General features: G+C 72.8%; 50 protein-coding genes and 1 pseudogene (1 of these 51 cut by a window edge). 28 read left to right on the top strand and 23 right to left on the bottom strand.

Annotation, left to right across the window (positions count from 1 at the left end):
• Window positions 1-351, bottom strand: the beginning of a protein-coding gene (locus IE145_RS27240) for a M55 family metallopeptidase (RefSeq protein WP_189528099.1). Its footprint begins 483 nt before the window's first position; only the first 351 of its 834 coding nucleotides appear in the window; the start codon lies at window positions 349-351; its stop codon lies beyond the left edge, outside the window.
• A 166-nt stretch (window positions 352-517) separates the two neighbouring features.
• Between IE145_RS27240 and IE145_RS27235 the strand changes: the two genes are divergently transcribed.
• Window positions 518-1,786 (top strand): pyroglutamyl-peptidase I, encoded by a 1,269-nt coding sequence (locus tag IE145_RS27235; RefSeq protein ID WP_189528098.1) that lies wholly within the window; start codon window positions 518-520, stop codon window positions 1,784-1,786.
• Between the two features lie 226 nt (window positions 1,787-2,012).
• Here the strand turns inward: IE145_RS27235 and IE145_RS27230 are convergent, their stop codons facing one another.
• Window positions 2,013-3,017 (bottom strand): aldo/keto reductase, encoded by a 1,005-nt coding sequence (locus tag IE145_RS27230; protein ID WP_189528097.1) that lies wholly within the window; start codon window positions 3,015-3,017, stop codon window positions 2,013-2,015.
• Between the two features lie 119 nt (window positions 3,018-3,136).
• Between IE145_RS27230 and IE145_RS27225 the strand changes: the two genes are divergently transcribed.
• The gene (locus IE145_RS27225) at window positions 3,137-4,096 is read left to right on the top strand and encodes a LysR family transcriptional regulator (RefSeq protein ID WP_189528096.1); all 960 of its coding nucleotides are present in this window, start codon (window positions 3,137-3,139) and stop codon (window positions 4,094-4,096) included.
• Between the two features lie 135 nt (window positions 4,097-4,231).
• On the opposite strand, the gene IE145_RS27220 is transcribed toward IE145_RS27225, so the two are convergent.
• The 3 genes from IE145_RS27220 to IE145_RS27210 all read right to left on the bottom strand — a co-directional run bounded on the left by IE145_RS27220 (window position 4,232) and on the right by IE145_RS27210 (window position 7,860).
• Entirely contained in the window at window positions 4,232-6,718 is a 2,487-nt protein-coding gene (locus IE145_RS27220; protein WP_189528095.1) for an MFS transporter, read from the bottom strand.
• A 218-nt stretch (window positions 6,719-6,936) separates the two neighbouring features.
• Window positions 6,937-7,380: an SRPBCC family protein gene (locus tag IE145_RS27215; protein ID WP_006128721.1), complete on the bottom strand. Its 444-nt coding sequence runs from the start codon at window positions 7,378-7,380 to the stop codon at window positions 6,937-6,939.
• A gap of 87 nt (window positions 7,381-7,467) precedes the next feature.
• A complete protein-coding gene (locus IE145_RS27210) occupies window positions 7,468-7,860 on the bottom strand; it encodes a VOC family protein (protein ID WP_189528094.1) in 393 nt (130 codons plus the stop codon).
• A gap of 123 nt (window positions 7,861-7,983) precedes the next feature.
• Here IE145_RS27210 and IE145_RS27205 point away from each other — a divergent pair, with 123 nt between their 5' ends.
• On the top strand, window positions 7,984-9,024 hold the full coding sequence (locus tag IE145_RS27205; protein ID WP_189528093.1) for an Rv2578c family radical SAM protein: 1,041 nt from the start codon (window positions 7,984-7,986) through the stop codon (window positions 9,022-9,024).
• 183 nt (window positions 9,025-9,207) lie between these two features.
• A complete protein-coding gene (locus IE145_RS27200) occupies window positions 9,208-10,794 on the top strand; it encodes an alpha/beta hydrolase (RefSeq protein WP_189528092.1) in 1,587 nt (528 codons plus the stop codon).
• Between the two features lie 128 nt (window positions 10,795-10,922).
• On the opposite strand, the gene IE145_RS27195 is transcribed toward IE145_RS27200, so the two are convergent.
• On the bottom strand, window positions 10,923-11,507 hold the full coding sequence (locus IE145_RS27195) for an adenylosuccinate lyase (protein ID WP_229825848.1): 585 nt from the start codon (window positions 11,505-11,507) through the stop codon (window positions 10,923-10,925).
• A gap of 361 nt (window positions 11,508-11,868) precedes the next feature.
• Between IE145_RS27195 and IE145_RS27190 the strand changes: the two genes are divergently transcribed.
• Entirely contained in the window at window positions 11,869-13,650 is a 1,782-nt protein-coding gene (locus tag IE145_RS27190) for a 3-hydroxyacyl-CoA dehydrogenase family protein (protein WP_189528127.1), read from the top strand.
• 91 nt (window positions 13,651-13,741) lie between these two features.
• On the top strand, window positions 13,742-14,554 hold the full coding sequence (locus IE145_RS27185) for a TetR family transcriptional regulator (protein ID WP_189528091.1): 813 nt from the start codon (window positions 13,742-13,744) through the stop codon (window positions 14,552-14,554).
• Here IE145_RS27185 and IE145_RS27180 read toward each other — a convergent pair.
• Complete coding sequence (locus IE145_RS27180; RefSeq protein ID WP_189528090.1) at window positions 14,541-15,323, bottom strand: restriction endonuclease; 783 nt, start codon at window positions 15,321-15,323, stop codon at window positions 14,541-14,543. The genes IE145_RS27185 and IE145_RS27180 overlap by 14 nt on opposite strands.
• Window positions 15,324-15,476: 153 nt before the next feature.
• Here IE145_RS27180 and IE145_RS27175 point away from each other — a divergent pair, with 153 nt between their 5' ends.
• The 10 genes from IE145_RS27175 (at window position 15,477) to IE145_RS27130 (ending at window position 27,803) form a co-directional block, all read left to right on the top strand.
• The gene (locus tag IE145_RS27175; protein ID WP_189528089.1) at window positions 15,477-16,274 is read left to right on the top strand and encodes a GNAT family N-acetyltransferase; all 798 of its coding nucleotides are present in this window, start codon (window positions 15,477-15,479) and stop codon (window positions 16,272-16,274) included.
• A gap of 353 nt (window positions 16,275-16,627) precedes the next feature.
• Window positions 16,628-17,965: a crotonyl-CoA carboxylase/reductase gene (ccrA, locus tag IE145_RS27170; RefSeq protein WP_069737222.1), complete on the top strand. Its 1,338-nt coding sequence runs from the start codon at window positions 16,628-16,630 to the stop codon at window positions 17,963-17,965.
• Window positions 17,966-17,974: 9 nt separating this feature from the next.
• A complete protein-coding gene (locus tag IE145_RS27165) occupies window positions 17,975-19,987 on the top strand; it encodes an ethylmalonyl-CoA mutase (RefSeq protein WP_189528088.1) in 2,013 nt (670 codons plus the stop codon).
• Entirely contained in the window at window positions 19,984-20,958 is a 975-nt protein-coding gene (locus IE145_RS27160) for an HpcH/HpaI aldolase/citrate lyase family protein (protein ID WP_065476817.1), read from the top strand. The genes IE145_RS27165 and IE145_RS27160 overlap by 4 nt, the downstream gene beginning before the upstream one ends.
• 2 nt (window positions 20,959-20,960) lie before the next feature.
• Entirely contained in the window at window positions 20,961-21,464 is a 504-nt protein-coding gene (locus IE145_RS27155; protein ID WP_010072684.1) for a MaoC family dehydratase, read from the top strand.
• A 48-nt stretch (window positions 21,465-21,512) separates the two neighbouring features.
• Window positions 21,513-22,718 (top strand): acyl-CoA dehydrogenase family protein, encoded by a 1,206-nt coding sequence (locus IE145_RS27150; RefSeq protein WP_189528087.1) that lies wholly within the window; start codon window positions 21,513-21,515, stop codon window positions 22,716-22,718.
• A 180-nt stretch (window positions 22,719-22,898) separates the two neighbouring features.
• Window positions 22,899-23,546 (top strand): phosphatidylserine decarboxylase, encoded by a 648-nt coding sequence (locus IE145_RS27145; RefSeq protein WP_010058364.1) that lies wholly within the window; start codon window positions 22,899-22,901, stop codon window positions 23,544-23,546.
• A gap of 22 nt (window positions 23,547-23,568) precedes the next feature.
• Window positions 23,569-24,396 (top strand): CDP-diacylglycerol--serine O-phosphatidyltransferase, encoded by an 828-nt coding sequence (gene pssA, locus IE145_RS27140; protein WP_189528126.1) that lies wholly within the window; start codon window positions 23,569-23,571, stop codon window positions 24,394-24,396.
• Between the two features lie 262 nt (window positions 24,397-24,658).
• Window positions 24,659-25,507, top strand: coding sequence for a hypothetical protein (locus IE145_RS27135; protein WP_189528086.1), 849 nt, complete (start codon window positions 24,659-24,661; stop codon window positions 25,505-25,507).
• Between the two features lie 55 nt (window positions 25,508-25,562).
• Window positions 25,563-27,803 carry a bifunctional serine/threonine-protein kinase/ABC transporter substrate-binding protein gene (locus IE145_RS27130; protein ID WP_189528085.1) on the top strand — a complete coding sequence of 747 codons (2,241 nt, stop codon included), beginning with the start codon at window positions 25,563-25,565 and terminating at the stop codon, window positions 27,801-27,803.
• A 58-nt stretch (window positions 27,804-27,861) separates the two neighbouring features.
• Here IE145_RS27130 and IE145_RS27125 read toward each other — a convergent pair whose 3' ends face one another.
• From IE145_RS27125 to IE145_RS27105, 5 genes are read right to left on the bottom strand one after another with little or no spacing between them, the layout of a single operon-like run.
• On the bottom strand, window positions 27,862-29,115 hold the full coding sequence (locus IE145_RS27125; RefSeq protein ID WP_189528084.1) for an ABC transporter substrate-binding protein: 1,254 nt from the start codon (window positions 29,113-29,115) through the stop codon (window positions 27,862-27,864).
• The gene (locus IE145_RS27120) at window positions 29,112-30,365 is read right to left on the bottom strand and encodes a branched-chain amino acid ABC transporter permease (protein WP_189528083.1); all 1,254 of its coding nucleotides are present in this window, start codon (window positions 30,363-30,365) and stop codon (window positions 29,112-29,114) included. The genes IE145_RS27125 and IE145_RS27120 overlap by 4 nt, the downstream gene beginning before the upstream one ends.
• Window positions 30,358-31,248 (bottom strand): branched-chain amino acid ABC transporter permease, encoded by an 891-nt coding sequence (locus IE145_RS27115; RefSeq protein ID WP_189528082.1) that lies wholly within the window; start codon window positions 31,246-31,248, stop codon window positions 30,358-30,360. The genes IE145_RS27120 and IE145_RS27115 overlap by 8 nt, the downstream gene beginning before the upstream one ends.
• On the bottom strand, window positions 31,245-32,045 hold the full coding sequence (locus IE145_RS27110; protein ID WP_189528081.1) for an ABC transporter ATP-binding protein: 801 nt from the start codon (window positions 32,043-32,045) through the stop codon (window positions 31,245-31,247). Before IE145_RS27110 ends, IE145_RS27115 begins: the two co-directional genes overlap by 4 nt.
• On the bottom strand, window positions 32,042-32,839 hold the full coding sequence (locus tag IE145_RS27105; RefSeq protein ID WP_189528080.1) for an ABC transporter ATP-binding protein: 798 nt from the start codon (window positions 32,837-32,839) through the stop codon (window positions 32,042-32,044). Before IE145_RS27105 ends, IE145_RS27110 begins: the two co-directional genes overlap by 4 nt.
• A 251-nt stretch (window positions 32,840-33,090) precedes the next feature.
• Between IE145_RS27105 and IE145_RS27100 the strand changes: the two genes are divergently transcribed.
• Window positions 33,091-33,861, top strand: coding sequence for a PucR family transcriptional regulator (locus IE145_RS27100; RefSeq protein ID WP_189528079.1), 771 nt, complete (start codon window positions 33,091-33,093; stop codon window positions 33,859-33,861).
• 141 nt (window positions 33,862-34,002) lie between these two features.
• Here the strand turns inward: IE145_RS27100 and IE145_RS27095 are convergent, their stop codons facing one another.
• Entirely contained in the window at window positions 34,003-35,121 is a 1,119-nt protein-coding gene (locus IE145_RS27095) for a glycerate kinase (protein ID WP_189528125.1), read from the bottom strand.
• Between the two features lie 139 nt (window positions 35,122-35,260).
• Here IE145_RS27095 and IE145_RS27090 point away from each other — a divergent pair, with 139 nt between their 5' ends.
• Both IE145_RS27090 and IE145_RS27085 read left to right on the top strand, forming a co-directional pair.
• On the top strand, window positions 35,261-35,758 hold the full coding sequence (locus tag IE145_RS27090) for an NUDIX domain-containing protein (RefSeq protein ID WP_189528078.1): 498 nt from the start codon (window positions 35,261-35,263) through the stop codon (window positions 35,756-35,758).
• Window positions 35,759-35,930: 172 nt separating this feature from the next.
• Window positions 35,931-36,710, top strand: a complete 780-nt coding sequence (locus tag IE145_RS27085; protein ID WP_189528077.1) for a hypothetical protein — start codon at window positions 35,931-35,933, stop codon at window positions 36,708-36,710.
• A gap of 59 nt (window positions 36,711-36,769) precedes the next feature.
• On the opposite strand, the gene IE145_RS27080 is transcribed toward IE145_RS27085, so the two are convergent.
• The gene (locus IE145_RS27080) at window positions 36,770-36,970 is read right to left on the bottom strand and encodes a type II toxin-antitoxin system VapB family antitoxin (RefSeq protein ID WP_189528076.1); all 201 of its coding nucleotides are present in this window, start codon (window positions 36,968-36,970) and stop codon (window positions 36,770-36,772) included.
• Window positions 36,971-37,233: 263 nt separating this feature from the next.
• Here IE145_RS27080 and IE145_RS27075 point away from each other — a divergent pair.
• From IE145_RS27075 to IE145_RS27045, 7 genes and pseudogenes are all read left to right on the top strand, one after another.
• Window positions 37,234-37,440: pseudogene (locus IE145_RS27075) on the top strand (succinyl-CoA--3-ketoacid-CoA transferase); the annotation flags it as partial.
• A 193-nt stretch (window positions 37,441-37,633) separates the two neighbouring features.
• A complete protein-coding gene (locus IE145_RS27070) occupies window positions 37,634-39,100 on the top strand; it encodes a 3-hydroxybutyrate oligomer hydrolase family protein (RefSeq protein WP_268246825.1) in 1,467 nt (488 codons plus the stop codon).
• A gap of 105 nt (window positions 39,101-39,205) precedes the next feature.
• Window positions 39,206-40,003: a 3-hydroxybutyrate dehydrogenase gene (locus IE145_RS27065; RefSeq protein ID WP_189528075.1), complete on the top strand. Its 798-nt coding sequence runs from the start codon at window positions 39,206-39,208 to the stop codon at window positions 40,001-40,003.
• Window positions 40,004-40,235: 232 nt separating this feature from the next.
• Entirely contained in the window at window positions 40,236-41,885 is a 1,650-nt protein-coding gene (locus IE145_RS27060; RefSeq protein ID WP_189528074.1) for a SpoIIE family protein phosphatase, read from the top strand.
• A 136-nt stretch (window positions 41,886-42,021) separates the two neighbouring features.
• Window positions 42,022-42,831 (top strand): SAM-dependent methyltransferase, encoded by an 810-nt coding sequence (locus IE145_RS27055; RefSeq protein WP_189528073.1) that lies wholly within the window; start codon window positions 42,022-42,024, stop codon window positions 42,829-42,831.
• Between the two features lie 160 nt (window positions 42,832-42,991).
• Window positions 42,992-44,380 (top strand): MFS transporter, encoded by a 1,389-nt coding sequence (locus IE145_RS27050; RefSeq protein WP_189528072.1) that lies wholly within the window; start codon window positions 42,992-42,994, stop codon window positions 44,378-44,380.
• Window positions 44,381-44,474: 94 nt separating this feature from the next.
• A complete protein-coding gene (locus IE145_RS27045) occupies window positions 44,475-46,376 on the top strand; it encodes a helix-turn-helix domain-containing protein (protein ID WP_189528071.1) in 1,902 nt (633 codons plus the stop codon).
• Between the two features lie 30 nt (window positions 46,377-46,406).
• On the opposite strand, the gene IE145_RS27040 is transcribed toward IE145_RS27045, so the two are convergent.
• Window positions 46,407-46,808, bottom strand: coding sequence for a (2Fe-2S) ferredoxin domain-containing protein (locus IE145_RS27040; protein ID WP_189528070.1), 402 nt, complete (start codon window positions 46,806-46,808; stop codon window positions 46,407-46,409).
• Between the two features lie 374 nt (window positions 46,809-47,182).
• Here IE145_RS27040 and IE145_RS27035 point away from each other — a divergent pair, with 374 nt between their 5' ends.
• Window positions 47,183-47,767: a TMEM165/GDT1 family protein gene (locus tag IE145_RS27035; RefSeq protein ID WP_189528069.1), complete on the top strand. Its 585-nt coding sequence runs from the start codon at window positions 47,183-47,185 to the stop codon at window positions 47,765-47,767.
• 104 nt (window positions 47,768-47,871) lie between these two features.
• Here the strand turns inward: IE145_RS27035 and IE145_RS27030 are convergent, their stop codons facing one another.
• From IE145_RS27030 to IE145_RS27005, 6 genes are all read right to left on the bottom strand, one after another.
• Window positions 47,872-48,390, bottom strand: coding sequence for a methylated-DNA--[protein]-cysteine S-methyltransferase (locus IE145_RS27030; RefSeq protein ID WP_189528068.1), 519 nt, complete (start codon window positions 48,388-48,390; stop codon window positions 47,872-47,874).
• A 12-nt stretch (window positions 48,391-48,402) separates the two neighbouring features.
• The gene (locus tag IE145_RS27025; protein WP_189528067.1) at window positions 48,403-49,875 is read right to left on the bottom strand and encodes an AlkA N-terminal domain-containing protein; all 1,473 of its coding nucleotides are present in this window, start codon (window positions 49,873-49,875) and stop codon (window positions 48,403-48,405) included.
• 113 nt (window positions 49,876-49,988) lie between these two features.
• A complete protein-coding gene (locus tag IE145_RS27020) occupies window positions 49,989-50,525 on the bottom strand; it encodes an O-acetyl-ADP-ribose deacetylase (protein WP_189528066.1) in 537 nt (178 codons plus the stop codon).
• Window positions 50,526-50,604: 79 nt separating this feature from the next.
• Window positions 50,605-52,023 (bottom strand): phytoene desaturase family protein, encoded by a 1,419-nt coding sequence (locus tag IE145_RS27015; protein ID WP_189528065.1) that lies wholly within the window; start codon window positions 52,021-52,023, stop codon window positions 50,605-50,607.
• Between the two features lie 133 nt (window positions 52,024-52,156).
• A complete protein-coding gene (locus IE145_RS27010) occupies window positions 52,157-53,002 on the bottom strand; it encodes an inositol monophosphatase family protein (protein WP_189528064.1) in 846 nt (281 codons plus the stop codon).
• A 261-nt stretch (window positions 53,003-53,263) separates the two neighbouring features.
• Window positions 53,264-54,229, bottom strand: a complete 966-nt coding sequence (locus tag IE145_RS27005; protein ID WP_189528063.1) for a LysR family transcriptional regulator — start codon at window positions 54,227-54,229, stop codon at window positions 53,264-53,266.
• A 127-nt stretch (window positions 54,230-54,356) separates the two neighbouring features.
• Between IE145_RS27005 and IE145_RS27000 the strand changes: the two genes are divergently transcribed.
• A complete protein-coding gene (locus tag IE145_RS27000) occupies window positions 54,357-55,052 on the top strand; it encodes a type 1 glutamine amidotransferase domain-containing protein (protein WP_189528062.1) in 696 nt (231 codons plus the stop codon).
• Window positions 55,053-55,077: 25 nt separating this feature from the next.
• Here IE145_RS27000 and IE145_RS26995 read toward each other — a convergent pair whose 3' ends face one another.
• Both IE145_RS26995 and IE145_RS26990 read right to left on the bottom strand, forming a co-directional pair.
• A complete protein-coding gene (locus tag IE145_RS26995; protein ID WP_189528123.1) occupies window positions 55,078-55,446 on the bottom strand; it encodes a Zn-ribbon domain-containing OB-fold protein in 369 nt (122 codons plus the stop codon).
• 125 nt (window positions 55,447-55,571) lie between these two features.
• Complete coding sequence (locus IE145_RS26990) at window positions 55,572-56,297, bottom strand: TetR family transcriptional regulator (RefSeq protein WP_189528122.1); 726 nt, start codon at window positions 56,295-56,297, stop codon at window positions 55,572-55,574.
• Window positions 56,298-56,515 lie beyond the last annotated feature (218 nt).

Genomic DNA, 56,515 nt, shown 5'->3' with positions numbered 1-56,515 from the left:
GGTGTGGGCGAGGACGCCCTCCGTACCGGCCCCCGTGTGGTAGCCGACGAAGGCCACCGCGTCCACGTCGCCGTGCTGGATGCCCTCCACCATGGAGAGCGACTTGTGCTTGCCGGTCAGCATCTGAACACGTTCGTCCATGTGCTCCAGCAGCAGATTGCGCATCGACCAGTGGGCCTCGTTCACCAGGACCTCGTCGGCGCCGCCGTCGTAGAAGCCGAGCGCGGCGGCGTTCACGTCGGAGGTGAACATCGACCGGCAGCGCTCCCACTGCGGGGTCCCCGGCAGCACGTCGGCCGGCCAGGTGACTCCGGTGGCGCCTTCCATGTCGGCGCTGATGAGGATCTTCATGCCGCCACACCGTACGCCCCGCGAGCGGCGCGGGCCAGGGAGGGGCGGCGCGCCGGGGCCTGTCCGGTGACGTCTCACGCGTCCCCGCGCCGCAGTGCCCTATGGCATCGGCTCGGGCCGTGCCGCGATACTGCGGGGCCCACCCGGTGAAACGAAAGGGACCCGTGTGACCCACCAACTCCCCGCGACGGCCCGGATCGGTCTCGGCGGCATGGCGCTGCTGCTCGTCCTGGCGGGCTCCGCCCTGCCCGCCGCCGCTTCTCCTTCGGACACCTCCCGCACCCCGGCGGAGGCGACCGTCGAGGAGCAGCGCCTCGACCGGGCCGCCCCGCAGGAGATCCTGCGGCGCAGCGGATTCGACGCCTTCGCCCCGCGCTTCGAGCGAGCCCTGAAGCACGCGAAGAGCTATGGGCAGGCCGAGCGCACCGTGACCCGCCACGCCTCGGAGCTGTGGCGGCGCGCCGTGGACCGGGCCCAGGGGCGGGGGCCCGCCACGGGCGACCTGAACCGGGGCGACGACCGCCCGCTGTACTGGGCCCGGCTCGCGCTCAGCCGCGAACTGCGGGCCTGGACGCCCCGGTTCGGCCTCGACGACCGGCGGCGCGAAGCCCTGCGCTCCGCACTGGAGACGGCGTCGCGCGGCCAGGACGACATCCACTACCGGGGCCACCGGACGAAGCGGGTCCTGGTCACCGGATTCGACCCGTTCACGCTGGACCGGGACGTCCGGATCGGCAACCCCTCGGGGGCGACCGCGCTCGCCCTGGACGGCACGCTGGTGCGGACGCCCGACGGGCCGGCCCGGATCGAGACCGTCGTCTTCCCGGTGCGCTGGGCGGACTTCGCCGAGGGCGCCGTCGAGCGGGCTCTCGCCCGGCACCTGCCGCGTCTGGACCTGTTCACCACGGTCAGCCAGGGCCGCCAGGGCCGCTTCGACGTGGAGCGCACCAACGGGGCCTGGCGCGGTGGCTTCGCCGACAACGAGAACGCCTCCAGCACCGGGCTCGTCCCCGTCGCCGACCCGGCCACACAGCCGCAGTGGACGTCCACGACCCTCCCGTACCGGCAGCTCACCGAGGCCGGCACGGGCCGCTTCCCGGTGTACGACAACACCGAGGTCACCGAGATACCGGCGGGCGGCACCCAGCCCGTGACCAGGCCCGACGGCCCCACCCCGGGCTCGACGGCGCGGGCCGGGGGCGGCGGCGACTACCTCTCCAACGAGATCGCCTACCGGGTCACCCTGCTGCGCGACCGGCTCAGTCTTCCGGATCTGCCGGGCGGCCATCTGCACACCCCGGTCCTCCAGTTCGGCGCGGAGAACACCGACCCGCGGACGGGCACGGTCACCGACCCGGACTTCGAGCGCAACCGCGCCGACATCGTGGACCAGGTGAGGGAGCTGGTGCGGACGGCGGTGACGGCCACCGGCTGAGCGGGGGGCGACCAGCGGCGTCCCTGCGCGGCGGCTCGCGGGCGGGCGTCGCGGCCCGCCGGGGCGGACACCGTGCCCGCCGGGCGAACCCCGTGAACGCGATGCGGGCGGGGCTTCTCCCCCGGGTGCGGCGCCTCCCGGCATCCCGGCGCGCCCCGCGCCGGGGCAGCCGCACCGCCCGTCCCGCTCCGCGGCACCTGGCCTTTCCGCCCGTACGTGACCGGCGTCAGCCCGTCTTCGCGTCCCGCAGCAGTTCCTCGATCCGGGACAGCTCGTCCTCGGTGAAGTCCAGGTTCCGGGCGGCCTCGACGCTGTTCTCCAGCTGGGCCACGCTGCTCGCGCCGACGACGGCGGAGGTGAGCCGGCCACCGCGCAGCACCCACGCCAGGGCCAGCTGCGCGAGCGACTGGCCGCGCTCCTTCGCCAGCGCGTCCAGGGCACGCAGCCGCTCCACCAGCTGCGGGGTGACGGCGTCGGCGGACAGGAAAGGGCTGTCCCCGGCCGCCCGGGACCCGGCCGGAATACCGTGCAGGTAGCGGTCCGTGAGGATGCCCTGCTCCAGCGGCGAGTAGGCGATGGACCCGACGCCCAGCTCGTCCAGGACGTCCGGCAGCCCGTCGGCCTCGATGCGGCGGTCGAGCATCGAGTAGCGGGGCTGGTGGATGAGGAGCGGGGTGCCGAGGTCCTTCAGGATCGCGGCGGCCTCACGGGTCTGCGCGGCGGAGTAGTTGGAGAGGCCGGCGTAGAGGGCCTTGCCCTGCCGTACGGCGGAGTCGAGCGCGCCCATCGTCTCTTCGAGCGGGGTGTCCGGGTCGGGGCGGTGGGAGTAGAAGATGTCGACGTACTCGACACCCAGGCGCTTCAGGCTCTGGTCGAGCGAGGAGCGCAGGTACTTCCGCGAGCCCCACTCCCCGTACGGCCCTTCCCACATGTGGTAGCCGGCCTTGGTGGAGATGACGAGTTCGTCGCGCAGCCGGGCGAAGTCGGTGGCCAGGGCGCGGCCCAGGGTCTCCTCGGCGGAGCCGGGCGGCGGGCCGTAGTTGTTGGCCAGGTCGAAGTGGGTGATGCCGAGGTCGAAGGCGCGGCGCAGGATCGCGCCCTGCGTCTCGGGCGTCCGGTCTCCCCCGAAGTTGTGCCAGAGGCCGAGGGAGAGCGCGGGAAGCAGCAGACCGCTGCGGCCGGTGCGCCGGTAGGGCATGGCGGTGTAGCGGTCGGGGGACGGCAGGTACATGGGCGGGCTCCGCTGGAGAGATCCGGGGGTACTGAAGGGGACGGCTCCAGGCTTCCTCAGATCGATCCAGCAGTCCAACAGGAGATTCCGCTCGGATTCATCGTCTACATTGCTCAATCATGGAACTGCGGCAGCTGGAGCACTTCGTCGCCGTGGCGGAGGAGCAGCACTTCACCCGCGCCGCCGAGCGCCTCGCCGTCTCGCAGTCCGGGCTCTCCGCCTCCGTACGGGCGCTGGAGCAGGAGCTGCGGACCCCGTTGTTCAGCCGCACCACGCGCACGGTCCGGCTCACCGAGGCGGGGCGGGCGCTGCTGGTGGAGGCGGAGCGCACGCTGGCCGGGGCGCGGGCGGCGCGCGACGCGGTCGATGCCGTACGGGGGCTGCTGCGCGGGACGCTGACGTTGGGGGTCGAGCAGTGCGTGGCGGGGGTGAGTCCGGCGCGGCTGCTGGCGGCGTTCCACCGGGAGCATCCGCAGATGGAGCTGCGGCTGCGGCAGGAGGGCACGAGCAGTCTGCTGGACGGGGTGGCGGGCGGCCGGCTGGACCTGGCGTTCGCGGCGACGGTCGGCCCGGCGGAGTGGCGCGGGGAGCTGGTGCCGCTGGCCCGGGAGCCGATGGTGCTGCTGTGCGCGGCGGGGCATCCGTACGCGGGGCGGGCCGAGGTGGGGTGGGAGGAGCTGCCGGGGGCGTCGTTCATCGACTTCCATCCGGACTGGGGGCCGCGCCGGGCCGCCGACGAGGCGTTCGCGGCGGCGGGGGTGCGGCGGACGGTGGCCCTGGAGGTCAACGATGTGCACAGCCTGCTGGAGCTGGTGCAGGAGGGGCTGGGGATCGCGGTGGTGCCGCACCACTTCTCGCGTAAGCCGGAGGCGGCGCGGCTGGTCGCGGTGGAGCTGGCCGGTCCGCACCGGCCGGTGTACGAGAGCGTGGTGGTGCTCCCGGGGGCGCGGAGCCTGAGCCCGGGGGCGCGGTCGCTGATGCGGCTGGTGCGGGAGGACCCGGTACGGGAACGAGTACGGGAGCCGGCACGGGAGGCTGGGCGGGACCTGGAGCGGGAGCCGGTACGGGCTCAGCCCTGAAGCCCCACCGGCACCCCAGGCCCCACCGACCCCTCAGGTCTCACCGGACCCTCGTGTCTTACCGGACCCTCAGGTCCCCCCAGCCCCTCAGGTGCCACCGGCTCCCGAGGCCGCACCGTCCCCGGCCCGTACGGCTCAGTCCTCGTGGCCCAGTTGCAGGTCGCGCTCGGTGCGGCCGCCGCCCGCGACCTGGAGGACCGTGGCGACCGGCGGATATCCGGCCGCGATCACGGTGTACTCGCCGGACGGCAGATCGACGAACCGGAACGAGCCGTCAGCCCCGGTCGTGAGGGTGTCCACCACATGGCCCGCCGCGTCGAGCAGGGTGACCCGGGCGTCCTCGACGGGCCGTCCGCCGGTGGCCCGGACCACGCCGCGCAGGACGGCCCCGCCCGCCAGCTCGATGTCCTGCCGGGTCTCGCGGGCTGCCTGCACGCTGACCGGGAGGGCGGCGGGGCGGAAGGCGGGGGCGCTGGCGGCGAGGGTGTACTCGCCCGCGATCAGCTCACCGATGACATAGCCGCCCTCGCGGCCGGTGCGGGTCGAGGCGACGACCTCGCCCCGTACGTCGGTGAGGGTGACGGCCGCGTCGCGTACGGGCGCCCCGTCGGGGGTGAGCACGGATCCCGCGAGGCGACCGGCGCCGCCGAGCACCACGTCCAGCTCGACGGGGCGCTCGCCGACGGTGACGCTGACGGCCTGCGGCTGGTGGCCGCCCGCCGCGGCGATCAGAACGTAGGAGCCGGCGCCGGGGACGCTGAGCGCGTACCGGCCGTCCTCACCGCTGGCCCCGCGCCCGGTCTGCTGCCCCTGGACGTCGATGAGGGTGAGGGCGGCCCGGGGGACGGTCGTGCCGTCGGGGTGCTGGACGCAGCCGTGCACCGGCACCCCGGCGAGGTGACCGGAGTCGGCGCGGGCGGTCGGGATCTGTGCGGTCGGGGTCTCGGCGGCGGCTTCGGGGCTGTGGTGGGACACCAGCGGTTTCTCCTTGAGGAAGCAGGCGAGGATCAGGCCGAGCACGAGCACCGGCACGAGGTAGAGGAAGATGCGGGGCATCGCGTCGACGTACGCCTGGATGTAGGCGTCGCGCAGCGCGGGTTCCATCGCGTGGACGATCTGCGGGGTGATCGACTCGGGGTCGGGCAACTCCGCTCCGGTGGGCAGCCGGACGCCGAGCGCGTCGGAGAGCCGCCCGGCGAACAGCGTGCCGAAGATCGCCGCGCCGACGCTGCCGCCGATCTGCCGGAAGTAGTTGTTGGCGCTGGTGGCGGTGCCGAGATCCGAGGGGCGTACGGAGTTCTGCACGGCGAGCACGAGGACGGACATCACCAGGCCGATACCGAGGCCGAGGACGGCCTGGTAGAAGCTGTACGCGAGTGGGGAGGTGTTCGCCTCCAGCAGGGACAGCAGCCCCATGCCGACCACCGAGACGGCGCTGCCGGCGATCGGGTAGATCCGGTAGCGGCCGGTGCGGGTGATGAGGTGGCCCGAGGCGATGGAGCCGCCGACGATGCCCAGCATCATCGGGAGCATCAGCAGCCCGGATTCGGTGGCGCTGACCCCGTCGACCATCTGGAGATAGGTCGGGAGGTAGCTGGCGGCGCCGAAGAGCGCGATGCCCACGACCGCGCCGACCAGACCGGTGACGTTGAAGACGGAGTCGCGGAAGAGCCGTAGCGGAATGATCGGTTCTGCGGCGCGGTGTTCCACGGCGACGAAGAGCGCCGTCGTGGCGACCGCGCCCGCCGCCAGGCCCAGGATGGTGCGCGAGCCCCAGGCGTACTCGGTGCCGCCCCAACTGGTCACCAGCACCAGGCAGGTGGAGGCGGCGGCGAGGAGCGCCGCGCCCAGGACGTCGAGCCGGGGGCGTACGGCGGGCCGGGGCAGCTTGAGGACGACCGCGATGACGGCGAGGGTGACCAGGCCGAACGGGACGTTGATGTAGAAGCACCAGCGCCAGGAGGCGTGGTCGGTGAAGAACCCGCCGAGCAGGGGGCCGGCGACCGAGGCCAGGCCGAAGACCGCACCGATGAGGCCCATGTAGCGGCCGCGTTCCCGGGCCGGGACGATGTCCGCGATGATCGCCTGGACGCCGATCATGAGACCGCCGCCGCCGATGCCCTGGATCGCCCGGAAGGCGATCAGTTCGTCCATGGTGCGCGACCAGCCCGCGAGGGCGGAGCCGATGATGAAGACGACGATGGCGAACTGGAAGACGCCCTTGCGGCCGAAGAGGTCGCCGAGCTTGCCGTAGAGCGGCAGGACGATGGTGGAGGCGAGGAGATAGGCGGTGACGGCCCAGGACATCTTCTCCAGGCCGTGCAGCTCACCGACGATCTTGGGCAGGGCGGTGGCGACGATCATCTGGTCGAGCGCCGCGAGCAGCAGGGTGAGCATCAGCCCGAGGAAGACCATGCGGACCTTGCGGGGGCTGATCTCCACGGCCGCCTGCCCGGGTCCGGGTCCGGCCGGAGGGGGTGGCGGGGGCGGCGCGGCGGTTTCGACGGTCGCCGCCGCCGTGCCGTCCGGATCGGTGCCGTCGGGTCCGGTGCCGTCCGGATCCGGTCCGTCGGGTCCGGTGCCGTCCGGCCCGTCCTTCACCAGCGTGATTCCGCCCACCACGTAACGCTCCCCTCGTCGCACCTGCGCCGCCCATTTCTCGCATCGTGCGGCCAGGCGGGGCAAACGTGACGAGGGGCGTACGCGGCGCGCGCGGAGGGCTTATGCGCCGGTGGGAGCCGCTACGGCGCACAACCGGCCGCCCGGGAAAACCACCCGTTCCGGTGAGGCCGGTCGTTGCGCGGAGGCCGGGCGGACCGGCCCCCGATCGCCGGTGGCTCCTACTTCTCGACCTCGGTGGCGAGGTTCTGAAGCAGCTCGTCGTAGATGCGGGCGAGTCCCTTGGGGGCGAAGGTCCGCTCGAAGAACCCGCCGATGCCGCCCGCGCCGTCCCAGACCGTGACCACGACGGCCTTGGACTTTCCCTCACCGGCCGGGGTGACCGTCCAGGTGGTGACCATGGAGGAGTTGCGGTCCTTCTCGACGAGCTGCCCGTCGGTCGGCTCGCTGACCTCCAGCAGGCAGTCGCGGACGCGCTTGCTGGTCGCCTGGAGCTTCCAGTGGACGAGGGTGCCCTCGCCGTCGCCGCCCTCCCGGACCTCGTACTCGCTGAAGTGCCCGGTCAGCACCTTGCCCCGGACGTCCTTGTAGTCGGCCAGCGCGTCGAACACCGCCTCTGCGTCCGCCGCGATGATCCGCTCCGTGGTGGCCTCGACCTGCGCCATGGCTGTTCCTCCAGCAATCCGTGGTTCGGGGGGTGGGCTGAGCCAACCACCTCGGGCACGGCCGCTCAAAATCGGGGCCGGACGGGGTCAGGGGCAGCGGGTCGCGAGGACGCAGAACTCGTTCCCCTCCGGGTCGGCGAGGACGACCCAGCCCGCCCCGTCCGGTGCGATGCCGGTGCGCCGGGCGCCTAGCGCGAGCAGCCGCTCGACCTCCTCGCCCTGCTCCCGGTCGGTGGGGTTGACGTCGATGTGCAGCCGGTTCTTGACGGCCTTGCCCTCGGGAACGCGCGCGAAGGTCAGCGTCGGCGGCACCGGCCCGGGGCGCCTCTTCCCCTCGGGCACCGCGGGCGAACCGATGGCGACGACCTCCTCCCCCTCCTCCACGTCCTGCACCTCGTAGTCGAGGACCGCGCACCAGAAGCGGGCCAGGCCCATGGGGTCGGCGCAGTCGATCGCGAGCTCGGTGAACTTGCTGGCCATGGTCGGGGCCTCCCGGTCCGGTAGCGGCTCGTCCAGGGCCCACACGCTAGAGGGTCGGCTCGCCTCGCACGATCAAGGGAACACATGTTCTATTCTGCGGGGAGTGCTACCGAGGAGGCGTCCATGCGCTGGGACAATCTGGTCGAGAAGAACTCGACGACCGGGGACAGCGCGCTCTTCGCCGCGGACGCGGTGACCACGCGCACGTTCGACACCCCGGAGTTCCGAGGGATCACCTTCCACGAGATCCGGGCCCGTTCGATCCTGAACCGGGTGCCCGGGGCCTCGCGGATGCCGTTCGAATGGACGGTGAACCCGTACCGGGGCTGCACGCACGCCTGTGTGTACTGCTTCGCCCGCAAGACCCACAGCTATCTGGACCTGGACACCGGGATCGGCTTCGACTCGCAGATCGTCGTCAAGACCAACGCCGCTGAGCTGCTCCAGCGCGAACTGGCCTCCCGGCACTGGCGGGGCGAGCACATCGCGATGGGCACGAACGTCGACTGCTACCAGCGGGCGGAGGGACGGTACCGGCTCATGCCGGGCATCATCGCCGCCCTGCGCGACCGGGCCAACCCGTTCTCCATCCTGACCAAGGGCACGCTGATCCTGCGGGACCTGGAGCTGTTGCGGCAGGCCGCCGAGGTCACCGAGATCGGTGTCTCGGTCTCCGTGGGCTTCACCGACCGGGAGCTGTGGCGGACGGTCGAGCCGGGGACCCCCTCCCCCGAACGCCGGCTCGCCGTGGTGCGCGCCCTCACCGACGCCGGGATCGGCTGCTCGGTCCTGATGGCCCCGGTCATCCCGTTCCTCGGTGACCGCCCGGAGCAGCTGCGCGCCACGGTCGCGGCCGTCGCGGAGGCGGGAGCGGCCTCGGTGACCCCGCTGGTCCTGCATCTGCGCCCCGGCGCGCGCGAGTGGTATCTGCACTGGCTGGGGCGGCACCACCCGCATCTGGTGGAGCGCTACGAGCGGATGTACGCGGGCGGGGCGTACGCCCCCACCTGGTACCAGCGCCGGATCACCCGTCAGGTGCACGAGCTGGCGGACGAGTTCGGGATCGGCCCGGCGCACCGGGGCGAGGCCCGCCGGATCGCCCAGGCGCCGCCCGCCCCGGCCGCCGCACCGGATCCCGGCCCGACGCAGCTGACCCTGCTCTGAGGGCCGCCCGGAGGCCATCGGTGGGGCTGGAGGGGCCTGAGGTCACCGGTGGGCCCTGTGGGGCCGATGGCGTGACCGTACGGGGCGACTCCGCGCGGAACGGGCCCTTCCGCGAGGGAATTCGGGGAGCATGCGGCGGGGACCGGTGATCCGGCGCCGCGTCCCGCCACTCCGGGAGGCCCCATGACGAAACGTGCAGGAATTCTGGTCGCCGTCGGCGCGACCGTCGCCGGTCTGCTGACCGCCGCGCCCGGCCCGGCCGCCGCCACCCCGGCGAGCACGCCGCCCGCCCCGAAACTGAAGTGGACCGACTGTCCGACCGAGAGCTACCCGACGCTCCAGTGCGCGAAGGTCCGCGCCCCGCTGGACCACCGCCGCCCGTCGGGCCGTCAGATCACGCTCGCCCTGTCCCGCGTCCCGCACACCGCGAAGACCTTCCAGGGCCCGCTGCTGGTCAACCCGGGCGGCCCGGGCGGCAGCGGCCTGTCCATGGCCGGGTTCGTGGCGTCCTCGCTGCCGAAGAAGGTGGCCGCGCAGTACGACGTGATCGGCTTCGACCCGCGCGGCGTCGGCAAGAGCACGCCCGCCCTGAACTGCCTGCCCGGGCACTTCGATCCGGTGCGCCCCGACTCGGTGCCGACGTCCTACCGGGCGGAGCGGATCAACCGCGACCGGGCCGAGTCCTTCGCCCGGGCCTGCGGCGAGAAGCACGGGGACGTGCTGCCGTACATGGACACGGTCAGCGCGGCCGAGGACCTCGACGTGATCCGCCGGGCGCTGGGCTCCCGGCAGCTCAACTACTTCGGCTACTCCTACGGCACCTACCTCGGCGCGGTCTACGCCAAGCTGTACCCGGAACGCGTGCGCCGACTGGTGCTGGACTCGGTCGTCGACCCGGACGACGTCTGGTACGAGGGCAACCTCGGCCAGGACTACGCCTTCGACGACCGGCACAAGGCCTTCGCCGCCTGGGTCGCGAAGAACGACGCCGCGTACGGTCTGGGCACCGACCCCGCGCGGGTCGAGGCCGCCTGGTACCGGATGCGGGCGGACGTGGCGCGGAAGCCCGCGGGCGGCACGGTCGGCGCGAGCGAACTGGAGGACGCCTTCCTGCCCGGCGGCTACTACAACGGCTACTGGCCCTACCTCGCCGAGGCGTTCGCCGCGTACGTGAAGGACCGGGACGCCGAGGCGCTGGTCGAGGTGTACGAGAACTTCGGCGCGGTCGACGCGAGCGGCGACAACGGCTACTCGGTCTACACGGCCGTCCAGTGCCGTGACGCCGGCTGGCCCGAGCACTGGAGCACCTGGCGCAACGACAGCCGCCGGATCCACAAGAAGGCGCCGTTCATGACCTGGAACAACACCTGGTACAACGCGCCGTGCGCGAACTGGCCGGTGCCTCCGCTGCGGCCCCTGCCGGTGCACAACCGGCAGCTGCCCCCGGCGCTCATCCTCCAGGCCACGGACGACGCGGCGACTCCGTACGGCGGCGCGGTCAGCATGCACCGCAAGCTCAAGGGCTCCAGCCTCGTCGTGGAGGAGGGCGGCGGCAACCACGGCATCACCCTGAGCGGCAACGACTGCCTGGACAAGCATCTGACGGCCTATCTGACCGACGGCACGGTCCCGCGCGGCCGGGGCGAGGTGGACGCGGTCTGCGCCGCCCTGCCGGAGCCGAAGCCGCTGCCCGCCGAGAAGGCGGCGGCCCAGTCGGTGGACAACAGCAAGGGCAGCCGCCTGCACGGCCTGCTCGGCTTCCGCCCCTGAGCCGGGGAGACGGACGGCGGCGAGGACACCTTCGTGGCGGCCGGGACCCTGGTGACGCATGGCGGGCGGGGCCCTGGTGACGGAAGTGCGTTACGTCCGCCCGCTCACTCCTCCGCCCATCCGCCCGCTCACTCCCCCGGCAGTCGGCTGAGCGCCGCCGCCGCTGCCGCGCCGAGCCGTGGATGCGGGAGGGCCGCCGTGAGGACCGGGCGGGCCTGTTCGTCGGCGAGCCGTCCGAGGCCCTCGACGCAGGCCAGGGCGACGCGCCAGTGGGGTTCGCCCGGGGCCAGCAGGCGTTGCAGGGTGGCGACGAGGGCGGGCACCGACTCGGGGGCCCGCAGGTCGGTGAGCAGGCGCACCGGGTGCAGGGCGTAGGCGGTGCGCAGGGCGTTGGTGGCGAGCGCCGCGGCGGCCCGGGGTGTACGGGGGTCGTTCAGGCGGGCCAGGGCGTGGGCGGCGGAGACACAGCGTTCGGGGTCGCGGTGGTTGAGCAGGAGCACCAGCGCCTCGAACGCCCGCCGGTCGCCCGCGCAGCCGAGCCGGAAGGCGGCTATCTCGCGCGCCCACAGGGGCTGGTGCGGCTCCACCAGGACCCGGGCCAGCTCCTCGGGGTCCTCGGCGGCGACGAGCCGGGCGTACCGCGGCGATCCGGCCGCCTCGGTCTCCAGCCGGTCCACAAGGGAACGGAACTCCTCGTCCATGACGTCATCCATGACGCTCAGCGTATCGACGGGCACGCTCCGTACGGGGCGGGACGGCCGAGCCCGTGTGGCCCAGGGCACACGAACCCAGGGGTGGCGCGCTCGTTACTCGCCGGTTAATCTCATCTGAGCGGGGCACACTCCCCCGCAGGCTCCGGTGGCCTGGTGACGCAGCCACCCGGAGTGCTTGTCGGTTCGGCTTTACGTGCGACGTGACTCCGGGACAGAGTCCGTCACCCCTCACGGCCGGGCGCGCGCTCCTCGCGCCCCGGCCCCGCGCTCCACGACACGCAGCTTCCGTACACCACGCGCCGCTCCCTCATCGCCGCGCGCGCTGTGCTCCCACAGTCGTCACTCACCCTGGAGTCCCGTGATGGACACCCCTCTCTCCACCATCGCCGTCGTCGGTCTCGGCACCATGGGCGCCGGCATCGCCGAGGTCCTGGCCCTGGCGGGCCGCGAGGTCATCGGCATCGACATCAGCGAGGCGGCCGCCCTCGGGGCCGTCGCCTCCCTCGAAGCGTCCACCGCACGGGCCGTGGGCCGCGGGCGGATCACCGAGGAGGAGCGGGCCGCCGCGCTCGCCCGCTTCCGTACCGCGGACACCCTCCGGGCCGCCGCCGATGCCGAGCTGGTCATCGAGGTGGTGCCGGAGTCGTACGAGATCAAGCAGCAGGTGTTCCGGGAGCTGGACGCGATCGTCTCCCCCACCACGATCCTGGCCACCGGCACCAACGCGCTGTCGGTGACCCGGCTGGCCGCCGAGTCGCAGCGCCCCGAGCGCGTGCTCGGCCTGCACTTCTTCAACCCGGCCCCCGCGATGAAGCTGGTCGAGGTGGTCTCCTCGGTGCTGACCGCGCCGCCCGCCGTCGAGGCCGTCACCCGGCTTGCCCGGGAGCTGGGCAAGGAGACCGTCGCGGTCGGCGACCGGCCGGGGTTCGTCGCGGACGGGCTGCTCTTCGGCTACCTGAACCAGGCCGCCGCGATGTACGAGGCGAACTACGCGTCCCGCGAGGACATCGACGCCGCGATGAAGCTGGGCTGCGGGCTGCCGATGGGTCCGCTCGCCCTGCTGGACCTGATCGGCATCGACACCGCGCGCACGGTCCTGGAGGCCATGTACGCCGAGTCCCGCGACCGGCTGCACGCCCCGGCCCCGATCCTCGGGCAGCTCAGCAGCGCGGGCCTGACCGGCCGGAAGGCCGGGCGCGGCTTCTACACGTACGACGCCCCGGGCGGCCAGGACGTGGTGCCCGACGCGCTGACCCCGGCGGCCGGCGCCGAGGCGGGCGCGGGGCGCGCGGTGGCGTCGGTGGGCGTCGCGGGCTCCGGCACCATGGCGTCCGGGATCGCCGAGGTCTTCGCGAAGGCCGGCTACGGCGTGGTGCTGGCGGCCAGGACCCAGGAGAAGGCGGACCTCGCCAAGGGGCGGATCGCGAAGTCCCTGGAGCGCTCGGTGTCCAAGGGGCGGCTCACCGCCGAGGCCCGGGACGAGACGCTGGCGCGGATCACGGCGGCCGGTTCGCTGGACGCGTTCGCCGAGGTCGACCTCGCCGTCGAGGCGGTCGCCGAGGACCTGGAGATCAAGCAGCAGCTGTTCGCCGCGATGGACAAGATCTGCAGGCCCGGCGCGGTGCTCGCCACCACCACCTCCTCCCTGCCGGTCGTCGCGATCGCCCGGGCGACCGCGCGCCCCGAGGACGTCATCGGGATGCACTTCTTCAACCCGGCGCCCGCGATGAAGCTGGTCGAGGTGGTCCGTACCGTCCTGACCGCCGACGATGTGCACGCCACGGTCCGCGCGGTCTGCGCAAAGATCCGCAAGCACCCGGTGGACTGCGGGGACCGGGCCGGGTTCATCGTGAACGCGCTGCTGTTCCCGTACCTCAACAACGCGATCAAGATGGTCGAGGAGCACTACGCCTCGCTGGACGACATCGACGCGGCGATGAAGCTGGGCGGCGGCTACCCGATGGGCCCGTTCGAACTGCTCGACGTGGTCGGCCTGGACGTCTCGCTGGCCATCGAGAAGGTGCTGCACCAGGAGTTCCGCGACCCGGGCCTGGCTCCCGCGCCGCTGCTGGAGCACCTGGTCGCCGCGGGGTGCCTCGGCCGCAAGACGGGGCGCGGCTTCCGCGAATATGCCCGTCGCTGACCCGGGAGCCGGGTGGGGCGGGCTGCTGGGACCCTCCGGCGGTCCGCCCCCGCAGGCGCGCTCTCCTGCACCGATGCGTTACGTTCATGCCATGTCCCAGCCCGCCAAGTCACCCCGTGCCACCGCCGCGACCGACGCCCCGGAGACCACCGCGGGGACGCGGGCGGCCGCCCAACGGCTCAAGATGCGCCGCGAACTGGCCGCCGCCGCGATGGAACTCTTCGCCACGAAGGGGTACGAGGCGACGACGGTCGACGAGATCGCGGGCGCCGCGGGCGTGGCCCGCCGGACCTTCTTCCGCCACTTCCGCTCCAAGGAAGAGGCCATCTTCCCGGACCACGACGACACCCTCGTCAGGGCCGAGGCCGTCCTGAACGCCGCCCCCGCGCACGAGCACCCGCTCGACACCGTCTGCCGCGGCATCAAGGAAGTCATGAAGATGTACGCGGCCAAGCCCGCCGTCTCCGTGGCCCGTTACAAACTGACCCGTGAGGTGCCGACCCTCCGGGAGGCCGAGATCGCGTCGGTGGCCCGCTACGAGCGGCTGTTCACCCGCTATCTCCTGGGCCACTTCGACGAGCGCGACCACCATGTGGGCAACGACGACCCGCTGCTCGCGGAGGTCGCCGCGTCCGCCGTCGTCACCGCGCACAACCACGTGCTGCGCCGCTGGCTGCGGGCGGGCGGCCAGGGCGATGTGGAGGCCCAGCTCGACCGTGCCTTCGCCATCGTGCGCGACACCTTCGGGACGGGCATCGGGGCCGGCCGGACCGCCCAGGCCGAGCCCGAGCGCGCCCCGGCCGCCGTGACCGCGGACGGCGAGGTGCTGGTCGCGGTGGCGCGGACGGACGCCCCGCTGGACGAGGTCATGCGGACGATCCAGCAGGCACTCAAGGACCGCTGACCCCGGCGTCCGGCTGCCCGGCGGGGGCCGCGGCCTCCCAGGGCGGGGGCGCAGCGCCCTCGCTCCAGGCGGCCAGCTCCTCGGGGCCGTAGCAGAGGATGGCGCACTGCTCGGCGTAGTCGAGGGCGGGTTCGGTGAAGCCGCCGGTGGAGACGACGAGTGCCACGTCCGCCGCGTGCACCGCGTAGCAGGTGCCGCCGAACCGCTGTAGGTCCTGGGAGCCGGCCCGGCTCGTAGGACCGTAGCGCTTGCACTGGACGACGACGCGGCGGCCGTCCGGGGTGGTGCCCAGCACTTCGGCGCCCAGGTCCCCCGCGCCGCCCACCACCTCGGCGTCGGCGCAGCCGTCGCGGCGGCAGAGTCCGGCGACGGCCTCCTCGAAGGTGTACGGGTCGAGTCGGGCGTAGTCGACGGGGCGGTCGGCCGGCTCCGGGGCGGTGGGGCGGACTTCGGCACGGGCCGCCTCGGCGGCGTCCAGCTCCGCGAGGCCCTCGTCGACGATGTCGTACGCGGCCTCGGTGACAGCCGCCGCGACCCGGCGGGCGCGTCGGCGGCGGCGCAGCAGCAGGACGGCCAGGGCGGGCAGCGAGAGGGCCACGATCACGGCGAAGGCCGGGTGGCGGGCGGCGCTCTCCCAGACCGCCCGCAGCGCCAGCCCGCCGCCCGCCACGAGCAGGGCGAGCAGCGCGAAGCCGAAGGAGGTGCGCCGGAGGTCGAAGGAGGCGCGCCCCTGCCGGTCGCCCCGTCTGCGGCGGATCGGTATCGCCATCGGTGTCCCACCCCTGTCTCCTCGTCGTTTCAAGATCACTTGCTGTGGCACCGTGTGCCCCGTGCGGCGCGTTCGACGCACGGCGGGGCGCCCGGCGCGGGCGTCGGCCGAAATCCGCTGGTCCACCGGACGCCGCCGTGCTGAGGTGCACGGATGCGACCCACCGAGATCCGCGACCTGTTCGACCGCGAGCTGCGGGAGTACGCCCGCCCGGACGGGCCCGGCGTACGCGTCGAACGCTCCGGCCCCCTGGTCCGCCAGGTGGGCGGGCCCGACGACTGGAACGGGGTGGTCTGGTCCGAGCCGGGCCTGGACGCCGAAGGGGCCGACGCGGCGATCGCGGCCCAGATCGCCCACTGGGGCGGGCTCGGCCACGAGGAGTTCGAATGGAAGCTCTACTCCCATGACGGCCCGGCCGACCTGGGCGAGCGGCTGCGGGCCGCGGGATTCGCGGCCGAGCCGTCGGAGACGCTGCTGGTCGCCCCGGTCGAGTCGCTGACCGGGCTGCCCGGGGCGCACCCGCCGGCGGGGGTCGAGCTGCGGGTGGTGACCGACGCGGCGGGGGTGGAGCTGATGGCGCTGGCCCACGAGCGGGCGTTCGGGACGGACGCGGGAAGGCTGCGCCACCAGGTGCTGACACGGCTGGAACAGGCCCCGGACGACTTCGTGGCGCTCGTGGCGTCGGCCGACGGCGAGCCGGTCAGCTCGGCCCGGATGGAGCTGTACCCGGGGACGGCCTTCGCGGGGCTCTGGGGCGGCGGCACGGTCGCGGAGTGGCGCGGCAGGGGCGTCTACCGGGCTCTGGTGGCGTACCGGGCCCGGATCGCCGCCGAGCGCGGCTACCGCTACCTCCAGGTCGACGCGACCGACATGTCCGCCCCGATCCTGGCCCGGCTGGGCTTCACGGCGCTCGGGACCACGACGCCGTATGTGTACCGCCGGCCCCGCTGACCGCCTGCCAGCAGGACAGAACGTCTCGTAACGCCCATCGTGTTGCTCATGCGTGCCCACGAGATGACAAGTGAGAGAAATTGTTGGCACTGGGTGCCTTGTCAGGTGTCACGGAGTGCCATACGTTGAAGGTGTCCGGGCGGCCGGCGTGCTGAGAACTCACACGTGCGCCGGCTGTCCCCGCAACCACCGTGCTGCGCGCCCGGACGCCTGCGTCACAGGCACCTTCTGCTCCACCGAGCAAAGCCAGCTCCACCTGCCGAACCGACGGCAACACCTCCACACCGCACCGCTCCCCCTGCCAGCAGGGCCCTCAAGCGTTCCCTCGACGCCGCATCACCGGAGGCAACACCGTGAAGGAAATCCTGGACGCGATCCAGTCGCAGGACAGCACGGCCGCGGACTTCGCGGCCCTGTCCCTCCCCGAGTCCTACCGCGCCATCACCGTGCACAAGGACGAGGCGGAGATGTTCGCCGGTCTCGAATCCCGCGACAAGGACCCCCGCAAGTCGATCCACCTCGACGACGTCCCGGTCCCCGAACTCGGTCCCGGCGAGGCCCTCGTCGCCGTGATGGCCAGCTCGGTGAATTACAACTCCGTCTGGACGTCGATCTTCGAGCCGGTCTCGACCTTCAACTTCCTGGAGCGGTACGGGAAGCTCAGCGAGCTCACCAAGCGCCACGACCTGCCGTACCACGTCATCGGCTCCGACCTGGCGGGCGTCGTCCTGCGCACCGGGCCCGGCGTGAACGCCTGGAACCCGGGCGACGAGGTCGTCGCGCACTGCCTCTCGGTCGAGCTGGAGTCCTCCGACGGCCACAACGACACGATGCTCGACCCCGAGCAGCGCATCTGGGGCTTCGAGACGAACTTCGGCGGCCTGGCGGAGATCGCCCTCGTCAAGTCCAACCAGCTGATGCCCAAGCCCCAGCACCTCAGCTGGGAGGAGGCCGCCGCCCCGGGCCTGGTCAACTCGACCGCGTACCGCCAGCTCGTCTCGCGCAACGGCGCGGGCATGAAGCAGGGCGACAACGTGCTGATCTGGGGCGCCAGCGGCGGGCTCGGCTCGTACGCCACCCAGTTCGCCCTGGCCGGCGGCGCCAACCCGATCTGCGTCGTCTCCAGCCCCGAGAAGGCCGAGATCTGCCGGTCGATGGGCGCGGAGGCGGTCATCGACCGCAACGCCGAGGGCTACAAGTTCTGGAAGGACGAGCGCACCCAGGACCCGAAGGAGTGGAAGCGCTTCGGCAAGCGCATCCGCGAGTTCACCGGCGGCGAGGACATCGACATCGTCTTCGAGCACCCCGGACGCGAGACCTTCGGCGCCTCGGTCTACGTCACCCGCAAGGGCGGCACCATCACCACCTGCGCCTCCACCTCGGGCTACATGCACGAGTACGACAACCGCTACCTGTGGATGTCCCTCAAGCGCATCATCGGCTCCCACTTCGCCAACTACCGCGAGGCCTGGGAGGCCAACCGCCTCATCGCGAAGGGCAAGATCCACCCGACGCTCTCCAAGACGTACTCCCTGGAGGACACCGGTCAGGCCGCCTACGACGTCCACCGCAACCTCCACCAGGGCAAGGTCGGCGTCCTCGCCCTGGCCCCCCGCGAGGGTCTGGGCGTGCGCGACCAGGAAATGCGCGAGCAGCACATCGACGCCATCAACCGCTTCCGCAACGTCTGAGGTTCCCCGATGAACGAACGTCAGAAGGACCGGCCCTGGCTCATGCGGACGTACGCCGGTCACTCGACCGCCGAGGCGTCCAACGAGCTGTACCGCCGCAACCTCGCCAAGGGCCAGACGGGTCTCTCGGTCGCCTTCGATCTGCCCACGCAGACCGGATACGACCCGGACCACATCCTCGCCCGCGGCGAGGTGGGCCGTGTCGGTGTTCCCGTCTCGCACCTCGGTGACATGCGGCGGCTGTTCCAGGACATCCCCCTGGAGCAGATGAACACCTCGATGACGATCAACGCGACCGCCATGTGGCTGCTGGCGCTCTACCAGGTGGTCGCGGAGGAGCAGGGGGCCGACACGGCCAAGCTCCAGGGAACGACGCAGAACGACATCGTGAAGGAGTACCTCTCGCGCGGGACGCACGTCTTCCCGCCGGTGCCCTCACTGCGGCTGACCACCGACATGATCACGTACACGGTCAACCGCATCCCCAAGTGGAACCCGATCAACATCTGCAGCTACCACCTCCAGGAGGCGGGGGCCACCCCGGTCCAGGAGATCGCGTACGCCATGTCGACCGCCATCGCGGTGCTCGACGCGGTCCGCGACTCGGGCCAGGTGCCCGAGGAGAAGTTCGGTGACGTGGTCGCCCGCATCTCGTTCTTCGTGAACGCGGGCGTCCGCTTCATCGAGGAGATGTGCAAGATGCGCGCCTTCGGCCGGATCTGGGACCGCGTCACCCGCGAGCGGTACGGCATCACCGACGCCAAGCAGCGCCGCTTCCGCTACGGCGTCCAGGTCAACTCCCTCGGCCTGACCGAGGCGCAGCCGGAGAACAACGTCCAGCGCATCGTGCTGGAGATGCTGGCCGTCACCCTCTCCAAGGACGCCCGCGCCCGCGCCGTGCAGCTGCCGGCCTGGAACGAGGCGCTGGGGCTCCCCCGCCCCTGGGACCAGCAGTGGTCGCTGCGGATCCAGCAGGTGCTGGCGCACGAGAGCGATCTGCTGGAGTACGAGGACATCTTCGCCGGTTCGCACGTCATCGAGGCCAAGGTGGACGCCCTGGTCGAGGAGTCGCTGGCGGAGATCGACCGGATCCAGCAGATGGGCGGCGCGATGGCGGCCGTCGAGTCCGGCTACCTCAAGTCCGAGCTGGTCTCCTCGCACGCGGCCCGGCGGGCCCGGATCGAGGCCGGCGACGAGAAGATCGTCGGCGTCAACATCTACGAGTCCACCGAGCCCAACCCGCTCACCTCCGACCTCGACGGCGCGATCATGACCGTCGACCCCGAGAACGAGGCCCGGGTCGTCGCGGCGCTGCACGAGTGGCGGGACAACCGCGACGAGGCGCGGGCCTCGGAGGCGCTGGCCGCGCTGAAGAAGGCGGCCGCGGGCACCGAGAACCTGATGGAGGCCACCGTCGAGTGCGCCCGCGCGGGCGTCACCACCGGCGAGTGGTCCTGGGCGCTGCGGGACGTCTTCGGCGAGTTCCGCGCGCCCACCGGGGTCTCCTCGGCCCCGGTCGCGGTCAGCGCGGAGCCGGGCAGCACGCTCGCCCTGGTCCGTGAGAAGGTCACCCGGACCGCCGCCGACCTGGGCGCCGGGCGACTGCGTCTGCTGGTCGGCAAGCCGGGCCTGGACGGGCACTCCAACGGGGCCGAGCAGATCGCCGTACGGGCCAGGGACGCCGGGTTCGAGGTGGTCTACCAGGGGATCCGGCTCACCCCCGAGCAGATCACCGACGCGGCGCTCGCCGAGGACGTGCACTGCGTGGGCCTGTCCATCCTCTCCGGCTCGCACGCCGAGCTGGTCCCCGACGTGCTGCACCGGCTGCGCGAGGCCGGGGCGCCGGACATCCCGGTGATCGCGGGCGGCATCATCCCGCCGGCCGACGCCACCGCCCTCATCGAAGCCGGAGTGGCCGCCGTCTTCACCCCGAAGGACTTCGGCATCACGGAGATCATCGGCCGTATCGTCGACGAGATCCGGAAAGCGAACAAGCTCGACCCTCTGGAGGTCCCCGCATGACCACGCCCACTCCCTCGGTCAACCGCCTGCGCCCGCGCCGCTCGTGCCTGGCCGTGCCGGGCTCCAACCCGCGCTTCCTGGAGAAGGCCCAGGGCCTCCCGGCCGACCAGGTCTTCCTCGACCTGGAGGACGCCTGCGCGCCGCTCGCCAAGGAGGGCGCCCGCCACCACATCGTGGACGCGCTGAACAACGGTGACTGGAGCGGCAAGACCCGGGTCGTGCGGGTCAACGACTGGACGACGCACTGGACGTACCGGGACGTCATCACGGTCGTCGAGGGCGCGGGCCCGAACCTCGACTGCATCATGCTGCCGAAGGTCCAGGACGCCCAGCAGGTCGTGGCGCTGGACCTGCTGCTGACCCAGATCGAGAAGACGATGGGCTTCGAGGTCGGGAAGATCGGCATCGAGGCGCAGATCGAGAACGCCAAGGGCCTGGTGAACATCGACGAGATCGCCCAGGCCTCGCCCCGCCTGGAGACGCTGATCTTCGGCCCGGCCGACTTCATGGCGTCGATCAACATGAAGACCCTGGTCGTCGGCCAGCAGCCGCCCGGCTACCCGGCGGACGCCTACCACTACATCCTGATGCGCATCCTGATGGCGGCCCGCAGCCACGACCTCCAGGCGATCGACGGCCCCTTCCTCCAGATCCGTGACGTGGACGCCTACCGCGAGGTGGCCGGCCGCGCCGCCGCCCTCGGCTTCGACGGCAAGTGGGTGCTGCACCCGGGGCAGGTCGACGCGGCGAACGAGGTGTTCTCGCCCTCGCAGGAGGACTACGACCACGCCGAGCTGATCCTCGACGCGTATGACTGGTGCACCTCCGAGGAGGGCGGCAAGAAGGGCTCCGCGATGCTCGGCGACGAGATGATCGACGAGGCCAGCCGCAAGATGGCCCTGGTCATCGCGGGCAAGGGCCGGGCCGCCGGAATGCAGCGCACGTCCAAGTTCGAAGCCCCGGAGGCCTGATCATGCAGTTCGGACGCACGTATGAGGAGTTCGAGGTCGGTGCCGTCTACAAGCACTGGCCCGGAAAGACGGTCACGGAGTACGACGACCACCTCTTCTGTCTGCTGACCATGAATCACCACCCGCTGCACATGGACAGCAACTACGCGGAGAAGACGACCGACTTCGGCAAGAACGTGGTCGTCGGCAACTACATCTACTCGCTGCTGCTCGGCATGTCGGTGCCGGACGTCTCCGGAAAGGCCATCGCCAATCTGGAGGTCGAATCGCTCAAGCACATCGCGCCGACCTTCCACGGCGACACGATCTACGGCGAGACGACCGTGCTGGACAAGACCCCGTCGAAGTCCAAGAACGACCGCGGCATCGTCTACGTGGAGACCAAGGGCTACAAGCAGGACGGCACGGTCGTCTGCGTGTTCCGGCGCAAGGTGATGGTCCCCACCGAGACGTACATCAAGGAGCGCGGCGGGGAGCAGCCCGGCCGCCCGACGCCCGCCAAGTAACCGTCTGAAGCCTTAAGGCCACCGCGTGAAGCCACAGGAGAAGCAGCCATGACGCGACTCGCCCAGACCGCCGGTCTGAACGACATCCAGCGGGAAATCCTGGCCACGGTCCGGGATTTCGTCGACAAGGAGATCATTCCGGTCGCGACCCAGCTGGAGCACCGCGACGAGTACCCGACGGAAATCGTCGAGGGACTCAAGGAACTCGGCCTGTTCGGGCTGATGATCCCCGAGGAGTACGGGGGGCTGGGTGAGTCGCTGCTCACCTACGCGCTGTGCGTGGAGGAGATCGCCCGCGGCTGGATGAGCGTGTCGGGCATCATCAACACGCATTTCATCGTGGCCTACATGCTCAAGCAGCACGGCACGCAGGAGCAGAAGGACACGTTCCTGCCACGGATGGCGCTCGGCGAGGTGCGCGGGGCCTTCTCGATGTCCGAGCCGGCGCTCGGCTCGGACGTCTCTGCCATCTCGTCGAAGGGCGTCAAGGAAGGCGACGAGTACGTTCTCAACGGCCAGAAGATGTGGCTGACGAACGGCGGAACCTCTACTTTGGTGGCCGTTCTGGCCCGAAGTGACGAAGGCCACCCCGAGGGCACCGCGCCGCACAAGTCGATGACGACCTTCCTGGTGGAGAAGGAGCCCGGCTTCGGAGAGGTCCGGCCCGGCCTGACCATCCCCGGGAAGATCGACAAGATGGGCTACAAGGGCGTCGACACGACCGAGCTCATCATGGACGACCTGCGCATTCCGGCCAATCGCGTCCTCGGAGGCACGACCGGCCGAGGGTTTTACCAAATGATGGACGGCGTCGAGGTCGGCCGGGTGAATGTCGCCGCGCGTGGTTGCGGTGTCGCGCAGCGCGCATTCGAACTGGGCGTTTCGTACGCCCAGCAGCGCCACACCTTCGGCAAGCCGATCGCCCAGCACCAGGCGATCCAGTTCAAACTGGCCGAAATGGCCACCAAGGTCGAAGCCGCTCATGCGATGATGGTGAACGCAGCACGCAAAAAGGACTCCGGGGAACGAAACGACCTGGAGGCAGGGATGGCGAAGTACCTCGCCTCCGAGTACTGCAAGGAAGTCGTCGAGGACGCCTTCCGTATCCACGGCGGCTACGGCTTCTCCAAGGAGTACGAGATCGAGCGCCTCTACCGCGAGGCGCCGATGCTGCTGATCGGTGAAGGTACCGCCGAGATCCAGAAAATGATCATTGGCCGGCGCCTCTTGGAGGAGTACCGATTCCAGGGCTGATTGTCCGTTTTGGGGTGATCTGGTGGCGAAGAACGTCACACCGGGTCACCCTCGACGGGCGGCGTTCGTCAGTCCGACTCGGCTGCTGGCTTGCCCAGTTGCGCCCGGCAACCGATAGCATCTTCGGAAAGCCGCCGTCCCCCGTTGCCAGCGCGGCATCATCCGCTACGAAGGTCATTCATGCCCGACAGCACTTCCACCGCATCCCGCGGCGGGGTCCGCATCGCCCGCGGAGCTTCCCCGTGGCTCCTGCCGACCGTCGCCACCGCAGCCCTCAGCCTCGCCCGTGCCCGCAAGTCGGGGCGCTGGGCAGCAGCGGCCGTGCCCACCACCGCGCTCGCGGCGGGCATGCTGTGGTTCTTCCGTGACCCCGAGCGCGAGATCACCGAAGGCCGGGTCATCTCCCCGGCCGACGGCGTGGTGCAGAGCATCATGCCGTGGAAGGACGGGCGCACCCGCGTCGCGATCTTCATGAGCCCGCTCAACGTCCACGTCAACCGCGCGCCGCTGGCCGGCACCGTGACGTCGGTCGAGCACATCCCGGGCGGGTTCGTTCCGGCGTTCAACAAGGAGAGCGAGAACAACGAGCGCGTTGTCTGGCACTTCGACACCGAGCTCGGCGACATCGAGATGGTGCAGATCGCGGGAGCGGTCGCCCGTCGGATCGTGCCGTACCTCCCCGAGGGCACGAAGGTGGAGCAGGGCGAGCGCATCGGCCTGATCCGCTTCGGCTCGCGCGTGGACATCTACCTCCCGGAGGGTATCGATGTCGCGGTCGAGGTCGGTCAGGCCACCACCGCGGGGGTGACTCGAATTGACCGTGATTGATCCCGATACCAAGGCCGGCTGGGTGCCGGAGGCCGAAGACGAGAACGACGTCGACGGCACGGAGGACATGCCGCTCTCGATGCGGTTGTCGATAGCGGACACGCTCACACTCGGTAACGCGACGTGCGGGTTCATGGCGGTGTACTTCACCACCACGGGCATCCTGATCCCGCACCTCACGGGCAGCGAGGAGACGGGCATGGCCCGGCACTCGGCCGCCACCGCCGTGATCCTCATGCTGATGGCCGCGATCTTCGACCTGTTCGACGGGCTCGTGGCGCGCAAGCTGCGTTCCTCGCCGATGGGTGCCGAGCTGGACAACCTCTCGGACCTCATCAGCTTCGGGCTCGCGCCGGCGTACTTCGTACTCGTGTACGGCATGGTCGCCGACGACGCCCACCAGCGGGTGTCGGCACTGGCGGCGATCGTCGTGTTGCTGGCGGTGGTGCTCAGGCTGGCCAGATTCTCCTGCGTGACCATGAAGGACGGCATGTTCCAGGGCATGCCGAGCCCCTTCGGAGCGCTGACGGTCGTCTCGATCGTGCTCCTGGAGCTGCCCTTCGTGCCGACCCTGCTCGCGATCATCGGCGTGGCATGGCTGATGGTGAGCCGGGTGGAGTACCCCAAGCCGCGGGGCATCCTCGCGGTGGCGATGCTCAGCTGGATCGTGGCCGCGATGGGGCTGCTCGCCGCCTGGGCGTTCGACGCCCCCGGCGGTCAGCTGCTGCTCCAGACGGGCTGCGCGCTCCAGGTGGTGCTCGGCGCGGTGATCCCGCTGTTCGCCACCGCGCGACGGGTGAACACGTTTCGTGACAACCGGCGCGAGGCGCGGGCGGCGCAGCTGCCGTAGCGGTACGCACATGGCTCTCGGGGCCCGGATGCTCCCCGGCATCCGGGCCCTCGTGCGTTTCCGGCGCGCCGTGAAGGGCGGCCTTACCACCGCGCGCGTCCCGCCGCCAGAGGTGATGCCCTCCCGGTGGCTGAGAGTTTTCGGCAGCGAGGTGAGTACGGAGTTCCCGTCCCTGCGCCGGACCCGGCTTCTAGAATCGCCTCGCAACCGACACCCGGGCCATTTCGGCCTGGGCGCGGTCCGGGAGGCCGGGGGGTCCGAGATGAATCTGATGCTGGTGGGGACGCGTGTGGCGGCGGTCGCGGCGGCGGGGGCGCTGCTGGCCGGATGCGGCGGGTCGGAGTCGAAGGGCAAGGACGGGCCCGGCCCGAAGCCGAGCGGATCCGCGAAGCAGGGCGGCCCCGCGACCGGCGGGGAGAAGACGGGCGCGTCCAAGAAGCCCGACCCGAAGCAGTCGACGCTGCCGGGCGCGCTGCCCAGCGCCTACGACTTCACACCTGACCCGGACCGGGTCCCGAAGAACGCGGCCCAGGCCCGGAAGCTGACCCGTGACGCCGCGCTCGGGGAGAACGACTGGACCGCGGGGATGGTCCGGCACACCCCGTACGAGAGCGGCGGCAGCTGGCCCGTGCTGCCGGACTCCTGCGTCTGGACCCGCTCCGCGCTGCCCCCGGGCATCCTGGACAGCTTCACGCGGCGGCTGGACATCCCGGCACAGGGCGGCAAGGGCCGGGTGCAGGGGGCGGTGACCGTGACCGTGCACCGGACCGAGGCGGGGGCCGACCGGGAGATCAAGGACACCGTCCAGGAGAGCTTCCGGTGCCCGGACCAGGAGCTGGGCGGCGGGCAGCGCCTCAGCGGTCTGATGTCCCTCCAGTTCGACCCGAAGGACGTGCGCAACGCGGACGCCTCGCTGTTCGAGGCCGGGAAGTACACGGGCCCCGAGTCGGGCGGCGTCCAGGACTACGTCTGGTCCAAGTCCCGGATCGGCCCGGTCACGACGGCCGTCTCGGTCAAGGGCGCCAAGGGCTACACCAACACCGACCTGCTGCGGATCGCCGCCGAGGGCGGCGCCAAGGTGCTCTACCGCGTCGAGCTGGAACTGAAGTGACCGCGGGCCCGGAACCGACGTGACCGCAGGCCCGGACGAAAGGCGCTGACCCCTGATGGAACCGCTCCGCTCCACCGACCCGGCACGGATCGCCGGGTACCGCGTCCTCGGCCGCCTCGGCGCGGGTGGCATGGGCGTGGTGCTGCTGGGCCGGTCGCCCGGCGGCGCGCTGGTGGCGATCAAGCTGATCCGCGCGGAGTACGCCGACGACACCGGCTTCCGCGCCCGCTTCCGGCGCGAGGTGGCCATCGCCCGGCAGGTCCGCAACCGGTGGGCGGTGCCGGTGGTCGACGCCGACACCGAGGCGCCGGCCCCGTGGCTGGCCACCGAGTTCGTGCCCGGGCCCGCCCTGAGCGAGGCGGTGGGCGGCGGGGGGCCGCTGCCGGAGCGCGGGGTGCGGGCGCTGGGCTCGATGCTCGCGGAGGCACTGGGGGCCGTCCACACGGCGGGCCTGGTGCACCGGGACGTCAAGCCCGGCAACGTCCTGCTGGGGCTCGACGGCCCCCGGCTGATCGACTTCGGGATCGCGCGGGCCCTGGACGACACCGTCCTCACGGCGACGGACGTGATCGTCGGCTCCCCCGGCTTCCTCTCGCCCGAGCAGGCGCAGGGGCGGCGGATCGGCCCGGCGAGCGACGTGTTCTCGCTGGGCTGCGTCCTGGTGTACGCGGCGACGGGCGGGCGGCCGTTCGGCACCGGCCCGGTGGAGGCGATGCTGTTCCGTACGGTGCACGATCCGGCGGAGCTGGGCGCGCTGCCGCCCGGGCTGCGCCCGGTCGTGGAGGCGTGCCTGTCCAAGGCCCCCGAGGACCGTCCGACGACGGCGGACGTCCGGCAGGCGTTCGCCGAGGACCTGTCGGGCGGCAGCTGGCTGCCCGGCCCGGTCACTCATCTGATCGCCGAGCGCTCGGCGCGGATGCTCGCCCTGCCCGACATCGACGCGACGAGCCTGGACGCGGGCGGCGGTCCGGCCGGCGGTCCCGGCGGTGGTCCGGAGGGCGGCCCGTTCGGTGGACCGCCCGGCGGCCCGTTCGGCGGTCCGGACACGGGCGCCGGTACCGGGGCCGGGAGCGGAGGCCGGGACACGACCGCCGTGTCCCCCTCCCCCGGCCGTCGTCGCTTCCTCACGTACGTCACCGGGGGCGTGGTGCTCGCCGCGGCGGGCTCCACCACCGCCTGGCTGGTCTCCGGCGGCGACAAGGACCCCGGGGGCAGGGGCGAGAAGGACGGGAAGACCGCCCGGCCCGAGCTGCGCATCGGGCTCCAGGCCGACCTCAGCGGCCCGTCCGCGGCCATCGGCAGGGGCCAGGACCGGGCGGCCCGGCTCGCGGTCGCCGAGCACAACGCGCGGCGCGACGCGCCGTTCACCCTGCGGCTGACCACGGTCGACGACGGGGGCGGGGAGGAGCGGGCGAAGGCGGCGGTGCGCCGGTTCGCCGAGGACCCGCTCCTGGTGGCCGCGATCGGCGCGACCGGCACGGACGCGGCCCGGGAGGCGCTGGTCGCCTACGACGAGGCGGCGCTGCCGCTGCTCAGCGTGGTCGACGGGGACATCCGGCATCTGAACCGGGTCTTCCTGTGCGCCCGGCCGCGCAACGACATGCAGATGCTGCCGGTGGCGGAGTTCCTCGGGGCCTACGAGATCGACCGGGTGGCGCTGGTCGACGACGGCACCGAGTACGGCCGGCAGACCACCCGCTTCCTCGACGCGGGGCTGCGCGGCAACGGCCGCACCGTCTTCGCGGAGACCGTACGGGAGGGCACGCGTGACCTGGACGCGGAGGCCGAGCGGATCGTCGGGAAGCGGCCGGGGGCGGTGGTGTACGGGGGCGGCCTGCGGGACGCCGGACGGTTCGCGAAGTCGCTGAACCGGGCCGGGTTCCTGGGGCCGAAGATCGCCACCCAGGCCGCGCACGACCCGCGGTTCCTGGCCGAGGCGGGCGAGGACGCGGCGGGCTGGCTGGTCGTCTCGACGGCCGCCGATCCCGCGTCCGTACCCTCGGTGCACCCGTTCGCCGCCGCCTACCGCAAGCGCTTCGACCAGGCGCCGCCGCTGTTCGCGGCCGAGGCGTACGACGCGGTCGGACTGATCGCGTCGTGCGCCGAGAAGCTCGGCCGGCAGAGGCTGTCGCGCCAGGACCTGCTGCCCGCGCTGCGTACGACCTCGTACAAGGGCGTCTCCAAGAGCTATGCCTTCGAGTCCGCCAACGGGATGTACACCGGGACCGGGGTGTTCGTCTACCGCGTGGAGCGGGGCCGTTTCCGCTACATCGGGATGAACGGCCGGGAGGTCTGACCGGGCTTCCCCGGTCAGACCTCCCGTCACCCTCCGGTCACCCCTCCCGACGCGGGGCTCAGGAGCCGGAGGTGAAGGACTCGGCCGCCGCGGCGACCTCGGCCGGCCGGACCACCTTCAGTCCGCCGGCGGCACCGGCGTCGGGCTTCATGATGACGCTCTCCCGGGTGGAGGGCGTCTTCGGGTCCGAGAAGTCGTGCGTCACGCCGAACTCGGTGCCGTACCCCTTGATCGTGAGGAGCGCCTTGTCGATGCCCTCACGGGTGAGGTCCTTGTCGTCGCAGGCCTTCATCAGGGCCTCGCCGAAGAGGGAGGCCGCCGTGTAGCCGGCGACGACCCCGTTGTCGAGGACGTCCTTCGGGTACTGGGCGGCGTACTCCTTGGCGAGCTTGGCGGGTCCGTCGCCCGGGTCGCCGATGGGCAGGGTGGAGGCGGCGATGTAGTAGTCCTTGAGCAGGGCCGGGCCCGCCTGGGTCTTCAACAGCTGGGGGGCGAAGGCCGAGTTGTTGCCGACGACCGGGACGTTGAACCCGGTGGCCGCGGCGACGCCGACGAGCGAGGCGGCCTGGCGGGGTCCCGCGCTGACGACGACGGCCTTGACCCCGGCCTGCTTGAGGGCGGCGACCTGGGCCGTCATGTCGTTGTCGGTCGGCTTGATCTTCTGCTCGACGACGGTGAGCCCCGCCTCCTTCGCCGCGTGCTTCGAGCCGACGAGGGCGTTCTCGCCGTAGTCGCCCTCGAAGTACACGTGGCCGATCTTGTCGCCCTTCTCGATGCGCTTCTCGGCGAGGAGGTAGTCGATGAGGTTGATCGTCTCGACGTCGTAGGTGGCGCCGATGACCCGGATGTACGGGGAGCCCAGCAGGTTCGCCGACCATGCCTGCGGCAGCACGAGGCCCTTGTCCTGGCCGTCGATGCGCTGCTCGACGGCGGCGACGAACGGGGAGCCGATGAACTGGGCGAAGCCGAGGACCTTCGGCTCCAGCTCGGTGTAGGCGGAGATGGCCTTCTGCGGGTCGTATCCGTGGTCGCGGACCGTCAGTTCGATCTTCCGGTCGCAGATGCCGCCCGCGTCGTTGGTCCGCTTGACCCACAGCTGCTGGGCCTGGGTGACGCTCTTGCCCAGCGAGGCGTAGACCCCCGTCATGTCGGTCAGCACCCCGAGCGAGATCGTCGAGGAGGAGACCCCGGGACCGGTTTTGATCCCGCCCTCGCCCTCCTCGCCCGCCTTCCCGTCGGTCGCCTTGCCGCTGCATCCGACGAGGGTGACGGCGAGGGCCGCGACGACGGCCGTGAGCACTCTCGGTTTCATGACTTCTCCCCTGGATTGTTCGGAGTCGCTGGATTCTTCGGAGCCGCTGGATTCTTCGGAGCCGCTGATGGGTTCGGTGCCGCCGACTGCCGCGGAACAGCTGGATTCCTGGGAGTCTTCGGCTTCTTCGTACGGGTGAGGCCGAGGCGGGCGAGGCCGCCGGGCAGGAACAGGACCACCGCGACCACCGCGGCGCCGTACAGATAGCGGGACGCCTCACCGGGTGCCAGGCCGCCCGTGCCGGGGGCGGAGACCAGCGGCAGGGAGTCGCTGTAGTGCGTGAACACCTGCGGGAGCAGGGAGACGAAGGCGGCGCCGATCACCGCTCCCGCGACGCTGCCGAGGCCGCCGATGACGATCATGGCGAGGTATTCGAGGGACAGGATCATGCCGAAGTACTCGGGCACGGTCCGCTGGAAGACCAGGGCGAGCAGGACGCCCGCGAGGCCCGCGTACATCGAGGACAGGACGAAGACCCCGGCTCGGTAGCGGGCCACCGGCACGCCCATCACCCCGGCCGCGATCCGGTGGTCGCGGATGGCGTTCATGGCGCGTCCGGGCCGGCCGCGCAGCACGCCCCGGGCGAACAGGGCGCTCAGCAGGAGCGCGAGGAGACCCGCGTACCAGAGCTTCTCCGACGATCCGAACGGGACGGCGGCGACGACGAGTTCGGAGTCGTCGAAGGTGAACCCGAAGACGGACAGCGGCGGTACGGGCCGGCCGTTGTAACCGCCGGTCAGCGAGCCCGCGTTGAACAGGACGTGCTGCCCGATGAAGATCAGCGCGAGGGTCGCGATGCCGAGGTAGGCGCCGCGCAGCCGTCCGGCGATGGGGCTGAAGACGCCTCCCGCCGCCCCGGCGAGCAGCACCGCGAGGATCGCGGCCAGCCAGGTGGGCAGCCCGAGGCCGGTCAGTGTGTGCCCGTTCTCGGTGCTGCTCTCCCCCGCCAGGACGCAGTAGCCGTACGCGCCGACGGCGAGGAAGAACGCGTGGCCCATGGAGAGCTGCCCGGTGGCGCCGGTGAGCATGTTGAGCCCGATGGCGCCGATCGCCGCCGCCATCGCGAACAGCCCGGACTGGAGCCAGAAGCGGTCCAGGTAGAACGGGAGGACGAGGAGCAGGAGGGATCCGACGAGGACGGCGTACGTACGGGGGCTGCGCAGCCGGTCCGTGAGGCTCTCCGGCCCGCCGCTCGCGGAACCGGTCGCGGCGGGGGCTCCGGCGGGAGCTTCGGCGGTGGTGTCAGACACGGGCCAGCTCCTTCGTGCCGAAGAGTCCGGCGGGCCGGATCAGCAGGACGGCCACCATCACCAGGTAGGGCGCCAGATCGCCGATGCCCCGGCCGAGGAAGGACAGGTCGCTCTGGTAGCCGGTGGCGAGGGATTCGGTGACGCCGACGATGAGTCCGCCGGCCAGCGCCCCGGTGGTGGAGTCGAGCCCGCCGAGGATCGCGGCGGGGAACGCCTTGAGCGCGGCGAGCGAGGTGGCGCGCTCCAGGCCCGGGGTCGGGAACACCGTGAGGAAGAGCGCGGCCACGGCGGCCAGCGCCCCGGCGACCGCCCAGGCGGCGAGCGACACCCGGCCCAGCTTGATGCCCATCAGCGCCGCCGTCTGCGGGTTCTCGGCGGCGGCCCGCATGGAGACGCCCCACGAGGTGTAGCGGAAGGCGAGCAGGAACACCGTGATCAGGAGCCCGGCGGCGAGGAACGCGGCGATGCGGGTCTGGGCGAGGGTGATGCCGCCGATGTTCACGACCTCGTTGCCCCAGGGGTCGCCGAGGGCGAGGACGTCCGTGCCCATGCGGCGGGTGAGTTCGGTGATGAGGAGGATGTCGACGCCGATGGTGACGATCGCGAGGACGCTGTGGTCGCTGCCCCGGTAGCGGCGCATCACGAAGAACTCGATGGCCGCCCCGACGGCCGCGGCCCCGGCGATCCCGACGAGCAGCGCGGGCCAGAACCCGAGGTCGTCGTGGAGCACCGCGGTGACGTAGCCGCCCGCCAACAGCAGGGAGGCGTGGGCGAAGTTGACGACCTCGGTGGCCTTGAAGATGACGACGAACCCGAGCGCGATGAGTGCGTAGACCGAGCCGATCGAGAGGCCGCCGAGGAGGAGTTCGACGAACGTGGTCATTGAGGTGCTCCCAAGTAGGCCTGGACGACGGCCGGATCGTTCTGGACCTCGGCGGGGGTGCCGCCGGCGATCCTGCGCCCGAAGTCGAGTACGGTCACCGCGTCCGCGAGCCGCATCACCACTCCCATGTCGTGCTCGACCATGACGATGGAGATGCCGAGGCTGTCGCGTACGTCGGCGACGACGGCGGCGGTGCGGCGGCGCTCGTCCGCGGTCATGCCCGCGATCGGCTCGTCCAGCAGCAGGACCTTCGGCTCCATGCACAGGGCGCGGCCGAGCTCGACGAGCTTCTGCTGCCCGTACGGAAGCGATCCCGCGGGTCGCTCCAACTGCCCGTCCAGTCCGATGAATTCGGCGATCTCGCGGACCCGCTCGCGGTGGCGTCGTTCCTCTCGGACGGCGGAGGGCAGTCGCAGGCCGGTGGCGAGGAACCCGGAGCGGGTCAGCCGGTGGCGGCCGAGGAGGAGGCTGTCGGCGACGGTGGCGTGCGGGGGCAGCGCCAGGTTCTGGAAGGTGCGGGCGACCCCGAGGTCGGCGATGGCGTGCGGCGGGAGCCCGGTGAGCTCGGTGTCGCCGAGCCGGACGTGCCCGGAGGAGGCGCGGTAGACGCCGGACAGGACGTTGAAGCAGGTGGACTTGCCCGCCCCGTTGGGTCCGATCACGGCGTGCACGCTGCCGGGTTCGACGGTGAAGGAGACGCTGTCCAGGGCGGTGAGCCCGGCGAACCGGACGGTGACGTCCTGGACGGCGAGGGCGGCCGCGGTGGTGTCCTGGGGGGCTGTCGCGGTGGTCGTCACGCGGACCACCTGCTCAGGGTGCGCCGGGCGCGGGCGGCCGGGTCGGCGTCCGCCGCCGCGTCCTCGTCGACGACGCCGAGATAGCGGCGGCGCACCTCGTCGGAGGTGGCGAGTTCGTCGGCGGGCCCGGACAGGGCGACCTCGCCGACGTCGAGGACGTACGCCGTGGAGGCGAGGCGCAGGGCGATCGCCGCGTTCTGCTCGACGAGCATGACGGAGGTGCCGCCCGCGTTGATCTCCTGCACGGTCTCGGCGATCCTGGCCGCCATCAGCGGGGCGAGGCCGAGCGAGGGTTCGTCCAGCAGGAGCAGCCGGGGCCCGGCCATCAGGGCGCGGCCCATGGCCAGCATCTGCTGCTCGCCGCCGGACAGCAGCCCGGCCCGCTGGTGCGCGCGGTCGGCGAGCACCGGGAACAGTTCGTGCACCCGGGCGAGCGCCGCGCCGGTCTCCTTGCGCCCGCCGCGTGCCCCGAGGGCGCCCGCCCGCAGATTGTCGGCCACCGTCATCCGGGCGAAGACCTGCCGGCCCTCCGGCACCTGGACCACTCCGGCGGCCACCACCTGGGCGGGCCGCAGCCCTTCCAGGGGGCGGCCGTCGAACCGGATGCTCCCGGTGCCCGTCCCGCGGTGGAAGCCGAGGGTCCGCGACACGGCCCGCAGCAGCGTGGTCTTGCCCGCGCCGTTACCGCCGAGCACGGCGGTGATCCCGCCGTCCGGTACGTCGACCGAGATGTCGCGCAGTGCCCGGACCGGGCCGTAGCCGACGGACAGGGCGCGGATCTCCAGCGTTGCCATGCGTCCTCCTCCTTCCGCCAATTCGTGTGTCGTGCTGATCTGTCGTGCTCATCCGTGGGGGTGGTGCCACAGATCAGCACCGGGCGGGACGTGCGTCCACGGGGCGGAGCCGACTCGATGCGGGCGACCAGCGAACGGAGGGCCTCGTTGTGCACGCGCACAGACGCCGTGACGGTCGGGGGCCCGCCACCGGGGCCGGTGGCATCCTCGTCGGTCATCAGGAGCGCCCGGACCCGGGGACGGAGCGGCGGATGCGGCGTGGAACGCGGTACGGGGCGCTGCTCGGCCCGCTGTTGGCGGGCGGGGCCACGCCGGACCTGGTGACGCGCGCGGCGCGCGGCCTCGGGCTGCCGGAGCGGGGGCGTTACGCCGTGGTGGTGCTGGGCACGCCGGTGCCGGACGCGGCGGTGGCCGAGGGCCCGGACGCGGACGGCGCGCGCTGGTGGTGGGGCGGGGGCGAAGGTTCCCCGGGCGAGGCGGAGGGCCGGGGCGGGGCGGAGGGCCGGGGCGGGGCCCGGGAGGTCGCGGTAGTGCTGTTGGGCCCGGCGGGCCCGGCGCGGGCGGCGGCGCGGCTCAGGGAGCTGGGCGCCGGTCCCGGGGGTGTGAGTCCTGCGGTGGGCTCCCTGGCGGAGCTGGGCGCGGCGCGGCGGCTGGCGGGTACGGCGCTGCTGACGTGCGAGCCGGGCAGCCGGGAGATCGTCCGGCTGGACGAGCGGCTTCCGGCGGCCCTGCTGGTGAGCCGTCCGGAGCTGTCCACCCGATTGCTGGCGGAGGTGTTCGGCCCGCTGCTGACGCTCGTGCCGGCGGAGCGGTCCTTGCTGGTGGAGACGCTGGAGGCGTGGCTGGAGTGCGGGGGTTCGGTGGGGCGGGCGGCGGCCCGGCTGGGGTGCCATCGCAACACGGTGTTCAACCGGCTGCGGCGACTGGAACGCCTGACCGCGCGCTCGCTGTCCCGGCCGCGCGAACTGGTGGACCTGGTGCTGGCACTGGATGTGCTGCGGTTGTCGTCGGCCCCGCCGTGACGGCTGTCGTCAGTCCCGCCGTGACGGCTGTCATCGCCCCGCCGTGACGGCTGTCATCGCCCCGCCGTGACGGCTGTCGTCGGTCCCGCCGTGAACGGAGGCCGCCACGGGGCGGGGCCGACGACAGCCGGTCTGCGGTCCTCAGCCCGCCAGGAAGTCCCGGGCGATCGACTCCGCCGCCCGTTCCAGCAGCGGGCCCGCCTGGGCCATCGAGACCGCCGGGTCCGGTTCCAGTTCGGCCAGGGCGTAGGCGCGGCGGATGCCCGCCTTCTCCAGGGCTTCCGGGGGCAGGGCGAGGCGGCCGCAGACCGCGACGACCTCGGTCCCGGCCGCGCGGGCGGCGGCGGCGACCCCGGCGGGGGCCTTGCCGTGGAGGGTCTGCTCGTCGAGCGAGCCCTCGCCCGTGACCACCAGCGTGGCGCGGGCGAGCGCGGGCGCGAAGCCGAGGACGTCGAGCATGACCTCGATGCCGGGGCGGAAGCGGGCGCCGAGGGCGACCAGCGCCCCGTAGCCGATGCCTCCGGCCGCGCCCGCGCCGGGCAGCGCGGCGGTGTCGGGGCCGAGGATCGAGGCGTAGTGCGTGAGGGCCGCGTCGAGGACCGCGATGTCCTCCTCGCTCGCACCCTTCTGCCGCCCGTACACCTCGGGCGCTCCCTTGGGCCCGGTCAGCGGGTTGTCCACGTCGCTGGCCAGGATCAGGTCGACGTCCTTCAGACGCGGGTCGAGTCCGGACAGGTCGGCCTCGGCCAGCTCGGCGAGCGGGCTGCCACCGGGGCCGACGGGCTTGCCCTCCGCGTCCAGGAAGCGGGCGCCGAGGGCGGCGAGCATGCCCGCACCGCCGTCGGTGGTGGCGCTGCCGCCGACCCCGAACACGATCGTCGTCGCCCCCGCCTCCAGGGCGGCCCTCAGCAGCTCGCCCGAGCCGTACGTGGTGGCCGTGAGCGGGGCGAACACCCCGTCGGGCAGGTGCTGGAGGCCCGATGCCTCGGCCATCTCCACCACGGCGGTGTCCCCGCGCAGCGCGTACGCCGCCGTCACCGGGTCGCCGAGAGGGCCGGTCACCCGCGCCTCGCGGCGCTCGAATCCGGCGGCCACCGCCGCCGCGACCGTGCCGTCGCCGCCGTCCGCGACCGGCAGGGTCTCCACCGCCAGGCCGGGGACGACGCGCCGCAGCCCGGCCGTCACCCGCTCCGCGACCTGTACGGCCGTGAGCGAGCCCTTGAACTTGTCAGCCGCCACGAGCACGTGGGCGGTCTCCACATCTGCTCCGTCCGTCACCTTGCATCCCTTGCTTTCGAACAGGCAGTCGCGCCGCCCCGACCCTATCCGCACGACCCCTGATCTGCCCATGGCCGTCCACGGCCGAGCGGTCCGTACTCCGGCCACTACGCTGGCGGCCGTGACGACTCCCGATGCCGACTACACCACGTACATCGCCGGGCTCCCCCGGGTCCTCGCCGGTGCCGCCTCGCTCTTCCGCGACGCGGACGGGCGGATCCTGCTCGTCGAGCCGAACTACCGCAAGGGCTGGGCGCTGCCCGGCGGCACCGTCGAGTCGGAGACGGGCGAAGGCCCCCGGCAGGGCGCCCGGCGCGAGACGGCGGAGGAGATCGGCCTCGACGTGGCCCCGGGGCGGCTGCTCGCCGTGGACTGGGTGCGGGGTCCCGGCCGCCCGCCGATCGTGGCGTACCTGTACGACGGCGGGGTGCTCACCGCCGAGCAGTTGGCGGCGATCCGGCTCCAGGAGGAGGAGCTGCTGTCGTGGCGGCTGGTGGCCCCCGCCGACCTGGACGACTACCTGCTGGGCACCCTCGGCGGCCGGGTGCGGGCAGCTCTGGCGGCGCTGGCGTCCGGCGGCGGGCCGGTGGAGCTGGAGGACGGCGAGCCGGTCGCCTGAGGGCTTCCCCCTGCCGCAGGACGGGCCGGCCGTCGGTGATCGAATCGTTGCCGCCCGACGTACAACCGCGCACCCCTGCCCCCGGTCTCCTGATCAGCCGTGAGGAAGCGCCTCAGGCCGGCGCACCCACGTGCCCGGCCCCGGCTGCGCAGGGGAGAGGGACGGATCGCACGTGAAGAAGACGATCGGGAGAGCGGTGGTGGCCGGTGGGGCCGTGGCCGTGTTCATCGGGGTGGCGGCCGTGCCGGCCGGGGCGGCGGAGGGCGGGGTCGCCTTCAGCCGGGTCACGATGAACGGCGGGAAGCCGATCGTGGTCGGGGTGAAGGAGGAGGTCGCGGTGCCCGGGACCTTCCGGATGACCACCAGGCTGAAGTACGACTACGGCCCGACGGTGTTCCCCTACCGCGGCAGGCCCGGCTACGGGGACGAGCTGTGGAACGCCATCGAAGGCAGTGACTGCAAGGTGGTGAACAAGGCGAAGGGCGTCTGCGACTTCGAGCAGCGGCTGTACATCGACCCCCGCCACATCGACTTCGGGAACGAGGACGCCGGGGCCTGGAAGACCGCCGCCCGGGTCCGCCTCGCGGGCGACGCCTACGACATCGACGACGAGAACCTCACGGTGTGGGTCCAGCGGGCCACCCGGCTCACGGTCAACGCCTCGCCCGAGCCGGTCACGAAGGGCAGGACGATCACCGTGACCGGCAAGATCACCCGGGCGAACTGGGACACCCACACCTACCAGGGGTACGCGGGCCGCTCGGTGAGCCTGCAGTTCAAGGCCACCGGGTCCTCCTCGTACAAGACGGTCAAGAAGGCCACGTCGGGGAAGTCGGGGGCTCTCAGGACCACGGTGAAGGCGACCGTGCCGGGCACCTGGCGGTGGACGTACCACGGCAACACCACCTCCGGCGCGAGGTCGTCGAGCGGGGACCACGTCGCCGTACGGTAGGCCGCACGCGAGGCCGCCCCCGCCCCGGTGGGCGCGGGGGCGGTCCCGTCCCGCGGCGGTCAGCCCTGCTGCGCCTCCGGTTTGATCTCCACCTCACGCTCCGCGCCCTCCCGCTCGGCGACGAGAGCCTCGGTGCGGTGTCCGCGCGCGATGTAGTCGCGCACCACGAGTTCGACGGCGTCCTGCGGGTTCCCCACCCCCGCGAGGACCATCACTTCGACGACGAGTTCGGCATCCAGACTGACGGTCACCTTGGCCATGCGCGGACCTTACCCCGGCGCGTTCCGACCGGGGCCCGGTTCCCCGAAGATCACCGTTCTCGTACCGGGTTCCGGGTCGCCGTCGCCACCATCGGGGCGGGCCCCGATGTGTGGCCGTCCACCATCGCCGGGGGACGCCGCGGATTCCTGGTCCCGTCAACAACTGCGGGGTGGACGACGGGGGCCTGGGGCTCCTGCTGCGGGCGGGGCTGATCGCACGACCCCCGCGCCGAGAAGCGCGTGAGCGCCTGACCGTCCGCCACAAGCTCCTCGCGGCGTGCGCCCCGCCGCTGACCGGATGGGACGTCGTGCACCGGATCATCACCGATCTCGCGGTGCTGGACGTCACCCCCGCAGGCCTTCTGTTGCGGGAGGCAGCCCCCGGGGTGACGGCCGATCAGGTGCGGGCCGCGACCGGGGCGGAGCCGACCGTGGCGCACGACCTGCGGACGACGGCCCAAGTGGCCTGAGCCGTAGGGCCGTTGGCCGGGAGCACCCCGACACGTCCCGATAGCAGGCGGGCGTGCTCCCGGCAACAGGTCGTGGCCCCCGGCTCCCGGGCCGGTTGTGGAGGGCATCGCCATTACCCGGCCTCGCGTCCGCTTCCTACGGTGACCGCACCCCGGCTGCCCGCACATCACCCGACCGACGGAGGCACTTCTCATGCCGACCCCGCCCACGGAAGCACCGACACCCCGGCGCGCCGGACCACGGCGTGGCACCGCCCGCCGCCGGTGGCTGCGCGGGGCCGCCCTCGCGGCAGCCGTACTGACGGCCTGGACGGCGGCCCCGTCCGCCGCGGCCCCTCCGGGGCCGGACACCGGGCGTCCCGGGCACTGCGCGCGCCAGGACACCCTTCGCGTCCCCGGGGCCGCCCGGCAACAGGCCGACTGCCTGGAGGAGTTGACGACTGCCGGGACGGTGGCCTCCGGCCACACCGACCCGGCCGACTGGGCGGGGCTCACCCCGGAGGGCCTGGCCACCCCCAGCGGCGTGCCGGGGATCCAGATCGACGGGTACTTCCCCGACACGTCGACCGGCAACACCAACCACGGCTGGAACCACGACTCCCAGTTCGTCATCCGGCTCCCCGACCGCTGGAACGGCGGCCTGGTGGTGGCCGGTTCACCGGGGGTACGCGAGCAGTACGCCAATGACCGGGCCTTCGGGGACTGGGCGCTCGACCGGGGTTACGCGTTCGCCGCCACGGACAAGGGCAACACCTCGGCCGCGTTCCACCGCGACGGCCGGGCCCCCGGTGATGCCGTCGCCGAGTGGAACACCCGGTTCACCCAGCTCACCCGCGCGGCCCGGCTGGTGGTCGCCCAGCGCTATCTGCGGCCTCCCTCCCGCACCGTGGCGATGGGCATGTCCAACGGCGGCTATCTGGTGCGCTGGCAGCTGGAGAACCGTCCGTGGCTGTACGACGGCGGGGTGGACTGGGAGGGGGCGCTCTGGCGGGCGGAGGGACCGAACCTGCTCACCTTCCTGCCGCCCGCCCTGCGCGCCTACCCGCGCTACGCGGCCGGGGGCGCCGGCGCCGAGGACGCCCACCGGACCATGACCGGTGCCGGATACCCGGCCGGTTCGGAGTTCCTGTGGCCGTACCACCACCGGTACTACTGGGACCTGACCCAGCGGATCTACCGGGAGGAACTCGACCCCGGTTTCGACGGTGCGACCGAGGCCGGCACGCCCTTCTGCGCCCCCGGCACCCCCGCCTGCGACGCCGACTACGCGTACGAGGAGCGGCCGGGCGAGGTCCGCGACGCGGTCGCGAGGATCGCGCTGACCGGCCGGATCGGGAAACCCCTGATCAGCTTCCACGGCACCCTGGACGTGCTGCTCCCGATCTCCCGGACCTCGGACACGTACGCGCGGATGGTGCGGAAGGAGGGCCGGGGCGCGCTGCACCGCTACTACCGCGTCGAGGGCGGTACGCATGTGGACTCGCTCGTCGACGCCTTTCCCGGCCGACTGCGTCCGCTCGTGCCGTGCCACCGCTCGGCGGCCGCGGCACTGGAACGCTGGCTGAACGACGGGCGGCGTCCGCCGTCGAGCCGCACCCTGAAGCTGCCGGCGGAGGCCACGCCGGCCGAGCGGCTCGCCCGGTGCCCGCTCGACGGGTAGCGGAGCGGGGGCCGGAGCGGGTGGCGGTGCCCACCACCTCCGCCGCGCCCACTGTGGAGATTCACGCCATGGGATGTGCGGCCGGGCGTCTCTAGCGTTCCGGCCATGACGAGTCAATTTCACGCAGCCTCCGCCTCCTCGGCGCCGGGCGCCGGGGCCGTGGACCTCAGGGGACGTACCGCCCTCGTCACCGGCGGCGGCAGCGGCATCGGGCGGGCCACCGCCGAGGCGCTCGCCGCCGCCGGGGCCCTGGTGCACGTGGTGGACCGGGAGGCGGAGAACGCCACGTCCGTCGCCGCCGCGATCGGCGGGGTGGCCCACGTCGTGGACCTGGCCGACGCGGAGGCGGTCGGGACGCTGCCGGCCGGGGTGGACGTCCTGGTCAACAACGCCGGGCTCCAGCACGTCTCCCCCATCGAGGAGTTCCCGCCGGCCCGCTTCGCGCTGATCCAGCAGGTGATGGTGACCGCCCCGTTCCTGCTGATGCGGCAGTGCCTTCCGCACATGTACGCCGGTGGGTGGGGCCGGATCGTCAACGTCTCCAGCATGCACGGGCTGCGGGCCAGCGCCTTCAAGTCCGCCTACGTGGCCGCCAAGCACGGCCTGGAGGGGCTGAGCAAAGTGGCCGCTCTGGAAGGCGCCCCGCACGGGGTGACCAGCAACTGCGTCAACCCCGGCTATGTCCGCACCCCCCTGGTGGAGGGGCAGATCGCGGACCAGGCCGCCGCGCACGGGATCCCTGCGGAGGAGGTCGTCTCCGGCATCCTCCTGGAGCGCTCCGCGATCAAGCGGCTGATCGAGCCCGCCGAGGTCGCCGCGGTCTGCCTCTGGCTCTGCGGCCCCCACACCGGATACATCACCGGCGCCTCGCTCCCGGTGGACGGGGGCTGGGGCGCCCGCTGAGGAGGCCGGGCGGACCCGGCGGGTTCCCCCGCCCGGCGCCGGTGGGCCGGACGGGCCGGGCGCCCTCGGCGGCGCGCAGGGGTGCCGGGGCCCCCGATGCGGGGGATCATCGGAGTATGAGCGGCGATGATCCCCTGGCCCCGGCCGGGCCGAGGCGGGCAGCGACGGGTGGACGTGCTGTGCCACCGGCCGGGTCCGTGGGCTCGCCGGCCGGGCGGCGGCGGGCACGGCCGTGAACGAGGAACGTCTCCTCAGGCGGTACCAGGCGCTCATGGGCGCCGTGCCGCAGTCCGTGTGGGTGATGTCGCCCGACGGCGAGGTCACCCTGTTGGCGGGAGGCGGCATCGCCGAAAAGCTCTGGCACCCCGATGCCGGCGCCTCGTGGATGGACGCCGTGCACCCCAAGGACCGGGACTGGTTCCAGCGGGCCTGGCGCGGGGCCACCCGGCAGCGGTCCCCCCTCGACACGATCGTCCGGGTGCGGCTCGACGGCGACCTCGACCGCTTCCGCCACATCAAGATCGTCGCCGCGCCCGTCGTCGAGGGCGACGGGGAGGTCGAGTGGGTCGGCACCGCCACCGACGCGGAGGAGCACTGGCGCAGCCGGATGCGGGAGAAGCTGCTGGCCAGGATGGCGGCGGTGCCCGCGGCCCACGACCTCTCGGAGGCCTTCCTGACGACGGCGGCGGCCGTGGTGCCCGAACTCGCCGACGCCGTGGCCGTCTTCCGCGTACGGGACGGCGCCCAGGCCCTCGGGGACCTGTCCGGCGCATCGGCCGCGGCGCTGCCGGAGCGGGTGGGGCTCGCCCCCGGGCTGCCCGCCCTTCCCCCGCTGGACGCCGACTTCCTGCTCGGGCCGATCGCCCGGCGGGCCATCGACGCCCAGGAGGCGCGGCTGCTGGTCTTCCCGCCCGGCGGGCCGACCGGTGAGGGCCTCTCCGACGTCTCCGTACGGTGGCTGCGCGAGGCCGGGGCGACCGGCGTCGCCCTGCTGCCCGTGGTGGTGGACGGCCGGACCGTCGCGCTGGCGACCATCGCGACCTGCCGGGGCAACCCGCCGCCGGACGAGGCGGACCTCTCCCTGCTGAGGGACGTGTTCCAGCAGATGAGCGGCCCGCTGCGCCGGACGATGGAGCTGCAGAGCATCCGCGGCACGGCGCTCGCGCTCCAGCAGTCCTTCCTGGCCCCGCCGCCGTCCGTCGAGGGGCTCGCCATCGCCGCGCTCTACCACCCGGCGGACTCGGCCGCGGAGGTCGGCGGTGACTGGTACGACGCCGTCCGGCTCTCGGCCGACTCGCTCGCCCTGTCCATCGGCGACATCGCGGGGCACGACCTCGACGCGGCCACGGCGATGGGACGGGTCAACAGCATCCTGCGGGGACTCGCGTACGACCGTGGTCCGGCCGCCAGCCCGGCGAAGACGCTGAGCCGGCTCGACCGGGTCGTCCAGGCGCTCGACAGCCCGTCGATGGTCACGGTGGTGCACGCGATCCTGCGGCGGAGGGAACACGGCGGCTGGCGGATGGCCCTGTCCAACGCCGGGCACCCGCCACCCCTGCTGATCCCGGCCGACGCACCGGCACGCTTCCTGCACGGCCTCACGGCCCCGGACCCGCCGCTGTGCGTCGTCGACCGCCTGACCCGCACCACGCTCCACGCGGCCCTGCGGCAGGGCGACACCCTGGTGTGCTACACCGACGGTCTGGTGGAGACACCGGACACGGACATCGCCGACAACCTCCGCCGCCTGCGCGAACGCTCCGACGCGCTGGCCCGCCGGGGCCTGGCGCTGCCGTCCCTGATCCGTGGTCTGCTGCCCCCGCCGCACCACCGCCGGGACGACATCGCCGTCATCGCCCTGCGGGCGGAGCCGGAGGGATGAGCGCCGGGGAGGACGGCAGCACCGTTTGCGGCCGGGAGAGCGCCTCCCTACCCTCGACGAAGCCGTACTCGAAGCCGTACTCGAAGCAGCCCCCGAAGCCGTTCGCCAAGCCGTCCTCGGACGAAAGAAGCTCCGCATGAACGCGCCGCACGACCCCACGGCCGGTCTCGTGACCTCCCGCGCCCACTCCGCCCGGGTGTACGACTACATCCTGGGTGGCAAGGACCACTACCCCGCGGACATCGAGGCGGGCGACGCCATGTGCCGGCACTGGCCCGCCCTTCCCGTCCACATGATGGAGAACCGCCGGTTCATGCACCGCGCCGCCCGCTTCCTCGCGGAGGAACGCGGCATCCGGCAGTTCCTGGACATCGGGACCGGTCTGCCCACCTCCCCGAATCTGCACGAGGTCGTGCAGGAGGTGGCGCCGCGATCGCATGTGGTCTACGTCGACAACGACCCCATCGTCCTCGCGCACGCCCGCGCCCTCCTGCAGAGTTCCCCCGAAGGCGCGACCGCCTACGTGGACGCGAACATGCACGACCCGGACACCATCCTGGGCAGCCCCGAGTTCCGCGAACTCATCGACCTGGACCGGCCCGTCGGTCTCATGGTCATCGGCATCATGCACTTCATCGAGCCGCCGGACGACCAGCGGCTGGTCCGGCGCCTGCTGGACCCGCTGCCCCCGGGAAGTTTTCTCGCGATGACCATCGGCACGGCGGACTTCGCGCCGGAGGAGGTCAACCGGGTGGCTGAGGAGTACCGGCAGCAGGGCATGCCCTTCGTCCTGCGCGACCTGCCCACCGCCGCCTCGTTCTTCGAGGGCCTGGAGCCGGTGGAGCCGGGGATCACCCAGGTGCACAGGTGGCACCCCGGCCCGGAGCAGGACGGCATCGACGGCCGGGACATCGCCATGTACGGAGCGGTCGCCCGAAAGCCCTGACGCCGGCGGGTCCCGCAGGGGTCGCGGCCACCTCGCCATGGTGGACGCACTCACTCTCGCGCCCCTAACTATGGTGCTCCACCATATACGCCTCTGAACTGCGTGTTTCTACGGTATGGCGACACCGAATCGTCCCCGCACACGCCTGGAAGTGGTGCACATGGTCGCCGTAACTCCCTCCCCGAAACCCGCAGGATCCATCAGGCGCATCGTCGCGGCCAGCCTCGTCGGCACCACCATCGAGTGGTACGACTTCTTCCTCTACGGCTCGGCCGCCGCGCTCGTGTTCAACTCGCTCTTCTTCCCCAGCAGCGATCCACTGGTCGGCACGCTGCTGGCGTTCCTGACGTACGCGGTCGGGTTCGCCGCCCGGCCGCTCGGCGGCATCGTCTTCGGCCACTACGGCGACAAGATCGGCCGCAAGAAGCTGCTCGTGCTCAGCCTGCTCATGATGGGCGGCGCCACCTTCGCCATGGGTCTGCTGCCCACCCACGCGAGCATCGGGGTGTGGGCGCCGATCCTGCTGACCCTCCTGCGCCTGGTGCAGGGCTTCGCGCTGGGCGGTGAGTGGGGCGGCGCGGTGCTGCTCGTCTCCGAGCACGGCGGCGACGAACGGCGCGGCTTCTGGGCCTCCTGGCCGCAGTCCGGTGCGCCCGGCGGCAATCTGCTGGCGACCGGCGTCCTGGCGCTGCTCGCGGCCGTCCAGTCCGACGAGGCGTTCCTCGCCTGGGGCTGGCGCGTCCCGTTCCTGCTGTCCGGCGTCCTCGTCATGATCGGCCTGTGGATCCGGATCTCGGTCGAGGAGTCCCCGGTCTTCCTGGAGGCGCAGCGCAAGTCGGCCGAGGCGGCCGCGCAGGGGAAGAAGGAACAGCCCCCGGTCGTCGAGGTGTTCCGCAAGAGCTGGCGCGAGGTGCTCCTCGCGATCGGCACACGCTTCGGCGAGAACATCTCGTACTACATCCTCACCGCCTTCCTGCTCGTCTACGTGACCGTGCACCTGGACATGTCCAAGAGCGACGCCCTGAACGCCGTCCTGATCGGCTCCGCGGTGCACTTCGTCACCATCCCTCTGTGGGGTGCCCTCTCGGACCGGCTGGGCCGCCGCCCGGTCACCCTGATCGGCGCTCTCGGCATGGCGGCCTGGGCGTTCGGCTTCTTCGCGCTCCTGGACACCAGGTCGTTCCCCGTCATCGTCCTCGCGGTCACCCTCGGCCTGCTGCTGCACGGCGCGATGTACGGTCCGCAGGCGGCGTTCATCTCGGAGCTGTTCGACACGAAGGTCCGCTACTCCGGCGCCTCGATGGGCTCCCAGCTCGCCTCGATCATCGGCGGCGCCCTCGCCCCGCTGATCGCGGTCGAACTGCTCAAGGACTACGAGTCGTCCGTCCCGATCTCCGTCTACCTCTGCTTCGCCTCCCTGGTCACCGCTGTGACGGTCTGGGTGGCCAAGGAGACCCGCGGCCGCGACCTCACCCGGGACGGCCGGGACCAGTCCGTCCCGGCCCAGCGGACCGCGACCGTCAAGGACTCGGTGCCCCTCGGCCGCTGATGCCCCCGCTCCCCCGCGCGCCGCACCGCTCCCACGGGGCGCGGGAGAGCTCGTCCGTTGCCCGGCCCTCACCTCTCCGGGAGGCGATCACCGTATGCTCACCGGCGTGACACGCCCCGCCCAGCACTCCGCGCCCGCCCTGCGCCGGCTCCTCGACCTGCTGGCGCAGGGCGCGGCGGCCGAGGAGTTCGACCGGCCGGCCGCCGACGCCCGGCAGGCCGGCGCCTCCGATGCCGAGCTGGCCGAGATCGCCGAGGCCGCCGCCGTGGCGCTGCGCATCCGGCGCACGCTCGGTCAGCACCGGGTGCGCGAGGCCCAGCTCACCGCCCTGTTCGACACGGCCAGCGACCTGGCGGCCCTGCGGGACCTGGACGCCGTGCTGCGGGCCATCGTCCACCGGGCGAGGCTGCTGCTCGGCACCGACGTCGCCTACCTCTCGCTCAACGACGACGCCGCGGGCGACACGTACATGCGGGTCACCGACGGGTCGGTGGCCGAGGCGTTCCAGCGCGTGCGGCTCGGCATGGGCGAGGGGCTGGGCGGACTGGTGGCCCAGACGGCCCGCCCGTACGCGACCGGGGACTACCAGGCCGACACCCGGTTCCACCACACCACCACCATCGACAGCGCGGTCCTGGACGAGGGCCTGCGGGCGATCCTCGGGGTACCGCTGCGCCTCGGGGCCCGCATCATCGGCGTGCTGTACGCGGCCGACCGGTCGCCCCGCGAGTTCACCGCGACCGAGGTGGCGCTGCTGTCGTCGCTGGCCGACCACGCCGCGATCGCCATCGACGGGGCCCGGCTGCTGGAGGAGACCCGGGCGGCGCTGGTCGACCTGAACGCCGCGTCGGAGACCATCCGGACGCACAGCGAGGCGATGCGCCGCGCGGAGGAGGCGCACGACCAACTCACCGACCTGGTGCTCCAGGGCGGCGGGGCCGACGACGTGGCGGCGGCGCTCGCGGACATCCTGGGCGGCGGGATCCTCATCCATGACGCGGACGGCGCCGAGCTGGCACGGGCCCGCGCCGACCCGCTGCCGCAGCCGATCCCGGCGGTGTCGGCCTCCCGGGCCCGGGGGCGGGCGGTGCCGCTGGACGGCACGTGGGTCTGCGCGGTCCTCGCGGGGCCCGAGCTGCTCGGCTCCATCGCGCTGACCGGCCGGGCCGGGCTGGCGGACGCCGACCGGCTGCTGTTCGAGCGGGCCGGCGTCGTCACCGCGCTGCTCATGCTGCTGCGCCGCTCGGTCGCCGAGACGGAGGACCGGGTCCGGGGTGAGCTGCTCGGCGATCTGCTCGCGCGCACCGGCGACCCGGGGACGCTGGCCGCGCGCGCCCGCCGGCTCGGCGTCGACCTGAACCGTCGGCACAGTGTGTTCGTCGCCCACAGCGAGGTGGCCCCCCGCCACCGGCTGCTGGCCGCGTCCGCCCGCAGCGCGCAGGCGCTCGACGGGCTGGCCGGGCTCCACCACGACCACGTGGTCCTGGTCGCGCCGTCGGACGCTCCGGGGCCGGCCGCGCAGACGCTCGCCGCCGAGCTGGGCCAGGCGGTCGGCTTCCCCGTCACGGTCGGCGCGGCAGGCCCGGCCACAGGTCCGGCCGAACTGCCCGACGCGCACCGCGAGGCCGACCGCTGCCTCTCCGCGCTGCGCGCCCTGGGCCGCACCGGGAGCGGCGCGGCCGTCGCGGACCTGGGATTCATCGGCGTACTGCTGGGCGATCAGGCGGACCTGGGCGGCTATGTCCGGCGGACGCTGGGGCCCGTGCTCGACTACGACAGCCGGCGCGGCACCGATCTCGTCACGACGCTGGACGCCTATTTCGCCGAGGGCGCGAGCCTGACCCGGACCAAGTCGCTGCTCCACGTGCATGTGAACACGGTGGTGCAGCGGCTGGAGCGCGTCGGCCGGCTCCTGGGCCCGGACTGGAGCTCGCCCGCCCGGACGCTGGAGATCCAACTGGCCCTGCGGCTGCACCGGCTGACCCGGGGCCTGTGAGGGGCGGCTTCCCTTCGGCCGGGAGGGCTCTCAGCCGTCCAGGCCCGCCGAGACCCGGCGCGAGGGCTTGAAGACGTACAGGTCGAGGATGTCCGGCGCGTCCGCGAGCCCCGGGCCGCCTGCCGCCGCCCAGGTCACGATGTCCTGCTCGGCGTGCTCGTCGTTGACCAGGCCCAGCCAGACCGGCCGGCCCCCGGCCCCGCGCCCCTCGGCCGAGGGCTGCACGACGATCACGTTGCCCTGCTCGCAGGCGTCGAGGCACTCGACCGCCCGTACGGTGGCGGCGCCCTCCAGACCGGAGCGCAGCCGGGCCAGCTGGCCCGCGTGGTCGACGCCCGGGATCTTCCCGGTGCCGCAGCAGCAGCCCCGGCAGACGCTGACGGTGGGGCGGCCGGGGCCCTGGGCGGGCACGTCCTTGCGGCGGCGGCTCATCGGGGCACTTCCCGTCACGGAGAGGGGGCGATGTCAGGTGAGGACCACCGTCGGTCCGGGTGATCACCACGACTCTACCGAGGCGTCCGCCGTTCGAACACCAGCACCCTCTCGGGCCGGGTGCGGTATCGTGGACGGCTGCGAAGGGGAGTAGCCCCGCAAACCGGTCGTCGACACACTGGAGCCCACGGGTTCCCGGTGGCCGGGCTCGTGGATTCCGGGAGGGTTCCGCGGGCGGGCGAGACCTTCGGTCCTGTATGACACGTCCACGCCCTGTGGGCGCTGCCGTCATGCCGGGCCGAGTGGTCCTCCGAAAAGCCCGAGCGGCGCTTCGCGAAGATCCGGGGCCCGGCTCGCACAGAAAGCCACCCGGAATGCATCTCGACCTCCTGGCGATCCTCACCGCCTTCGGCCTGATCTTCCTCGCGGAGCTCCCCGACAAGACGATGTTCGCGTCGTTGGCCATGGGCACGCGGATGCGCCCGCTCTACGTGTGGTTCGGCACGTCGTCCGCCTTCATCGTGCACGTCGCCATCGCCGTCGGTGCGGGCAGCCTCATCGGGCTGCTGCCCGACTGGATCGTCAAGCTCGTCTCGGCCTCGCTCTTCGCGCTCGGCGCGTTCCTCCTGCTGCGCGGCAGCGGCGGGGACGACGATGACGAGACCGAGGTGAGGACGGTGACCGGTTTCTGGCCGGTCTACTCGACCGCGTTCATGGCCGTCTTCATCAGCGAGTGGGGCGATCTGACACAGATCACCACCGCCAACCTCGCGGCGAGCAACGGCACCTGGTCCACCGCGATCGGTTCGGCCGCCGCCCTGATGTCGGTGTCGGCCCTGGCGCTGCTGGCGGGCAAGTTCATCGCGAAGCGCGTACCGCTGAAGACCGTGCAGCGCATCGGCGGACTCTGCATGCTGGGCCTCGCCGTCTGGACGGCCGTGGAGATCTTCACCGGCTGAGGCCGGCGCGCGGCGGGGCGGGGGCGTGCCGGTTCCGGTACGCCCCCGCCCGCGGTTATCGGTGTGCCCCCGCGCCCGGTCTTCGGTGCGTCCCCGCCCGCGTTTCAGAACAGGGCCGGTGTCTCCTCCCCCGTACCGCCGCTCTCGAAGGCGAGGAGCCGCTGTTTGCGGTCCAGGCCGCCGCCGTATCCGGTGAGGCTCCCGGAGGCTCCGATCACGCGGTGGCACGGGACGATGATCCCGACCGGGTTCTTGCCGTTGGCCAGGCCGACGGCCCGCGAGGCGCCCGGTTTGCCGAGTTCCTCGGCCAGTTCGCCGTACGTCCGGGTCTCGCCGTACGGGATCTTCAGCAGTTCCGCCCAGACGCTCCGCTGGAACGGGGTGCCCGCCAGGTTCAGCGGGAGGTCGAAGACGGTGCGGTCGCCGGCGAAGTACTCGCCGAGCTGCCGGATCACCTCGCCGAAGGGCTCCGGGTCCGGTACCCCGAAGGTCTCCTCGGGCGGGCGGTGGCGCTGGTCGGTCATGTAGAGGGCCGACAGGACGCCGTCGGTGGCGACGAGCGTCAGCGAGCCGTAAGGGCTGTCGACGACGGTGTGCTGCTTGGTCGGGGCTACGGGGGTCATGAGGGGCCTCCTTCAGGCGGGCAGGTGGTTGATGGGGTGGTCGTCCACCGTCCACAGGTACTGCACGGCGTACGCCCGCCAGGGGCGCCAGTCGGCGGCCCGTGCGGTGAGGGCCGCGGGGGTGGCCCGCAGGCCGAGCCGTTCGGCCGCGCGGCGGATACCGAGGTCGGTGGGGAGGAAGGCGTCGGGGTCGCCGAGGGACCGCATGGCGATGGACTCGACGGTCCAGGGGCCGAAGCCGGGCAGCGCGGCCAGTTCGGCGCGGGCCCGTTCGCGGTCGGTGTCGGTGTCGAGCCGCAGCCGGCCCTCCGCGAGGGCGGCGACGAGCGTGGTGAGGGTGGTGCGGCGGGTACGCGGCAGCGCGAGGGTCTCCGGGTCGAGACCGGCCAGCGCGTCGGGGGTCGGGAACAGGTGGGTGAGCCCGCCCTCGGGGTCGTCGACCGGGACGCCGTGGGCGGTGACGAGCCGGGCCGCGTGGGTGCGGGCGGCGGCGGTGGAGACCTGCTGGCCGAGCACCGCGCGTACGGCGAACTCCGCGCCGTCCACGGTGCGCGGCACCCGGCGGCCGGGGCCCGCGTCGACCAGCGGGGCCAGCAGCGGGTCGGTGCGCAGCTGTGCGTCGACGGCGACCGGATCCGCGTCCAGGTCGAGGAGCCAGCGGCAGCGGCTGATGGCCCGCGTGAGGTCGCGGGGGTCGGTGAGGGAGAGCCGGCAGGCGATGTGGTCGGGTTTCGGGCTCAGGGCGACGACGCCGTGCCCGTACGGGAGGGTCAGCGTGCGCCGGTACGCGCCGTCGCGCCACTCCTCGACGCCGGGGACCGCGGTCGCGGCCAGGTGGCCGAAGAGATTGCTGGGGTTGAGCGGGGCCCGGTAGGGCAGGCGCAGCGCGATGACGCCGGGTGCGGCGGTGGTGCGCGGGCCCCGGGCGGCGCGGGTGCGCAGATCGCCGGGGGCCAGGGCGAAGACCTCGCGGACCGTCTCGTTGAAGGTGCGGATCGAGGAGAAGCCGGCGGCGAACGCCACCTGGGCCATGGGGAGTTCGGTCGTCTCGATGAGCAGGCGGGCGGTCTGGGCCCGCTGGGCGCGGGCCAGGGCCAGCGGTCCGGCGCCCAGCTCGGCCAGCAACTGGCGTTCGATCTGGCGGGCGGAGTAGCCGAGCCGGGCCGCGAGCCCGGGCACGCCCTCGCGGTCGACGACCCCGTCCTGGATGAGGCGCATGGCGCGGGCGACGGCGTCGGCGCGGGCGTTCCACTCCGGGGAGCCGGGGCTGGTGTCGGGGCGGCACCGCTTGCAGGCCCGGAAGCCTGCCTGCTGGCAGGCGGCGGCGCTCGGGTAGAAGGTCATGTTGCGGGTCTTGGGCGGCACGACGGGGCAGCTGGGGCGGCAGTAGATCCGGGTGGTGAGGACCGCGGTGAAGAACCAGCCGTCGAAGCGGGCGTCCTTGGACTGGACGGCCCGCACGCAGCGCTCGGTGTCGGTGTGCATGGTTCCAGGATGGTTCACCGGTCAGGGGCTTGGCTGGCGGAAATCCGACATGGAGGTCACGCGGAAATCCAACAGCCATACGACCACCGGGTGTCCCCCGGGTGTGCGCGCGCTCAGCCGCGCATCGCGAGGACTTCCTCGAACTCCACGTACGCGTGCGCGTCGAAGAGCACGAAGCGCACCTCCTCGACCGGCTCCACGGTCTCCGCCAGGACCGTACGCACCGCGATCCGGGCCCCGTCGTCCATCGGCCAGCCGTAGATACCGGTGGAGATCGCCGGGAACGCGATCGACTTGGCGCCCAACTCGGCGGCCAGACGCAGGGATTCGCGATAGCAGGAGGCGAGCAGGGCGGACCGGTCCTCGGCTCCGGAGAAGACCGGGCCGACCGTGTGCACGATCCACTGCGCGTCGAGGCGTCCGGCGGTGGTGGCGACGGCCTGTCCGGTGGGCAGGCCCTTTCCGTACCGCGAGGCGCGCAGTTCACGGCAGGCGGCGAGGATGTCGGGGCCGCCGCGCCGGTGGATGGCGCCGTCGACTCCGCCACCGCCGAGCAGCGAGGAGTTCGCCGCGTTGACGATGACGTCGACGGACTGATCGGTGATGTCGCCGCGGACCAGACGTACGGCGGGAGAGACAGAGGTGCTCATGCGGACATCATGCCGCGCGCCGGGGCCCTTCGCCGCCCGGTCCGCATGGTCCGGCACCCGCCGCGGCCGGGTGGCCGCTTCAGGATCCCGCCCGCAGTCGCCGCCATACGGCCTTGGCGGCGTGGTGACCGGACATGCCGTGCACCCCCGGTCCGGGCGGGGTGGCCGAGGAGCAGAGGAACACGGCGGGGTGCGCGGTGGCGTACGGGACGCGGGCCAGCTTGGGGCGGATCAGGGTCTGGAGGCCGGCGAAGGCCCCGCAGGCGATGTCGCCGCCGATGTAATTCGCGTTGCGCGCGGCGAGTTCGGGCGGTCCGGCGACGGCGCGGGCGAGGACCAGATCGCGGAACCCGGGGGCGAAGCGCTCCAGTTGGCGCTCGATGACGTCGGTGGCGTCGCCCTCCCAGCCCGCCGGGACATGTCCGTACGCCCAGAAGACGTGGCGTCCTTCGGGGGCCCGTGAGGGGTCGGTCAGGGAGGGCTGGGCGGTGATGAGGAAGGGGGCGCTGGGATCGCGGCCCTCGACCGCGGCCTTCAGCGCGGTGTCGATGGCGGTGGCGGTGGGGCCGATGTGGACGGTGCCCGCGCGGCGGGCCTCGGGCGCGGTCCAGGGGACGGGGCCGGACAGCGCGTAGTCGATCTTGAAGGCGGAGGCGCCGTACCGGTAGCGGTGGTAGGCGCTGCCGAGTCCGGCGATGCGGGCGAGGGCGGAGGGCGAGGTGTCGAAGACGTAGGCGCGGGCGGGCGGCAGTTCGTCCAGCCGCTTGACCTCGCTGCCGGTGCGGATCGTGCCGCCGTGTGCCCGGAGCAGGGAGGCGAGGGCGTCGGAGATGGCCTGGGAGCCGCCGCGCGGCACCGGCCAGCCGTTCTCGTGGGCGGCGAGCGCGAAGACGAGGGCGACGGCCGAGGTGGCGAAGCCGCTGGTGGGCGCTATGGCGTGGGCGGCGAGCCCGGCGAAGAGGCCGCGGGCCTTCTCGCCCTGGAAGCGCCGGGAGACCCAGGTGGCGGGCTGGAGGCCGAGCAGACCGAAGCGGGCCAGCCGGTACGGGTCGCGGGGCAGGCTCTCCCAGGGGGTGCGCAGGAAGTCGGCGGCCAGGGTGTCCCAGCGGCCGACGAAGGGGGCCATGAGGCGGCGGTAGGCGCCGGCGTCGGCGGCCCCCAGGGTCATGGCGCTCTCACCGACGGAGCGGGTGAGGGCGGCGGCGGTGCCGTCGAGGAAGGGGTGGGCGAGGTCGACCTCGGGGTGCAGCCATTCCAGGCCGTGCCGGGCCAGGGGCATCGCCCGGAACGCGGGCGAGCCGATCCCGAGGGGGTGCACGGCGGAACACGGGTCGTGCCGGAACCCGGGGAGGGTCAGCTCCTCGGTGCGGGCTCCGCCACCGATGGTGTCGTGCGCCTCGTGGACCTCCACGGAGCAGCCCCGGCGGGCCAGTTCGGCCGCGGCGGTCAGTCCGTTGGGCCCGGCGCCCACCACGACCGCATCGAGCATCGACGGCACCTGGGGACTCCTTCGTCGGCCGGCAGTCGGACCCCCAGGGTATGCGGCCCCACCGACAGCGCGGACGCGGACCCCCCGCGGATCCGCGTGCGGCTCGGGCCGGTCCACGGGCGGCCCCGGCCGCCCGTTCCGGTCAGCCGCCCGCCCGCAGCGCCGTCAGGATCCGTTCGGCGGTGGCCTCGTCGCGGGCCGCCGTGAACGGCAGGGCGTTGCCGCCCGCGATCCGGAACGGGACGCCCGCCAGGGTCGACTGCGCGCCGCCCGCCTCGGTGACCAAGAGCAGTCCGGCCGCGTGGTCCCAGGCGTACTCCCAGTTGAACGCGATGCCGTCGAGGTCCCCGCGCGCCACCGCGAGGTACTCCAGGCCCGCCGAGCCGCAGGGCCGGGGCGCGATGCCTTCGGTGCGCAGGCCGAGCAGGGCCCGCTTCTGGGCGTCGGTGGTGTAGTCGGGGTGCGACATCGCCACGTTGAGGACGGCGCCGGGGGCGGGGGCTCCGGCGCGTATCGGGGCGCCGTTGAGAGTGGCGCCCCGGCCGCGCACGGCGACGGCCATCTCGCCGAGGACCGGGGCGTACGTCCAGGAGGCGTGGATCTCGCCGTGCTGGGCGAGGGCGACCAGCGTGCAGAAGCCGGCCTCGCCGCGGACGAACTGGCGGGTGCCGTCGACCGGGTCGACGATCCAGACGGGTGCGTCGCCGCCGAGGGCGTCGTAGACCGCCGGGTCCGCGTGGACGGATTCCTCGCCGACGACGACCGAGCCGGGCAGCAGCTTGGTGAGGGCGGCGGTGAGGTGTTCCTCGGCCAGCCGGTCGGCGGCGGTGACCAGGTCGTGCGGGCCGCTCTTCTCGATGATCTCGTGGGCGGCGAGCTTCCGGTGGCGGGGCACGATCTCGGCAGCGGCGGCGGCGCGCACGGCGGCCTCGACCTCGGCCAGCGGTCCGGTGTCCCCGGCGGCTCCGTGGAGAAAGTCATCGATCATGGCCCCACCCAATCATGGCCGCACATCGAGCCGGTCAGGCGCTTGAGGACGGAGCCTGTGCGGAGGTGTCGCCGCGCTCACAGGGGTCCTGCGCCTCGGGGCTCCTCCGCTCCCGCGCCGGCCCTCGGCTCCCGGGCCGACGCGCCCGGTTCCTCCCCGGCGGCACTCTCGCGTACCTCGGTGTCCTGGGGTCCGGGGTCGCCGCGGGAACGCTGACGACCGTCCTGCCGCATGCCCTCCCCACCGTGGCCGACCGGTCGCTCACCACGCGCGGGCGGCCTCGGTCAGCAGGTCGCGCACCCGCGCCACCTGGGGGTTGACGGCGGAACCGGGGCGCTGCACGAGGTACGCGGTGTTGATCGGCGGGTCCTCGGGGACGTACAGCTCGACGAGGGCACCCGAGGCCAGTTCGGCCGCGCAGAGGTAGCGCGGCAGCACCGAGAAGCCCGCCCCCGCCACCACGGCGGCGAGCACCCCGCGCAGGTCGGGCACGGTGACGGCGGCCCGGCAGTCGAGGCGGCGGCCGAAGACGTGCCGCCAGTAGCGGCGGGCGATGGGCAGGTCCTCGGCGTACGTGACCAGGGGCAGGCCGTGCAGCGCGGCCGGCCCCCGGGCGGCGAGGTTCTCCGGCCCCCCGGTGCGGGCGGCCCAGTGCGGGGCGGCCGTCAGCACGAACTCCTCGTCCATCAGGGGCACCGCCGAAAACGCCCGGCCGCGCGGCCGGGTGGTGGCGATGACCAGGTCGTGACGGCCGGCCCGCAGCTCGTCCAGGAGCGGATCGGTGAGCCCGGTCGCGGCGCGCAGCAGCAGCCCGTCCGCGACGAGCGGGGCCAGCGCGGGCAGCACTCGCAGGCACATCAGCTCGGCGGGGCCCGCCAGGTGGACGGGGTCGGCCGGGCGCTGACCGGCCGGAACCGTGTCGCCCGCGACCTCGGCGAGGGCGTCCAGCGGGGCGACGACGCGGGCCGCCAGCTCGTCCGCGTACGGCGAGGGGGCGACCCCGCGCGGCAGCCGCTCGAACAGCTCCCGGCCCACCTGCCGCTCCAGGGTGCGTATCTGGGCGGTGACGGTCGGCTGGGAGAGGCCGAGCAACCGGGCGGCGGCGGTGAAGGACCCCGAGCGGTGCACGGCGAGAAAGGTCCGCAGGAGATTCAGATCGGCCGGACCGGGTGGCGCGTCCGCCGGACGGCCCAGTCCCGCGAACCCATCAGGATCCTTATTCCTCATACCTGCCAGCCTATTGGAAACCTATGGGTAATCCCGCCTACCGTCGCACAGGTCAGCACTTCCCGATCCCTCGACCGACCCCGACCCCGACCCCTCGACACCCCTCTGATCTACGGAGACGTACGACATGGCAAAGATCCTTTTCGTGGTGACCGGCGCGGACCACTGGACCCTGGCGGACGGCACGAAGCACCCCACGGGTTTCTGGGCCGAGGAGGCCGTCACCCCGTACGAGACGCTCACCGCCGCCGGCCACGAGGTGGTCGTCGCCACCCCGGGCGGCGTCGTCCCGACCGTTGACCGCGGCAGCCTGGCGCCCGAGGCCAACGGCGGCCAGGAGGGCGCCGACCGGGTCGCGGCCGCGCTGGACGCGTTCGAGGAGCTGCGGCGGCCCGTCGCGCTGGAGGACGTGGACCTGGACGCGTACGACGCGGTGTTCTACCCCGGCGGCCACGGCCCGATGGAGGACCTCGCGGTGAACGAGGCCTCCGGCCGGCTGCTCACCGCCGCACTGGCCTCGGGGAAGCCGCTGGGTGTGGTCTGCCACGGTCCGGCGGCGCTGCTCGCCGCGACCGGCCCCGACGGCGCAAACGCGTTCGCCGGGTACCGGCTGACCGGCTTCACCAACACCGAGGAGAGCCAGGCGGGCCTCGCGGAGAAGGCCGAGTGGCTGCTCCAGGACCGGCTGGTGGCGGCGGGCGCGGAGTTCCAGGAGGGTGAGCCCTGGGCGCCGTTCGTCATCACCGACCGCAACCTGATCACCGGTCAGAACCCCGCGTCGTCCGCCCCGTTGGCCGCCGAACTGGTCGACCGGCTCGGCTGACCGCCCACGCGGCGGCCGGGGCCGTTCAGATCCAGTCCTGCCGCGCGGGGGGATCGCAGAGTTCCAGCACCACCTCGCCCGTCTCCGGCTCGTCCCCGGAGACGGGCCGGACGCGTGCGCCGACCGTCACCAGGTGCGGGGCCGCCCCCACGACCCGGCAGCGGAAGACGAAGCCCTCGGAGAACCGCACCAGGGACTCGTTGCGCGCCGCCTCGGTGTAGCGGTGGATGACGGCGGTCCGGACGATGACGCCGTCGCCGGTGGTGCGTTCGGGCTCCAGTTCGCTGGACGCGCACACCGGGCACAGCAGCCGCCGGAAGGAGGCGGTGCCGCACCAGCGGCAGCGGTGGTAGGCAAGGCCGCACTCCTCGTGCGCCTTCTGGACGGTACCCATTCCTGTCTGGGACACGGCTCGACCCCCTGCGCTCGACTCGGACGCGCCGCACCTGCACTGCCGGCGCGTCCGCACCATATGGCACTGAGTGCCGGGCCGTAAAGGCACTGAGTGCCCATCGATACTCAGTTCTCGCCGACGGCCGACTCGATCTGCTGCACGACGCGCCACATCGGGGTGCCCTTCCGCGCGACCATCACCACCACCTCACCGTCGCCGTCACCGCCACCGGAGACCGCGAGGGGAACCGCCGGGACGGCGGCAGAGGCCCCGGGGGCGGCCGGGGCGGCGGAGGCGGCGGGCCGCCCCCACACCTCGCGCACCAGGGCGAGCGCATGGTCGACCGCCGCCTCGGGATCCCCCTCGCCGCCCGAACGCAGCCACAGCCGCAGCCCGTTGTTGTGCGCGGCGACCACGGACGCGGCGATCACCTCGGCCCGCAACGCCCCGTCGCCGTCCGCACCGAACCGGCTCCGCAGATGACCGGCGAGGGTCTGCTCGTAGCGGCGCACCACGGACAGCTCGTACGTCCGCAGCCCCGGCACCTCCCGGGTGAGGCGATAGCGCTGCACGGAGAACTCGGGGTTGTCCGCGTACATCCGCAGCACGATGCGCGCGGCGTCGGACACCGCGCCGACCGGATCGCCGTCGTCCGCGGCGGCCAGGAATTCGGTCATCTCCGCCAGGCAGCGCTCGTGGTCCGGGAAGACCGCGTCCTCCTTCGACGGGAAGTACCGGAAGAACGAACGCCGGCCCACGCCGGCCCGCGCCACGATGTCGTCCACGGTCGTCCGCTCGAAGCCCCGCTCCAGAAAGAGCTGGAAGGCGGCCTGCGCCAGCACCTCCCGCATGGGTGCCTTCTTCTCGGGTCCTCGCGCCTCGCTCATGCCGCGAAACGTAGCATCGGAGGGCGGGATTTGGCACTGGGTACCTTTACAGAGGGTACTGAGTGCCATATTCTCTCCATCAGTACGAATGACACCCAGGTGGGACCACACCCAGGTAGGCAGGAGAGCCGGCGTGAGCTTGAGGATCGTTGTCTGTGTGAAGTACGTGCCCGACGCGACCG

The sequence above is a fragment of the Streptomyces sindenensis genome (genome assembly GCF_014649035.1).
In the GTDB taxonomy this organism is placed as follows: domain Bacteria; phylum Actinomycetota; class Actinomycetes; order Streptomycetales; family Streptomycetaceae; genus Streptomyces; species Streptomyces sindenensis.
Note: the sequence above shows the minus strand (reverse complement) of the source record. Positions and strands in the feature narration are given on the sequence as shown.

What these genes read in the sequence shown, in the direction of transcription:
- IE145_RS27070 (WP_268246825.1), top strand. Translation starts at nt 37,634, where the DNA reads ATGCCGACCCCGCCCACGGAAGCACCGACACCCCGGCGCGCCGGACCA.
- IE145_RS27225 (WP_189528096.1), top strand. Translation starts at nt 3,137, where the DNA reads ATGGAACTGCGGCAGCTGGAGCACTTCGTCGCCGTGGCGGAGGAGCAG.
- IE145_RS27045 (WP_189528071.1), top strand. Translation starts at nt 44,475, where the DNA reads ATGCTCACCGGCGTGACACGCCCCGCCCAGCACTCCGCGCCCGCCCTG.
- IE145_RS27065 (WP_189528075.1), top strand. Translation starts at nt 39,206, where the DNA reads ATGACGAGTCAATTTCACGCAGCCTCCGCCTCCTCGGCGCCGGGCGCC.
- IE145_RS27210 (WP_189528094.1), bottom strand. Translation starts at nt 7,860, where the DNA reads ATGGCCAGCAAGTTCACCGAGCTCGCGATCGACTGCGCCGACCCCATG.
- IE145_RS27005 (WP_189528063.1), bottom strand. Translation starts at nt 54,229, where the DNA reads ATGAGGAATAAGGATCCTGATGGGTTCGCGGGACTGGGCCGTCCGGCG.
- IE145_RS27215 (WP_006128721.1), bottom strand. Translation starts at nt 7,380, where the DNA reads ATGGCGCAGGTCGAGGCCACCACGGAGCGGATCATCGCGGCGGACGCA.
- IE145_RS27160 (WP_065476817.1), top strand. Translation starts at nt 19,984, where the DNA reads ATGACCACGCCCACTCCCTCGGTCAACCGCCTGCGCCCGCGCCGCTCG.
- IE145_RS27190 (WP_189528127.1), top strand. Translation starts at nt 11,869, where the DNA reads ATGGACACCCCTCTCTCCACCATCGCCGTCGTCGGTCTCGGCACCATG.
- IE145_RS27000 (WP_189528062.1), top strand. Translation starts at nt 54,357, where the DNA reads ATGGCAAAGATCCTTTTCGTGGTGACCGGCGCGGACCACTGGACCCTG.
- IE145_RS27165 (WP_189528088.1), top strand. Translation starts at nt 17,975, where the DNA reads ATGAACGAACGTCAGAAGGACCGGCCCTGGCTCATGCGGACGTACGCC.
- IE145_RS27100 (WP_189528079.1), top strand. Translation starts at nt 33,091, where the DNA reads ATGCGGCGTGGAACGCGGTACGGGGCGCTGCTCGGCCCGCTGTTGGCG.
- IE145_RS27055 (WP_189528073.1), top strand. Translation starts at nt 42,022, where the DNA reads ATGAACGCGCCGCACGACCCCACGGCCGGTCTCGTGACCTCCCGCGCC.
- IE145_RS27185 (WP_189528091.1), top strand. Translation starts at nt 13,742, where the DNA reads ATGTCCCAGCCCGCCAAGTCACCCCGTGCCACCGCCGCGACCGACGCC.
- IE145_RS27155 (WP_010072684.1), top strand. Translation starts at nt 20,961, where the DNA reads ATGCAGTTCGGACGCACGTATGAGGAGTTCGAGGTCGGTGCCGTCTAC.
- IE145_RS27030 (WP_189528068.1), bottom strand. Translation starts at nt 48,390, where the DNA reads ATGACCCCCGTAGCCCCGACCAAGCAGCACACCGTCGTCGACAGCCCT.
- IE145_RS27050 (WP_189528072.1), top strand. Translation starts at nt 42,992, where the DNA reads ATGGTCGCCGTAACTCCCTCCCCGAAACCCGCAGGATCCATCAGGCGC.
- IE145_RS27020 (WP_189528066.1), bottom strand. Translation starts at nt 50,525, where the DNA reads ATGAGCACCTCTGTCTCTCCCGCCGTACGTCTGGTCCGCGGCGACATC.
- IE145_RS27205 (WP_189528093.1), top strand. Translation starts at nt 7,984, where the DNA reads ATGCGCTGGGACAATCTGGTCGAGAAGAACTCGACGACCGGGGACAGC.
- IE145_RS27125 (WP_189528084.1), bottom strand. Translation starts at nt 29,115, where the DNA reads ATGAAACCGAGAGTGCTCACGGCCGTCGTCGCGGCCCTCGCCGTCACC.
- IE145_RS26995 (WP_189528123.1), bottom strand. Translation starts at nt 55,446, where the DNA reads ATGGGTACCGTCCAGAAGGCGCACGAGGAGTGCGGCCTTGCCTACCAC.
- IE145_RS26990 (WP_189528122.1), bottom strand. Translation starts at nt 56,297, where the DNA reads ATGCGGGAGGTGCTGGCGCAGGCCGCCTTCCAGCTCTTTCTGGAGCGG.
- IE145_RS27145 (WP_010058364.1), top strand. Translation starts at nt 22,899, where the DNA reads ATGCCCGACAGCACTTCCACCGCATCCCGCGGCGGGGTCCGCATCGCC.
- IE145_RS27025 (WP_189528067.1), bottom strand. Translation starts at nt 49,875, where the DNA reads ATGCACACCGACACCGAGCGCTGCGTGCGGGCCGTCCAGTCCAAGGAC.
- IE145_RS27035 (WP_189528069.1), top strand. Translation starts at nt 47,183, where the DNA reads ATGCATCTCGACCTCCTGGCGATCCTCACCGCCTTCGGCCTGATCTTC.
- IE145_RS27135 (WP_189528086.1), top strand. Translation starts at nt 24,659, where the DNA reads ATGAATCTGATGCTGGTGGGGACGCGTGTGGCGGCGGTCGCGGCGGCG.
- IE145_RS27175 (WP_189528089.1), top strand. Translation starts at nt 15,477, where the DNA reads ATGCGACCCACCGAGATCCGCGACCTGTTCGACCGCGAGCTGCGGGAG.
- IE145_RS27115 (WP_189528082.1), bottom strand. Translation starts at nt 31,248, where the DNA reads ATGACCACGTTCGTCGAACTCCTCCTCGGCGGCCTCTCGATCGGCTCG.
- IE145_RS27150 (WP_189528087.1), top strand. Translation starts at nt 21,513, where the DNA reads ATGACGCGACTCGCCCAGACCGCCGGTCTGAACGACATCCAGCGGGAA.
- IE145_RS27180 (WP_189528090.1), bottom strand. Translation starts at nt 15,323, where the DNA reads ATGGCGATACCGATCCGCCGCAGACGGGGCGACCGGCAGGGGCGCGCC.
- IE145_RS27040 (WP_189528070.1), bottom strand. Translation starts at nt 46,808, where the DNA reads ATGAGCCGCCGCCGCAAGGACGTGCCCGCCCAGGGCCCCGGCCGCCCC.
- IE145_RS27200 (WP_189528092.1), top strand. Translation starts at nt 9,208, where the DNA reads ATGACGAAACGTGCAGGAATTCTGGTCGCCGTCGGCGCGACCGTCGCC.
- IE145_RS27010 (WP_189528064.1), bottom strand. Translation starts at nt 53,002, where the DNA reads ATGATCGATGACTTTCTCCACGGAGCCGCCGGGGACACCGGACCGCTG.
- IE145_RS27080 (WP_189528076.1), bottom strand. Translation starts at nt 36,970, where the DNA reads ATGGCCAAGGTGACCGTCAGTCTGGATGCCGAACTCGTCGTCGAAGTG.
- IE145_RS27195 (WP_229825848.1), bottom strand. Translation starts at nt 11,507, where the DNA reads ATGGATGACGTCATGGACGAGGAGTTCCGTTCCCTTGTGGACCGGCTG.
- IE145_RS27230 (WP_189528097.1), bottom strand. Translation starts at nt 3,017, where the DNA reads ATGTACCTGCCGTCCCCCGACCGCTACACCGCCATGCCCTACCGGCGC.
- IE145_RS27105 (WP_189528080.1), bottom strand. Translation starts at nt 32,839, where the DNA reads ATGGCAACGCTGGAGATCCGCGCCCTGTCCGTCGGCTACGGCCCGGTC.
- IE145_RS27130 (WP_189528085.1), top strand. Translation starts at nt 25,563, where the DNA reads ATGGAACCGCTCCGCTCCACCGACCCGGCACGGATCGCCGGGTACCGC.